The organism is Streptomyces sp. NPDC054842 (genome assembly GCF_053611025.1).
Genome location: NZ_JBSGZN010000039.1, coordinates 1 through 55460, shown reverse-complemented (window position 1 = coordinate 55460; position 55460 = coordinate 1). Strand labels below are relative to the sequence as shown.

The following is a 55460-nucleotide window of genomic DNA, read 5'->3' as shown; positions in this document are numbered from 1 at the left end:
ATCCGAAGAACGTCATCGGCACGGTGTAGGCGCGGTCCCTTGCCCGCAGGGTACCCGCGGCGGCGTTGCGCGGGTTCGCGAACGGCTGGCCGCCGTGCGCGGTGCGCACCTCGTTGGCGTGCTCGAACTGGGCGGTGGTCATGAGGACTTCGCCCCGCAGTTCCACCGTCACGGGCTCGGCCAGCCGGACGGGCAGTCCCTCCACGGTGCCGATCGCGTGCGACACGTCCTCCCCGGCCGTGCCGTCGCCGCGCGTGATCAGTCGGGTCAGGCGGCCGTGGCGGTACCGGGCCGCCATCGCCAGTCCGTCGAGCTTGGGCTCCACGCTGAACCGGGTGACCTCGTGGCCGATCCGGCGGGTCACCGAGGCGGTCCACGCGGTGAACTCCTCGGCGGAGAACACGTTGTCCAGGCTCAGCATCGGCACGGTGTGCGGGACATCGCCCTCGACCGCGCCGCCGGCGACCTTCCCGGTGGGGGAGTCGGGCAGCACCAGGTCCGGATTCTCCGCCTCCCACGCCGCGATGCCGCGCACCAGACGGTCGTACGCGTCGTCGTCCAGTGCGGACGTGCCGCCCGTGTAATAGGCGGCCGAGGCCTTGACTGCCTGCTCGACGGCCTGGGCGTAGGCGGCGGCGTCGACGATCACTGCTGCGGGTGTGGTCATGTCCGCCATCCTGCCTCCCACCACTGACAATGCCGCCCTGTGGACCTCTCGCCACCCGTTGCGAAGTCCGAGGCCGCTTCAAGCGTCAACAGGCACTATCCGCCCATTAGGTCGCATTCGATCCTTTCATCGTGTTTCGCGCTATTCGTCACGGTGACTCGGGCAAGGAGCCGAAGGCAGAACTCCAGAGGAAGGTGCTGAGGAATGATCACTCAGGAGCAGATCCCGGCGGTACTGGAACATCCCGTCCACGACGCCGACGGCAACAAGATCGGCGAGGCGAAGCACATCTTCTACGACGACGCCACCGGCCGTCCGGAATGGGTCAGTGTCAAGACGGGCCTGTTCGGCACCAGTGAGTCCTTCGTGCCGATCCGCGAGGCCGTGGTGGTCGAGGAGCACCTCGAGGTGCCGTACGACAAGAGCATGGTGAAGGACGCGCCCCACGTCGACGTCGACAGTGGGGGCCACCTGTCCGAAGCGGAGGAGCACCGCCTGTACGAGTACTACGGCATCGCCTGGGACGACGCCTGGCAGCAGGCCAACCAGCCCGGCGGCGAGGGCTGGGCCCACGCCGGAACGGCCGACGCGACGGACGCCGGCATGGCCGACACCGCGGACACCGCGGGCATGGCCGGCACCGCGGGCATGGCGGGCACCGGGGGCATGGCGGGCACCGGGCGCATGGAGGGGGAGGGCTTCGTCGCCACGGACACCGGCATGGACGAGACGCCGGGCATGCCCGGCGACGACGCGATGACACGGTCCGAGGAGCGCATGCACGTCGGTGCCGAGCGGTACGAGACCGGCCGCGCCCGGCTGCGCAAGTACGTGGTGACGGAAGAGGTCCAGCGCACCGTTCCGCTGCGTCACGAGGAGGTCCGCGTCGTGCGTGAGCCGATCACGGACGCCAACCTCGACGACGCCCTCTCCGGCCCGGAGATCACGGAGGCCGAGCACGAGGTCACCCTGCACGCCGAACGGCCCGTGGTGGAGACGGAAGCGGTCCCGGTGGAGCGGGTACGCCTGACCACCGAGGAGCAGACCGAGAACGAGACCGTCACCGGTCAGGTCCGCCACGAGGAGATCGCCACCGAAGGCGTCATGGACGAGGACGAGGAGGGCGGCCCGCGCAGGTAGGACACCCGGCCGTCGCGCACCGCCCGGTGCCCCGAGGCGCCGGGCGGGCGCATCCACCCACGAGCAGGAGCCGATCGAACTCAAGCCTGCCCCCGGACGCGTCCGGGGGCAGGCTTGAGCCCGTCCCCCTTCCTGCCGCCGCGCCGCCGCCTTCGCCGGAGTTGATCACACGTCAGATCCCTGCCCCGCCCGCGGCAATCGCCGTCTCCATGAAATGGTCACGCGTCCTTCACTGTTCGCGACTTTCCGTCGGCGCGAGGCGGGCTACCCGGACCGAAGGGCGTCCGAAGGGGACTTGTCGTGGTTTTCATCGCTGTCGGTGTACCGCCGTTGCTGTTGGGCCTGTTGCTTCTCCTGGACAGGTACGAGGAGAAGATGTTCACCCCCGCTCAGGTCGCGCGGCACGCGCGACGCCGGGGCCATCTGTCGCTCGTGACGAACACCGGGTCCGGGCGCCCGGCCACCGGGACGGAGCGGCCGGACACGGAGGCCGCCTGACCGCCAGGCCGGGACCGCCCGGCCGACAGGGCCGGAATCACCGCGGACTGCCGCTGCCGTACGGCGCGTACAGGTCCAGCAGGCGGGTCCTGGCCGACAGCAGACGGTGGGCGAGGACGTCACCGAGCCACTGGGCCATCGTCCGCCCCAGCTCGGGATCGTCCTGGCACATCGCCCGCACGGCCGTCGCGTCGAACTCGAAGGCGCGTACCGGGGTGGTCGTCTCCGCGCCCAGATGCCAGGCGTGCGGCGTGAACAGCCAGGACCAGCCGACCAGTTCGTCGTGCCCCAGCGTCTCGATGACGGCGGCCCGGCGGCCAGGCACCCGCATGTCCAGAGCGACGGTGCCGGTCCGCACGATCCAGAACCGGTCGGCCCGGCCACCCTCCTCGAACAGGCGCGTCCCCTGCGGGAACGACACCTCCCGGGCGACGCGCATCAACCGCTCCCGGTGCGGCGCGGGCAGCGCGCGCAGCATGCTCGGCGTGGGACAGGTGTTCATGACACCACCTCGGTTCTCGGCGCGCGGACCGCGGCCCGCGAGGGCTGACGTCGTTCCGGAGGGCGGGCGGCGGCCCGCCGTGCTCAGCGTCCCGCGCCGCCCGGCGTCCTCACCAGGGCCGACCGGCCCCGACCCGTGGCCCTCGCGTCCCTCGGTGGCGGCGCGGGCAGGGGACTGGGCGGGCGCCGTACTTCCAATGGCGGTCAGGGCCCGTTCGTTTCCGAGCCACCGGCACCCTTCCTGCCTCGACGCCACCCTGCGCCGGGAGACGGCGCGTCGGCACTTGGTGGCGCCCCCGGTCCCAGTCGCACCGTGTGCCGGGAGACGGCGCCGCCGTACCGACGCCGGGCGTCGGTGCGGGCCCCGCCCACCCGCACCGACTCCGCCCCCCCCCAGGCGCAGGGCCGACCGGCCCAGGAGAGGGACCTCCGGCCCCTGCACCCGGTTCCGTTACCGCCGCCAAGCTGGACCCGCACCCACCGACGTCGGCTCGCCCTCAGGAGGCACACCGTGTCCCGCACCCCCACCGCCGGCCCGGACGGCTCCTCGGAGAGCCGGGCCGGCGACGCGTGGCCGGCCGGCCCCAGGGGAATGCGGTCCGCCGTTACCGCGTACCGGCCCGTCGAACTCCTGCACGGCTGATCCGGGTGAGGGGAGGCACCATGGAAGCGGCGGCCCTACCGGCCGGGCACGGCACCCGGCTCCGCCATGCGGACGGCCGGCGGCCCGCCCCTGCCGGTGCGGGCGGCGCGGGCACCCGGGTGGTCTCCGTTTCACGCACCCCGGCCCCGGTCAACCCATTCCCTCAGGACGCGCGGCGGTCCCGGACCGTCCCCGGACGCCCGGAAGGAGGGTGAGGTCATGGAGCTGCCCCTCGTCGTGGGCGCGGACGGGTCCGAGCCCAGCCCGCGCGCCGTGGACCGGGCGACGGAGAAGGCAACGCTGCACGGGGTACCGCTGCGGCTCACGTACGCCTCCTTGTGCTCGCTGCGGAAGCACGACGAAGGGCCCGCCCTGGCCCCCGGCCTCGGCAGGTCCGTGGCACAGGTGCGGGCCGACGACATCGTCCACGCCGCCGCCCGGCGCGCCCACCGGCCCGGCACGGCGACGGACCACCCCGCCGTGCGGCCGCACCGGCGCACCGCCGAGGGGTCCGCGCCCCAAGTACTGCTCGACGCCTCCGCCCCGGCCGACCTGCCGGTCGTCGGCGCGCGGCGCCGCCACGGGCACGTCGGGATGCGGCTCGGCCCCGTCAGGCACGGGGTGCTCCGGTGTCCCGTCGCCGTCGTACCCCACCGGGCGTGACGACGTGCCGGGGACGCGCGACCGCAGCCGCACCGGGGACGGGAACCGTCCCGCACAGCCGGCAACACCGGCCGGCCCGGATCCTCGATGCCGCGCGACGCCGTGGCACGGTCCGTTCCGGTCACGAAGCACGGTCTCGCCGTCAGCGGGCAGGCGCCCGACTGATGCTGGACGCACCACGGGGCGGCACCGTCGCCGTCCCGCCGGCCACGCCGCCTCGTCCGCCCCTGACCCACGGAGTCACGATGACCAAGGCCGAACGCCAGGAGAGCACCGTACTGACCGACGAGGAGGTACGCAGGCTGGACGCCCACTGGCGGGCGGCCAACTACCTCGCCGTGGGCCAGATCTACCTCCTGGCCAACCCCCTGCTGACCGAACCCCTCACCCCCGAGCACATCAAGCCGCGGCTGCTCGGCCACTGGGGCACCTCGCCCGGCCTCAACCTCGTGTACACCCACCTCAACCGGGTGATCAGGACGCGTGAGCTCGACGCGCTGTGCGTGTGGGGTCCGGGCCACGGCGGCCCCGCGGTGCTCGCGAACTCCTGGCTGGAGGGCAGCTACAGCGAGACCTATCCGGACGTCTCGCGGGACGCGGCCGGGATGGACCGGCTCTTCCGCCAGTTCTCCTTCCCCGGCGGGGTGCCGAGCCACGTCGCACCGGAGACCCCGGGATCGATCCACGAGGGCGGTGAGCTGGGCTACTCGCTCGCGCACGCCTACGGTGCCGCCCTGGACAACCCCGACCTGCTGGTCGCCTGCGTCATCGGCGACGGCGAGGCGGAGACCGGCCCGCTCGCCGCCTCCTGGCACTCCAACAAGTTCCTCGACCCGGTCCACGACGGCGCGGTCCTGCCGATCCTGCACCTCAACGGCTACAAGATCGCCAACCCGACCGTGCTGTCCCGCATCCCGGAGTCCGAACTCGACGAACTCCTGCGGGGCTACGGCCACGAACCGATCCACGTGACCAGCGACGACCCGCGCCAGGTCCACCGGGCCATGGCCGACGCCTTCGACCAGGCACTCGACCGCATCGCGCTGCTCCAGCGCACGGCCCGCGAGGACGGAGTGGCCGAACGGGCCCGCTGGCCCATGATCGTGCTGCGCACGCCGAAGGGCTGGACCGGTCCCGGCGAGGTGGACGGCCTGCCCGTCGAGGGCACCTGGCGCGCCCACCAGGTCCCGCTGCCCGGCGTGCGCGAGAACCCGGACCACCTGCGGCAGTTGGAGACCTGGCTGCGCTCCTACCGCCCCGAGGAGCTGTTCGACGCCGAGGGGCGGCCCGTCGCCGACGTCGTCGCCTGCGTCCCCGAGGGGACCCGCCGGCTCGGTGCCACACCGCACGCCAACGGCGGTCTCCTCCTGCGCGACCTGCCCATCGCCCCGCTCGACCGCTTCGCGGTGCCGGTCGACAAGCCCGGCGCCTCCCTGCACGAGCCCACCCGGGTCCTCGGCGACCTGCTCGAACAGGTCATGCGGGACACCGGCGCCCGCCGCGACTTCCGTCTCGTGGGCCCCGACGAGACCGCCTCCAACCGGCTCCAGGCCGTCTTCGACGCCAGCGGCAAGGCATGGCAGGCGCAGACCCTCCAGGTGGACGAACACCTGGACCACCACGGGCGGGTGATGGAGATCCTCTCCGAACACCTCTGCCAGGGCTGGCTGGAGGGATACCTGCTGACCGGCCGGCACGGGCTGTTCTCCTGCTACGAGGCGTTCGTGCACATCGTGGACTCCATGGTCAACCAGCACATCAAGTGGCTGAAGACCTCGCGCGAGCTGCCGTGGCGCGCGCCGATCGCCTCGCTCAACTACCTGCTGACCTCCCACGTGTGGCGCCAGGACCACAACGGGTTCTCGCACCAGGACCCGGGGTTCGTGGACCACGTGCTGAACAAGAGCCCCGACGTGGTCCGCGTCTACCTGCCGCCGGACGCCAACACCCTGCTGTCCGTGGCGGACCACGCCCTGCGCAGCCGCGACTACGTCAACGTCATCGTGGCGGGCAAGCAGCCCTGCTTCGACTGGCTGTCCATGGACCAGGCCCGCGCCCACTGCGCGCGCGGCGCCGGGACCTGGGAGTGGGCGGGTTCCGCGGGCGCCGACCGCGAACCGGACGTCGTCCTCGCCTGCGCGGGCGACGTACCGACCCAGGAGGTCCTGGCCGCGTCGGACCTGCTGCGCCGGCATCTGCCCGACCTCGCCGTCCGCGTGGTCAACGTCGTCGACATGACCCGGCTGATGCCGCGGGAGGAACACCCGCACGGCATGAGCGACTTCGAGTACGACGGGCTGTTCACCAAGGACAAGCCGGTCGTCTTCGCCTACCACGGCTATCCGTGGCTCATCCACCGCCTCGCCTACCGCCGCACCGGGCACGCCAACCTGCATGTGCGCGGCTACAAGGAGATGGGCACCACGACGACACCGTTCGACATGGTCGTCCGCAACGACCTCGACCGCTACCGGCTCGTCATGGACGTCATCGACCGCGTCCCCGGACTCGCGGTGCGCGCCGCCGGCGTACGCCAGCGGATGGCCGACGCCCGCACCCGGCACCACGCCTGGATCCGCGAGTACGGCACCGACCTGCCCGAGGTCGCCGACTGGACCTGGAACGCCTGACACACGACCGGCTCTCTTGGGACCGCCGCCCGCTGTACTGCCGTACCGGCACCTCCGGGCACCGATCGCCGTCTCCGGGGCAGGCAGGACGCCGACCAGGAGCACTCGGGGCCCCAGGACTCCGACCAGGAGCCCTCCGGGGCCCCTGGCGGACGAACGGTCCGTGGCCCGTGGCACCGGGGGAGTTCCGTACGTCGCCCCTGCCGGAGGGCTGACGCCTCACCCCGGGACCACGGCCACCGGGCACGCGGCGTGCTCCAGCACGGCGTGCCGCACCGCCCCCAGGGAGCCGCGCCCGCGGCCCACCACCAGGAGCCGCGCGGCGGCCGAGGCGTGCGTCAGAGCCGCCGCCGGACTCTTCAGGACGACGTCCGGCTGCACGCGTACGCGTGGATGCCTCTCCCGCCACGGCCGCAGCGCGTCCGACAGCACCTGGACCTCCTGGTCCTCCCAGGCGCCGCGGTCCTCCTCCGGCACGGCGTACGGCATCCAGCGCGCGGCGGGCGAGGGCAGGCGCCACGCGTGCACCACCCGCAGGCGGATCCTGTGGCGCTCCGCCGCCCGGAAGGCGAACTCCGCCGCGGCACCCGCCGGGTCCCGGGCGTCGAACCCGCACACCACCTGGTCGCGGCGGTGGGCGCCATGGGCGCGGCCGGTGCCGTCCGGCACGAGGGCGACCGGTCCGTCGGCCGACGCGGCGACGTCGTGCGCCACCGAGCCGACGGCCGGTCCGCCGGGACCGCCCGCGCCCCGCGTCCCGAGCACCAGGAGACCGGCCCCGGCGGCGAGCGAGAGCAGCGCCGGGACGACCGGGCCGGTGCGGCTCACGTCCTCCACGCGCAGCCCCGGGTGGAGCTCCGCGAGCAGCCTCGCCCACGGGGCCGCGCCGGGTTCGAGCCGGTAGGGCCAGGTCGTCAGCTGCTCCCCGTCGGGTACCGGCGAGACGTGCGCGACCTGGAGGGGCCACCCGCCGCGCAGGGCCTCGCCGGCCGCCCAGTCGGCCGCGATCCGGCTGCCCGCGGAACCGTCGACACCGACAACGATCGCTTGTCCCATGGCACTTCATCCTCCGGCCGTACGGACGTCCCGGCCGCCCAGGGTCCTCCCGGGGGCCGCCGGTATCCATGGGCCGGACGGACCCGGTACCGGCCGGACGGTCCACGGACAGGACGCTGCGGCCGACCCACGGACATGACGCAGCGTCGCTCCGGAGGTGGCACCGGTCGCCGGGCCGATGACTTTCCGGCCGCCGCGGAGTCGTACGAGGGAAGGCAGTCGCACGAGAAGTCACTACGGAAGGGGTCGCTCATGGCCTTCACACACGTTCTCGCGGTCGCCCCGGTGCGGGACATCGAGGCCGCGGTGGCCTGGTACGAGCGGCTCCTGGGCCGCCCCGCCGACACCCGGCCGATGGAAGGACTCGCCGACTGGCACATCAACGCGACGGCCTGGGTCCAGGTCTTCCGGTCACCCGAGCACGCCGGCGGAGCACTGCTCAACCTCGTGGTCGACGACCTGGACGCGGCGCTGGTGGAACTCGCCGGACGAGGGATCACGGCCGGGGACGTCCAGCCGGGCGGACAGCGGGTACGGTTCGCCGCCGTCCACGACCCCGACGGCAACCGCGTCACGCTGATCGAGAACCCCGTGGCGTAGCCCGTGAGCCCGGATGGGGACGCGGCGCGGCGCCTAATGTGGCGCGCATGGGTGACAGCCGACCGACCTCGCACTTCCACGCCGGGAACTTCGACAACGCCGCGGTGGCCCGACTGGTCGCCGCACTGGACAGCCAGGACGCCGCCGACGGGGTGCGCCGGCTGCGCGCCTGGGCGCACGAGGCCGTGTCGCCACGACCCGGCGAGCGGGCCCTGGACGTCGGCTGCGGCACCGGATCGCAGACCCGGGCGCTGGCCGCGGCGGTCACCGCGGACGGCGACGCGCTCGGCATCGAGCCGAACCCCGGGCTGCGTACCGTCGCCGAACAGCGGGCGGCCGCCGCCGCCAGCACGGCCCGCTTCGCCGACGGCGACGCGTGCGCCCTCCCCCTGGCCGACGCGTCGGTGGACGTCGTGTGGTGCGAGCGCGTGCTCCAGCATCTGGCGGAGCCCCAGCGAGCGGTCGACGAGTTCGCCCGCGTCCTGCGGCCCGGGGGCCGGGTCGTGCTGCTGGACACCGACTGGGCGACGACGATCCTGCACCCCGGGGACCCCGCGACCGTCGCCGCGCTGACCTCCGGAGCGATCGCGGCGGCGGCCGGTCCGTACGCCGGACGGCTGCTCCTCGGCCAGCTCGCGGCCGCCGGTCTGGTGATCGACGACCGCGGTTCGCAGGCGCTGCTCCAGGACCACAGGACGGTGACGTGGCCGCTGATCCGGATGCTGGCGGAGTCGGCCGTGCGCCGCGAGCTGATCACGGGCGACCAGCGGGACCGGCTGTACGCCGACCTCACCGAGGCCGCCGAGCGGGGCGCCCTGCACATGTCCGTGACGATGTTCGGGGTCGCCGCCCACCGCCCCGGGTGATCCGGGGGGCACGGGACGTCACCCGGGCGGGGGCGGGAGGCGGGAAGCGGGAAACGGGAAACGGACCGGCCCGGCATTCGCCGGTCCGGCTGTTCCCGGGCGTCACCGGTCCGGGGTCTCGGGAGAGCCGGTTCACCGTCCGGGGCCCTTCAGGCCGATCCGGTCGTCACTGGTCCAGGCCCTGGGGTGAGCCGGTTTTCACTGATCCGGGGCTCAGGCCGAGCCGGTTTTCGCTGGCCCGGAGCCTGGGCCGAGCCCCTCGTCACTGATCCGGGGTCTCGGGTGAGCCGGCGCGCCACCGGACCTCCGCCTCGACCTCCGTACGCTCCCGGCCCGTGCTCTTCGCGAAGTCGGCCAACGCGGCGTGCACGTCCCGGGTGAGGTCGCGCCAGGCGCGCCAGGCCGTCTCGTACGTCTCCGTCTGCAGAGGCGTCCAGCCTCCCTGCTGCGTCGGCGGCCCGAACCTGTCCCGCAGCTCCAGGACTTTCGCGTGCGCCTCGTCGGCTACCTGCTGCTTGACGACCAGTTCGTCGAAGGTGTCTGCCACAGCGACGGATCTTAGGCGGGCGATCGCGAAGCCCTGCCGCGACACGTGGTGTGTCCGCCGGGGTGTCACCACGGTGCGGGCGCGGCACCTCACGACAGGCCACCCGGCAGGCGGGCCCGCGCGGCCCGGCGCTAAGGAGCCCCGGGCCGGTGCGGTGGTCGGCGGCCCGAGGCGGTTCACCCGGCGTCCGGCGGATCGCGGCGCGGGTCAGGAGTCCTTGCCGCGCCCGGAGAGGGCGTCACGCATCCGGTCGACGAGCCCGGCGCCCGGCGCGAGGAGCTTGTTGGCCGGCGGCTTGTCGGGGGCGGAGGGGTGGGGGCGGGTCGGCGCGGTCTTCTTGGCCTGCCGGACCTTGTCGCCCAGCTCGTCCAGTGCTTCCTGCGAACAGGACTCGCGCAGACGGGGGAACAGGTTGTTCTCCTCGTCCGCGACATGCGTCCTGATCTCCGTCATCAGCCGGCTCATCAGCCGGTCGAACTCGGGGTCGTCCGCCTGGCAGCCCTCCAGGTCCTTCATGGTGCGCTCCGCGACCGCGTGGTCCTCCAGCTCCCGGTCGGCGAGGGTGTCGCCGCCCGGGACATGCCGGCGGACCGCCGGGTAGAGGTAGGCCTCCTCGGCCACCGAGTGCCGGACCAGTTCCATCGTCACCTGGTCCGCGTACTGCTTGCGCTGCGGGTCGCCGGACGGCAGTTCCTCGATGTTCGTGAACAGTTCCTCGACCTCCTCGTGGTCCGTGGTCAGTTCCCTGATGACGTCTCCGCCGTGGCCCATCGTGTCGCTCCTTCGTGCGGTCTCGCGGCTTGCCGGTGTCCCGGGGCCCGTCCGGACGCAAGTGAAGCCCCATCCCCGGCCGGGTCCGGCGTATTGCCGCACCCGAGGGCGTGGCGGGCGCGCGGGTGTGGCCGAGGCCACCACCCGCACGTGGCCTGGGTCATGTGCCGCCGCGAGGTCGAGGGCTAGCGTGTCCGGTCACGCTCCCCAGGACGTCGGACGGATCCGCAGTGCACGCAGACCTCTCCCCGCTCATAGCGGCGACCACCCAGTGGCTCACGCGTGCCTATCCGGCGGGCGGCGGCGCGCTCGACACCGCGCTCGGCGAGGTTCAGGCCCGGCAGGCGGTGACGGTCGCGGCGTGGCTGCGCTACCCGACCCTGATGGACGCCGCCCTGGTGGGCGTGGCGGGCCCCGGCGGCTCCGGGCGGCTCGACGGCGTCGCCGGCAACGAGACGGCCGCGTACGACACCGGGGACGACGGCGACGGGGCGGACGCCCACGCGTGGCGCACCTGGGTGGACGAGGTGGTGGCGAGCTGGGCGGCGAGCCTGCTCCGCGACCCCGGCCTCGCCGAGCTCGCGGTGGAGGCGCTGACCGGGGTCGAGCACCTGGGCGGGACGCCGGTCGAGTTCCGGCGCCTGGTCGCCCCGGACGAGCGGGACGTCAGGGCGGCGCCGCTGCTCCGGCACCCGGACCTGCTCGCCCCCGTGGCGGACCTGCACCGCGCCGGCCTCTTCGACCGACTCCGGCCCGGCCGGGCCGTGACCTCCTCCTAGCGGCGGGCCGGTGCCCGCACGCCCTCCGGTGACAGCTCCGCCCCGCCGGGAGGCCCACTTCGTGCGGGCTCACGCATGGGGCGCGGACAAAAGGGAAACCCGGGGCGCATGGCGACGACAAAGCGTTACGCGGTGGCGGCTTCCGGGCGGTGGGTGGACGAGGAGGGCCGGCGGCTGCCGGCGGGCGAGGTGCACGCCTGGGAGCAAGGTCTGAACCAGACGGTGTGCGGTCTGTCCCTCAGCCGCTCGCAGCTCGGCCGCTTCGCCCACATCGCCTGGACCGACACCTTCCCCGAGTCGGGCGGGGCGGCGGACCGCGTCAAGCGGCTGTGCCCGCGCTGCGCGGCCGTGGCCGGACGCCGGGGCGGCCTCGCCCGGACCCCGTGGCAGCGCGTCAACCCCCGGCCCTGACGGCACCGCGGCAGCAGGGCGGCACGGAGGCCGTGCCGACCGAGTCCCGCCCCGGGCCGCCCGGCACAGGGCGGACCCGGGGAAGCGTGCCCTCGGTGTGCCTCAGACGCCGGCCGCCGTCCCGTCCGCGGCGAGGAGGGCGCGCTCGGTGATCAGGGCGGTGGAGCCGGGACCCGTGCAGGCGTACGCGCCCGCCACCGCGCCCAGCCGCGCGCAGGCGAGCACGTCCCGGCCGCCGAGCAGGCCGTAGAGGAAGCCGCTCGCGTACGCGTCTCCCGCGCCGTTGGTGTCCACCACCGGCGCCGGCGGGGCGACCGCCGCCACGTGGTGCGGGGTGGGCCCTCCGTCCCGTGTCAGGACGTAGGAGCCGTCCGCCCCGGCGGTCGCGACGACGGTGTGGGCGCGGCCCGAGCGGAGGATCTCCCGCATGAGGGCCGGGGTGCCCTCACCCGCGCCCGCCGCGCTGAGGAACACGAGGTCGGAGCGGAGGGCGAACTCCCGGTGGTGCTCGGCCAGTCCGTCCCAGTCGTGCAGGTCGGTGGAGACGGGGACGCCGAGGTCCTCGATGTCGTCGTACAGGAAGCGCGTGAAGTTCGTGATCGACAGGTGGACGTGCCGGGCCTTCCGCAGCCGGGGGAGGTACAGGTCCCGGGGCATCCGCAGGTCGTCGGGGTCGCGGGAGTCGTAGAACGACATGCGCCGGCCGGTGGCGTCGACCAGGTTCACCGCGCGGCGTGTGCCCGCGGGTGAGATGAGCGGGACGAAGTCGACGTCGCCCTCGGCCAGCCGCTCACGCACCCGTGCGCCGATCCAGTCGTCGCCGACGCAGTCCAGGAGCGTCACCCTCAGGCCGAGCGCCCGGGTGCCCAGGGCGACGTTGCCTCCCGTGTGGCCGGGCCACTCCTCGATCGGGCCGACGTGGACCGAGTCGGCGAGCGGCACCGGCAGGGAGTCGACGCGGACGATGGTGTCCACCCCGCTGCCGCCGACCACCAACACGTCGTTTTCCGCCTGCTGTTGTGTCACCGTTCCGCCTCTCCGCTCCCGCCGGTCCCAGTATGGCGGGGGCCGGGGTGCCGAGCCGGGTGGGCCTGGCGGGAGGTCCGGTCACGCAGGGGCGGAGGGGCCGCGTGGATGCCGGTGCGACCGCCCGCCGCCCGTGAACGGGCATTCACGCCGTGTACATGCCCGATTCGCGCGAGTGACGCCCGGGGGTCGCCGCCCGCTTCCAAGATCGCGGGGTCGAGTGTCCTCGACTGTCATGCTCTTGACGATAGGGAGTTGTCGCGTGACCAGGTCCCGGCCCATCCGTCCGGTCTTCCTCGTCCTGTCCACCGTGTGCGTCGCCTTCGGCGCGACGCTGCCCGCGCAGGCGGACGACGAGGCGCTGCGCGCGATCACGCCCCGGGCGGAGACGGCCGCGCTGTACGACGACGAGGCGGGCGGCGACGCCAACGCCGACGACCCCGCCATCTGGCGCAACAACGCCCAGCCGGGCCGCAGCCTGGTGATCGCGACCGCCAAGCAGGGCGGCCTGCGCGTGTACGACCTCGACGCCCGCACCGTGCAGTCCGTCCCCGCGCCGTCGTCCCCGTCGCCCGACGACGCCCCGGGACGCTTCAACAACGTCGACGTCGTCAACGGTCTGAAGCTGTCCTCCGGGCGCGCCGACCTCGCCGTCACCAGCGACCGCGGAAACGACCGGCTGCGCTTCTACCGCATCGACCGCGACGCCCCCGGCGGCCCGCTCAAGGACGTCACCGACCCCGCCGCCCCGCCGGTCTTCTCCGCGGACCAGGCGGAGATCAACGACCAGCGCACCGCGTACGGCCTCGCCACCTGGACCGACCGCGCGACGGGGAAGTCCTACGCCCTCGTCAGCCGCCGCGAGCGCACCACCGTCGCCCTGCTCGAACTGCTCCCGAAGAGCGGCGGCACGGTCGGCTACCGCAAGGTGCGCAGCCTCGACCTGCCCTCGTCCTTCCGGCTGCCGGACGGCAGGTCCTGGTCGCCGTGCGCGGAGCCGGGCGAACTGCCCCAGGTCGAGGGCATGGTCGTCGACCCGGCCGACGGCGTGCTGTACGCGGGGCAGGAGGACGTCGGCATCTGGCGCCTGCCCGCCGACCTCACCGGCACCCCGGTCCTCGTGGAGAAGGTCCGCGAGTACGGCATCCCCGGCACCTACGACGAGGCCACCGAGGAGTGCGCCGCGGGCACCGACCCCGGCTACGGCGGCACGCGGCTGACCGCCGACGTCGAGGGACTGACGCTGCTGACCGAGTCCGACGGCGACGGCTACCTCCTCGCCTCCAGCCAGGGCGACAACACCTTCGCCGCCTACGACCGCGAGGTGGAGGACGCCAACGAGTACGAGGGCGGCTTCCGGGTCGCCGCCTCGGCGCGGCTCGACGGCTCCGAGCAGTGCGACGGCGCCGCCGTGCTCAACGCCCCTCTCGGCTCGGCGTACCCGAACGGCCTGCTGGTCGTCCAGGACGGCGAGGAGACCCCCGCCGACGGCGAACGCGAGTCGACCAACTTCAAGTTCGTCGACCTCGCGAAGGTCAAGGACGCCCTCGACGACTGACCCGGCGGCCAGAACCCGCCGTTGAGGCGGGGGGTGTCGCGGGGTCCGGTGGGACGCCAGTACGCGCGCACAGCCGTGGGCCTGCCGCCGGGCCCGCGCCCGGCGCCGGCTCACTCCCGCCCCGTGCGCCCGCGCTCCGCGCCCGAACGCACCGAAACCGGCTCGGGCCGGCCGGACACACCCTGCCGACGGCCGGTCCGGTCAGCGCGGCGGGCTCCCGGCCCGTCCTCCGTCAGAGCGCCCGGCCGGAGCGCGCCGCCCAGCGCCCGCCGTGACGGCCGACGTCGATCGGCCGGCCGAAGCAGGCCGTCAGCCGCTCGCCGGTCAGCACCTCCTCGACCGGTCCCACGGCCTGGACCCGTCCCTCGCGGAGCAGCAGGGCGTGCCCGATCGCTGGGGACAGCTCCTCCAGGTGGTGGGTGACGGTGATCGTGGCCAACTCCGGCCGCCCGTCGGCCAGTCGGTGCAGCGAGTCGATCAGGTCCTCGCGCGAGGGCAGGTCGAGCGCGTTGAACGGCTCGTCGAGCAGCAGCAGCGCCGGATCGGCCATGAGCGCACGGGCGATGAGGATCCGGGCCCGCTGACCTCCCGAGCACACGCCGTACGGCCGGTCGGCGAGCTCCTTGATCTCCAGTTCGGCGAGCAGCGCGTGCGCCCGGTCCCGCACCTCGGCGTCGTAGGTCCGCCACAGCGGCTGCACCGTGCCGCTGTGCCCCGTGAGCACGACGGTGAGCCCGGTGGCGTCCTGCGGTACGCGCTGCGCCGAGGACACCAGACCGATACGGGCGCGCAGTTCGCGCACGTCGACCCGGCCGAGCCGGTGTCCCAGCACTTCGACCGTGCCGGTGGTGGGGTGCGCCAGGGCGCCGATCAGCCGCAGCAGGGTGGTCTTGCCGGCCCCGTTGCCCCCGAGCAGCGCCCAGTGCTCCCCGGAACGCACCCGCCAGTCGACGCCGTCGAGGATCACCTGGCCCGTGGTGTGCCGCCGTACGCTCACTCCGTCGAGGGCGGCCACGATCCGTCCGCTGTCCGTCGCCCGCGCACTCACCCGTCCGGCCTCCCGCGTCGTGACCCCTGCGACGGCCGGCGCTCACCGCGAGCGGAAGCCGTACGGGTGGGAACCCGCGCGCCAGAGGGTAGCTGTGTTCTGCACGCACTTGTCGGAGCGTCCGCACCTCGGGACGTGGGCCGGGGCCCGTGACGACGGGCGGTACGGCGGGCGCGCCCCGCCGCCCGTCGCTACGATGGAAGTGATCTTCGCGCGCCTTCCCGGCCTGCGGACGAGGGGGGCCACCGGAGTCAGGAGGCCGCCGTGGGCACGGTCGCGGTGAAGTCCGCGCAACTGGCGGGAGGGCCGCTGCTGCCGTACGCCGAGGCGGGAGGCCCGGAGGGGGTTCCCGTCGTCCTGGTGCACGGCGTCGGGGACTCGTGGTGGACGTTCGAGCCCCTGCTCAGACAGCTCCCGGCCGCTGTGCACGCCTTCGCGCCCACGCAGCGCGGGCACGGCGACGCCGAGCGCCCCGAGGAGGGGTACCGCCCGGAGGACTTCGCCCGGGACCTGGTCGGCTTCCTCGACGCCGTGGGCGTCCGGCGCGCCGTCCTCGCCGGGGCGTCGAGCGGCGGCGTATCCGCGCGGATCGTCGCGGGCAGCCACCCGGACCGGGTCGCGGGCCTCGTCCTGATGGGCGTACCCGCCACCCTCGACGACAAGCCGGGCGCCGCCGCGCTCTGGGAGACCGTCCGGGACCTGCGCGACCCCGTCCCGCGCGACTTCGCCGAGAAGCTCCTCGACGGCCTCGTGGACGGCCCGGTCGGACGCGGGCTGAGGGCGACGATGATCGAGGAGAGCCTCAAGCCGCCCGCGCGCGTCTGGCGCGAGACGCTGCGGGGCCTGCTGGAGACGGACCTGGCGGCGACGCTGCGCGGCATCCTCGTACCGACCCTGCTGCTCTGGGGCGAGCGGGACGCCGTGCTGCCGCGCGCCGACCAGCAGCTGATCCTCGACACGATTCCCGGCTCGGCCCTCACCGTCCACGAAGACGCCGGCCACCTCCTGTACTGGGAGCGGCCCGAGCTGGTCGCCCGGGACCTCGCCGCCTTCGCCACGCGGGTCCTGCCACCGCATCAGGAGAACTCCCCGAGGGGCGGGACGGCACCCGGCGGCGCCGGGACCTGCGGATGACGTCCTGATCACGGCGACGTCTAATGAACGAGTCCGACATGTCGCCCAGGGGAGCAGCCCATGCCGTCCAGCCGCACCACTCCCGGCCAAGGACAGGCACGGGCCGGGAAACTGCGCAGGCTGGGGGAGTGGTGCGCCCGGCACTTCGCCGTCGTCATCGTCGCCTGGCTGGTCGCGATCGTCGCCCTCCAGGTCCTGGACCGCTCGTTCGGCGGCGAGTACTCGGACAACTTCTCGCTGTCCGGCGTCCAGTCGCAGAAGGGCCTCGACGTCCTCCAGAAGCACGATCCGGCGGCCGGGGGCTACAGCAGCCAGATCGTCCTGAACGACGCCAAGACGCCCCTGACCTCGTTCGGTTCGCAGATGAGCCAGACCGTCACCGACCTGGGGAAGCTGCCGCACGTGCTGTCGGCGCAGAACCCGCTCCCGCCGCCCGGCTCCACCCCGCCCGCGTCCCAGCAGAACGTCGGCCCGCTGTCCGGCGACGCGAAGACGGCCTACATCACCGTCCGGTTCGACGTGCAGCCGTCGACGCTCGGGGACTCCTACCTCGACGGTGTCGACAAAGCCGTGCAGCCCCTGCGCGCGGCCGGCGTCGGCGTGGACTACGGCGGTCCGCTCGGTGAACTGGCCAGGCCGGCCGCGGACGACCGCGTCAGCGAGCTGATCGGCTTCGCGGTGGCCATCGTCGTCCTGCTGGTCGGTTTCGGCAGTGTGCTGGCCGCGGGCATCCCGCTGCTGACCGCCCTCATCAGCGTCGTCGGCGGCCTGGCCTGCCTGGGACTGCTGGCCGCCGCCTTCACCTTCGCCACCGTGTCACCGACGCTCGCCACCATGATCGGACTGGGCGTCGGCATCGACTACGCCCTCTTCCTGATCACCCGTCACCGGCAGCACCTCATCGACGGCGCCGACCCGGTGCGGGCGGCCGGACGGGCCACCGCCACCAGCGGGCGGGCCGTGCTCGTCTCCGGCTGCACCGTGATCATCGCCCTCGCCGGACTGTCCGTCTCCGGGGTCGGCTTCATCGCCAAACTGGGCGTGGCCGCGGCGGTCACCGTCGTCTCGGCGGTCCTCGGCGCCCTCACCCTGGTACCGGCCCTGCTCGGACTCATCGGCCGACGCATCGACCGCTACCGGGTGCGCCGTCCCGTCGCGGAGACCGACGCGCCCGCCGGCGAACCGGCCCACGGCACCTGGCACCGCTACGCGCAGCGGGTGCAGCGGCGCCCCTGGTGGTTCCTCGCGGGCGGCACCGCCGTGGTCCTGCTGCTCGCCGTCCCGGTGCTGTCCATCCAGCTCGGGCACATCGGCGACGGCGCGGATCCGAAGTCGTTCACCGACCGGCGCGCCTTCGACACGATGTCGCGGGCCTTCGGACCCGGGTCGAACGGCCCGCTCACCGTCGTCATCGACCAGACCGGTGTGCCCTCCGACCAGCGGTCCACCCTGGCCTCACAGGCGCAGAAGTCGCTCACCGGCGTACCGGGCGCGGCCACCACCACACCGCTGACCGCCACCAAGGACGGGGACGTGCTCGTGGGCACCGTCTACTCCAAGGAGGCCCCGCAGAGCTCGGTGACCACCGACCTGACGAACCGCCTGGTCGACGAGACCCTGCCGCAGGCCGTGTCCGGCACCGCCGCCAAGGGCTACGTCACCGGAACCACGGCCGCCCAGGTCGACTTCCGCGACATCGTCTCCAGCCGTCTGCCGCTGATCATCGCGGTGGTCGTCGCGCTCGCCTTCCTCGTCATCCTCATCGTCTTCCGGGGGCTCCTCGTCGCGCTCAAGGCGGCGGTCCTGAACGTGCTCTCCATCGCCGCCTCCTACGGCGTGGTCGTCGCCGTCTTCCAGTGGGGCTGGGGCGGGCCCGCACTGGGCGTGTCGGGCAAGGTGCCCATCGAGAGCTACGTGCCGATGATGATGTTCGCGATCATCTTCGGACTGAGCATGGACTACGAGATCTTCCTGCTGTCGCGCGTCCACGAGATCTGGCTGCGCACCGGCGACGCGGGGGCGAGCGTGGCCCACGCCCTGGAGATCACCGCCCGCGTCATCACGTGCGCGGCCCTGATCATGGTGAGCGTGTTCGCCGCGTTCATCGTGAGCGACAACATCGTGGTCAAGATGCTCGGTCTCGGCCTCGCCGTGAGCGTGCTGATCGACGCGACCGTCGTACGGCTGCTCCTGGTGCCCGCCGTGATGACGCTCCTGGGCCCGCGCGCCTGGTGGACACCGCGATGGCTCGACCGGGCCCTGCCCCACCTCGACCCCGAGGGCGAGCACGGCTGACCGGACGGCCGGCGGGACGCCTTCCCGCCGGCCGCCACGCGGCCCGGCTACGGGCACCACACGCAAAGAGGCCCCACCGTCGGACGGTGGGGCCTCTTCTCTGCGCGGGGAACGTCACCAGCGGTACCAGCGGCCGCGTCGGCCGCCGCTCGCCCCCGGCCGGATCACGAAGCCCAGCAGCCAGACCACGAGCACGATGACCGCGATCCACCACAGCGCCTTCAGGGCGAACCCCGCGCCGAAGAGCAGCAGGGCCAGAAGCAGTACGAGAAGCAGGGGAACCATATCTATCGACCTCCGCCACTCCTGGTGCCCCACGATCACCGGAACACGCCTCTGACGTGCGTGTTTGTCTCTGGCGATGGCGGGCACACGCCCCCGCTCCCGCGGTGCGGGGCCTCGGTCCCGGCCCCGGACGCGGTCCCTGCGATGATCGACCGCGGTGCATGTCCGCAGCCGTTCGCGACCGTCGGACGAGGCCCGCCCGTGCCGTCCCGCGACGGGAAAGCGGCCCCGTCCCGTGAGGAGACCCTGGTGACGTACGACGTCGGCGCCCTGCGCGCCCGATTCCCCGCCCTGCGCGCCGGAACCGCGCACTTCGACGGGCCGGGCGGCACGCAGACGCCGCAACCGGTGATGGCCGCCATCGTGGACGCGCTCGCCGGTCCCCTGTCGATCCGCGGGGCGACCGTCCCCGGCGAGATGAACGCGGAGACCGCCGTCCGGGAGTTCCGGCAGGCCATGGCCGACCTGTTGGGCGCCGAGGCGTCGGGCGTCGTCTTCGGGCGCAGCGCCACGCAGCTGACGTACGACTTCGCCCGGACGCTGGCCGCGACGTGGGAGCCGGGCGACGAGGTCGTGGTCAGCCGGCTGGACCACGACGCCAACATCCGCCCGTGGGTGCAGGCCGCCGAACGCGCCGGCGCCGTGGTGCGCTGGGCGGACTTCGACCCCGACACCGGCGAACTGCCGGCCTCCGCCGTGGGCGAGCTGCTCGGCGAGCGGACCCGGCTGGTGGCGGTCACCGCCGCGTCCAACCTCATCGGCACGCGTCCGCCCGTCGCGGAGATCGCCCGCCTGGTCCACCAGGCCGGCGCGCTCCTCTGGGTCGACGGGGTCCACTACGCGGCCCACGACTTCGTGGACGTCGAGAGACTCGGCGCTGACTATTTCGTCTGCTCGCCCTACAAGTTCTTCGGCCCGCACCACGGAGTCCTGGCGGCGCGGCCCGACCTGCTGGAGACCCTGCGCCCGGACAAGCTGCTGCCGTCCACGGACGCGGTCCCCGAGCGCTTCGAACTCGGCACCCTGCCCTACGAGATGCTGGCCGGTACCCGGGCCGCCGTCGACTTCCTCGCGGACCTCGCCCCCGGGGCCGCGGAGGAGGGCGGCCGGCGGGAGCGCCTGCGCGCCGCCTTCGCCGCCGTCGACCACCACGAGACGGGGCTGCGCGAGCGGCTGGAGAGCGGCCTCTCCCGGCTGGACGGCATCACCCTGTACTCCAGGGCCGCCGACCGTACGCCAACGCTGCTCGTCACCTTCGAGGACCGCCCCGCCGTCGACGCGTACCACTTCCTCGGCGGCCTCGGCGTGCACGCGCCCGCCGGGTCCTTCTACGCGCTGGAGGCCTCCCGTCACCTGGGCCTGGGCGAGACCGGCGGCCTGCGCCTGGGCCTCTCGCCGTACAACGACACGAGCGACGTCGACCGGCTCCTGGAAGGGCTGGCGGACTTCCTGAAGTCGTGACGGCCGCGGACGCCCCCAGCCGGTAAAAGGGGGTACTAGCCCTTGCAGGCGCACCCCCAGGAGGACGCGTGACCCTGCGCACGAGCGCGACACACATTCCGGCCTGGACGCGGGCCAGAGCGGTCTGGCCGACGGCCATGCGCCGGGTCCCGGCGGCGATGTGGAACGACAACGTCTCGGACTGGGCCGCGGCCCTGACGTACTACGCCGTCCTCGCGCTCGTGCCCGCCCTGCTGGTGACCGTCTCGCTCATCGGACTGGTCAGTCCCGATCTCACCGACCGGCTCATCGACCACGTCACGACCTGGGCGCCGGGCGAGTCCGGCGCCCAACTGCACAGCGCTCTGCGGGACATGGCGGACGAGCGCTCCGCGGCCCTGACGGTGGCCGTGGCCGGAGGCATCGCCTCGCTCTGGTCGGCCTCCAGCTACCTCGCCGTGTTCCGGCGCGCGCTGCACACGATGCACGGGATCCCCGACCGGCGTCCGCTCTGGCGCAAGGTGCCCCGGATCGTGCTCACCGCCCTGTCCCTGCTCGCCCTGCTGGTCGCGAGCGCGTTCGCCCTGGTGCTCACCGGACCGCTGGCCGAGGGTCTGAGTGAACGCAGCGGTACGGGCCGGACGGGGGAGGCCACCTGGTATCTGCTGCGGTGGCCCGCACTGGTGTGCCTGGTGGCGCTGCTGGTCGTCGTGCTGTTCCGCAGCGGGCCGCCGGTGGCGCGGCAGCGCCGGCACGCACTGCCCGGAGGCGTCGTGGCGGCGGTGCTGTGGCTGGTCGCCTCGGCCGGTTTCTCCCTCTACGCCTCCGGCATCGGCGACTACGGACGCCTCTACGGCTCCCTGGCGGGCGTCGTCGTCTTCCTCATCTGGCTGTGGGTGTCCCATCTGGCCCTGCTGGCCGGGGCGCAGTTCGCGGTCGAGGTCAGCCGCTTGTCCTAGTGCGGCGGCCGGTCCGCGGGGCGGCGCGCGTGGCGTGCCGCGGTCCGGCGCTGCGTCGGTCCGGCCGGTGCGACGGGCCCGCCCCGCGTCGGCGGGCCCCCGCGGGCACCGCACACCGGCGTCCGGTGACGGATGCCGCCCGCTCCCGCACGCGCGTCGGTCGCCGCCTCCGCGCACATCGGTCGCCCTGCTCCCTCCCGTGTCTCGCGTACGCCTCGCGACCCCGTGCGCCGGGGGCATATCCGCGTGATGTCCGGGTCCGGCATCACGGGGTCCGAACGGGCAGTGTCGGGCGCCGACTTGGGGGCATCCGGAGTTCACCACTTCGAAAAGGAGATCCAAATGCTCGGCATCGTGGCAGCGGTCCTGTTCTTCATCGCGTTCCTGATCAACGCGGCGGACATCTCGACGAACGACGTGTTCACCTCGACCAACTTCATGCTGATCGGGCTCACTCTGCTGGCCCTGCACGTCGCGGGGATCGGCAGCGGCTGGGCCGGCCGCAGACGGTGACTTGGCGCGGCGGCGGGGTGCGGCAGTAGGTCCGCGCCCCGCCGCTTCGCTGTGTGCGCCCCGGCTCCCGGGGCGGGCCCGGCTCCGGAAGGCGGGTCGTCCCGGGACGCCCTGGCCGTGACCGTGCTCACGTGGCCATCGGCCTCCCGTGGGGACCAGTCCGCGGATGCGACTTGCAGTTGCGCCGTCCGGCAGGAGATGGTTGTCGGACGGAAACAGTCGTCGTCGCCGGAAGGGCGGTGGGCTCGCGGACGCGCGCCTTCAATGTGGACACTCCCCAGCAGACCCCTGTCAGCTCGCGTGGCGCACTTCTGGGCGCGATGTGGGACGCCGCCCCCTGTCCCGTCGTCGTGGCGGACCCGGCGGGTGGTGTCCTCGACGTGAACGCCGCCGCGGCGGCACTGTTCCCGGACGCCGTGAGCGGGGCGTGGCTCCAGGACGTGGTCCCGGTCTGGATGGCGGACGCCCACGTCCGCGTCGGGAACCGGGCCGGGGGCGCGGACGCCCCCGGGGGACGGCCGCCCGCGCACGGCAGGGTCGGTGACCGCTCGTTCGAGGCGCATCCCACCCGCACCGGGAACGGCGACGTGGTGTGGTGGCTGGTCGACGACACGGACAGGCGGCTCGCCGAGGAGGCGCTCGCGACCGAACGCCGGCGCACCGCGGTGCTGGCCGGCGCCTCCAGCACGCTGCTGTCCTCGCTGAACGTCGAGCGCTGCATGGAGGCGACGGCGCGGATGGCCGCCGAGCACCTGGCGGACGCCGCCGTCATCGTCGCCCCCGCGCGCGGCCACCGGCTGCCGCTGACGTTCTGCGGTACCGGTGGTGAGGTCGAGCACAGGGTGGTGCAGGCGGACCCCGAGGAGGTTCCCGGGCTGAGCGACGCCCTGCGGGGGTTCCCACCCGTGCCGTCCCGGTGGATCGACCCCGCCGCCGTGCCCGAGTGGGCCGTCCCCGCGGACTTCACCGGCCCCGTAGGCTCCGCCGTGGTCACCCCGCTGCCCGGCCACGGAGTACCGGCCGGCGCGCTCGTCCTGCTCCGCTCCAGCGCGCAGACGGCCTTCACCGACAGCGAGGAGATCTTCGCCCGCCTCTTCGCGGCCCGGGCGGGTGCGGCGATGTCGGCCGCCCGCATGTACGCGGAGCAGGCGGCCATCACCGGCACCCTGATGCGCGAACTGCTGCCGCCGCGACTGCGGAACGTGCACGGCGTGGAGTTCGCCGGCGCCTACCGCCCCTCGGGGCAGTCCGAGCGCGTGGGCGGCGACTTCTACGACGTCCACCCCGGGGCCGACGAGGACCAGGAGTCCCTCGTGGTCCTCGGGGACGTGTGCGGCAAGGGCCTGGAGGCTGCGGTGCTCACCGGGAAGATCCGCAACACCGTGCAGGCGCTGCTCCCGCTCGCCGGTGACCACCAGCGACTCCTCGGGCTGCTCAACGGCGCGCTCATCAACTCGCACCACACCCGCTTCGCCACGCTGGCCCTGGCCTCGGTGGTCCGCCGCGGCGGCTCGGTCCACCTGAGGGTCACCAGCGCCGGACATCCGCCACCGCTGATCGTCCGGGCCGACGGCCGGGTCGAGACGGCCAACACCCGCGGGACGCTCGTCGGCGCCTTCCCGGACATCAGTTCCACCACCGCCGACGTGGAGCTGGCCCCCGGCGAGACCTGTCTGTTCTTCACCGACGGCATCACCGAGGCCAGGGGCGGACCGCTCGGCGACGAACTGTTCGGCGTCCAGCGGCTGACGACCGCGCTCACGCAGTGCGCGGCGATGCCCGCCGAGGCGCTGGTGGAGCACGTCCAGATGCTGGCCTCGCAGTGGGTCGGCCGCGGCGCCCACGACGACATGGCCGTGGTCGCGGTCACCGCGCCGCACCACGCGCACCTCAGCGCGGTGAACGGCCACACACGGGGCAGGTACACCGCATGACTGTCTCCTCCGTCCGCGCCACCGGCGACGCGGTCTTCGAGTCCGCCCGCGAACGCCTGTGGGCGGCGGTCCGCGACGGCGACGAGTTCGGTGCCTCCGCCGTGGTCTTCGACGCCCTCGACGCGTCGGCGGCGGATGCCGAATCGGTCCTGCTGGACCTGATCGCCCCGGTGCAGGCCAAGGTGGGTGCCGAGTGGGCCGCCAACCGGATCACCGTCGCCCAGGAACACGCGGCGACCGCGATCCACGACCGGGTCATCGCCGCGCTCGCCCATCACACCGGCCCCCGCCCGCAGCCGTCCGGCGCCCCGAACCGGCCCCGTGTCACCGTGGCCTGTGTGGACGGCGAGTGGCACGCGCTGCCCGCGAGGCTCCTCTCGGAGGTGCTGCGGCTCCGGGGATGGCAGGTGGACTTCCTCGGCGCCCAGGTGCCCACCCCGCACCTCATCGCGCACCTGCACCGGACCGGGCCCCACGCGGTCGCCCTCTCCTCGTCCATTCCCACGCACCTGCCGACGGCGCACACCGCCGTCACCGCCTGCCAGGCCGCAGGCGTCCCCGTCATGGTGGGCGGCGCCGCCTTCGGCCCCGACGGCCGCTACGCCCGCGCGGTGGGAGCCGATGCCTGGGCCCTCGACGCGCGGGAGGCCGCGGCGGCACTCGAACGCGGTCTCTCCCGGCCCGATCCGCTCGCCCTCCACCAGCCGGTGGACGCCCTGCCGCACCTGGCCGACCAGGAATACACCATGGTCGTACGGACCCGCCGGCACCTCGTGCGGGAGACGCTGACGCAGCTGGAGGAGCGGTTCAGCCCGATGCGCCGCTACACCGACCAGCAGCGCGAGCACACGGCCGAGGACCTCGCCCACATCGTCGACTACCTGGCCACCGCCCTGTACGTCGGCGACCCGGAACTGTTCACGACGTTCATCGTCTGGACCGCCGACATCCTCGCCGCCCGCCACGTCCCCGTTCGCAGTCTCGACCCGGCCCTCGACCTGCTCGCCGGGCAGCTCAAGGACTTCCCGCGCGCCTGCCGCACCCTGGCCGTGGCACGGGAGGCACTCGGGACGCGCACCCCGGCATCGAAGAGCCCCGGCACCGGAAAGCCCGCATGACCACCCTTCAGCCACCGCCCTTCTCGGTCACCGTCGACACCGTCGACACCGACGCCACCGAGGCCGTCGTCCGCATCGCCGGAGACCTCGACCACGAGACCTGCGACGAGTTGCTGGCCGCCGTTGACTCCGTCCTCGGCACGCCCCCGTCCGGTCCGCTCCAACTTGCCTCGTTGCGCCTGGACTTCACGGAGCTGCACGGCATCGACTCCATGGGCCTGTCTGCCCTGCTGATGATCCGCAGGCGTACGGACGCGGCCCGTACCCGGCTCCACCTGGACGGACGGCCCGACGTCCTGGAGCGGATCCTCGACGTGACGGGGACGCGCGGCCACCTCACCGCGCCGCCCGGTGAGCGCGGCCGGGGCTTCGACGAGGTCGCGGGCCGCCCCGGCACCTGACGGGTCGTCACGCGAGCCCCGACGCCCCGCCGAATGCGGCTCCGTTCGGGGGGTATTGGCTGCTGTGGAGCGCGGCGGAGCAGTCTCTCCGCCTCTCGCGTTCCACCTGGCAATTCCCCGCCGCGGGGCGGTCGTCGGCGGACCGCAACCGTGGCGGAGGAGGAGAGGAGCAGCGTGATCACCGAAAGAATCTGGTCGTATCCACCGCAGTGCGCCTACTCGGAGGGGCAGGACCTCACCGGGTACGTCGTCGAGGCGACCGACGGGACGATAGGGCACGTCGACCGGCAGGCCGACGACTCCGGGATGCGCCACCTGATCGTGGACACCGGTGTCTGGGTCTTCGGCAAGAGCGTCCTGGTGCCCGTCGGCGTGGTCACCGGCGTCGACACGCAGGCACAGAAGATCACCGTGGTGTGCACGAGGGACGAGGTGAAGTCGGCGCCCCTGTTCAAGACGGACCGGGAGACGCTGGATCCCGCCTTCCTGGAGCGGGTGGGCAGCTACTACCAGAGCCTGCCGCCGAGGCAGCCCGCCTGACCCGCACCGCGCGGTGTCCGCGGGGGCGGCGCCGAAGGCCCCGCACACCCGGAAGCAACACCGGGCACCCGATGTCTCCGGGACCCGTCCACGAGAGTGCCCGAGCGTCGTGCGAACGGAAAAGAGCCACCGTGTCCGACGAGTTGGAGGCCACCGTCACGCACGGGTCGGCCCAGGACTCCTTCGTGGTGCGGGCCGGGGGCGGCATCGACCACGCGAGCGCGTCCGTGCTGGAGGAGGCGCTCGACCTCGCACACCGGGTGGACGCCTCCCGGGCGATCGTCGATCTCTCCGGCACGGATTTCGCCGACTCCTCGATCCTGCACGTACTGCTCGCGGCGCAGCGCGCCCACCGGGCCCGCGGACGGCTCATGATCGTTACCGGGCCCTTCAGCGACACCGTCAGAAGGCTCTTCGACGTGACGGGGACCGCGGGATTCTTCGTGCCGGCCGACGACGTGCAGGCGGCCATGGCCCTTCCGCTCGACGGAGACGCGCGGTGACGTGCGTCCGTCCCGTCACCGCGGACACCCCGGCGCCCGGTGGACCGGGCGCCGGGGTGTGCGGTGGGCCGGGCGCCGGGGGCGCCTTCCCGGGCCGCCGCGACGACCCGCGTGGACCGGCTGCTCGGGGATCAGGGCCCTGGCGGTCCGGACAGCACTCTCACGTCGGTGCTTCTGGTCACGGCGGCCCGCCAGCAGGTCCGTGGTGACGCGATCAGCGCCGTGGTGCCGCCGACCGGGGACGGAGGGGCCATCCGATGACGGTGCCGACGCCCACGCGCCCCCTCACCGCGAAGCACCGCCGTTCGCCTTGTCGGAGCGCCGCCTGAGCATCCACGGCAGCAGATACCAGCAGAACCCGAACCAGAGCATGACCGCGCCGGCCAGTATCTCCGCCAGCAGGCTGGGCAGCACCACGTGCAGGATGATGAGCACCGTGCACCCGATGGTGAGCGCCAGCAGGACGATGCCGCACATCATCAACCGACCGGCGGCGGCGACCAGTTCGTCCTTCATGCGCTGGCCCGAGAGGAACCGGTGGATCGAGACCGGGGCGATGAGGGCGCCGGTCGCGGCCGCTCCCAGGACCACGGTGAGGACGTAGACCGTCCGGTCGAAGGTCCCCAACTGCCGGAACAGCGGAGTGAAGGCGACGCTCAGCAGGAAGCCGAACAGGATCTGCACACCCGTCTGCGCGACGCGTGTCTCCTGAAGTATCTCGTTCCAGCGCCGGTTGACGCGCTCGAGTTCCGACTCCTCGCCCTGACCGGCGGCGGAGGCTTGTCCGGCCTGCAGCGCTTCCCTCGCGTGCTCGGTGGACGCGCCCGCCTCGTCCGCCCCCTGCGATCTCTGGTCCGTCAGACTCAAGGCACCGCTCCTCTCCCTGGAACCTGCTCGGTGGTCTGGTCCTTGTACCCGGCAAACGCGTGATCACGACCTGACCAGGCGACTTGTCCGGGGCCAGGGGGAGCAGGGGGGGGCGCATGCCCTCCCGGTCGCAGGTGCCTCGTCCGTGGAAGCCGGGCTGAGCAACACGGCGCCGGGCAGACGACGTTCCCTTACGGACAGCCGGGGCGCCGTGCCGCCGCCCCGGCACCCGGCAGGCCAACGGGCGCGGCACAGACGGGTGTTCGGTGGCGCATCGGGGGTAGACGCGCGGAGTCGGACCGAGCGTGCCGGTCCGGGCAAGGGGACCGGGATGGTGGAAGCTGTTGCTGGCGAGGGCGGCGCGGACATGGTGCTGCCAGGGCTGTCGCCGTGGGCCGGAGCCGTCTACGACGGCGCCTCGGAATCGATAAGGGCGGCGCGGAAGTTCGCCGCCGACTTCATGGAACGGCTGCAACGGGCGTACCGCATCGCGCTGTCCACCAAGGTGGTCGGTGCGGTGCAGCTGGTCGTCAGCGAACTCGTCACGAACGTGTGCAAACACGCGCCGGGGCCCTGCGCCCTCGACCTGGTGGTGGTCGGCCGGTCGCTGGAGATAAGGGTGTGGGACAGCAGCTTCAGGGTGCCGGTCCCGGACGTGCCCGATCCAGGCCGGATCGGACGGCACGGCCTGGAGATCGTCACCGCGCTCTGCGGTGACATAGACGTCCGGCGCGAGCCCGTCGGCAAGCGCGTCAGGGTGCGCATCGCCTTGGAGTCAGCGCCTGCCTGACCCGCGTCGACGACATGCCGGGTAGCAGGTCGATGGTCTGAGGGTGCGTCCGCTGGGGCGCACCCTCATGTCGTGCTCGTCCGCGCGCCGGGTTCGCGCGTTCGGCGGCCTACACCTAAGAGGAGTGCGGACCCGGCCAACCGAGCGTCCCCGCGATGTGCAGGTGGGTCGACGGGTCCGGTCGTCTCATGGGTGACCATGGCTGGGCTGAACTGCCCATCGCACTACGGCAGTTGTGCGGCACGACCCGGACGCCCGGAACGGCGTGCGCGGGCTGGCCGACTCGGAGGCGCACGGGGCATGAAGCCGACTCCGAGGCACCCGGGGCATGAAGCACCCCGCCCGGACCTGTGTCACCGGACGGAGTCGGGCGTCCTCGCCGCAGACGCCACGACGCGCGCCCGACCCGTGCGCTCAAGCTCCCGCACCGCACCTGACCGGCATGACCGAGGCGGTGCCGCACCGCGTGCTCCGCCGCTGACCCGCCGTTCCTTCGCCGGGGCGGTGAGCGGTCGGCGGTGCTCAGCCGGCTGCGGCCTCCGTCTGCGGGGTGTCCGAAGCCTGCTCCGGAGAGGTCGCGGCCGTGTAGAAGACGGACGAACCCTGCTTGCTGCGGTGGGCGTGGCTCTTGGCGACGAGACCTTCGAGCGTGGTGCGCACGACCGTGATCTTGATGCTGCGGTCGGGGTGGGCCTCGGTGAGCGCGGTGGCGATCTCGGCGGCGGAGCGGGGCTCGCTCTGCTGCTCCAGGTGGCCGCGGATCAGCTCGACGAGGGTCGGCTTCGCGGCTGCCTTGTCCGTCTTCTCCGCCGCCGGCGCAGCGGTCTCGGCGGCCGGCTTCGCGGTCGAGGAGCTCTTCGAGGTTGAGGAGGTCTTCGAGGCCGTGGAGGTCTTCGCGGACGTGGAGGACTTCCTGGCCGCGGGCGCCTTGGAGGGGGCCTTGGTGGCGGGCTTCTTGGCCGCGGACTTCCTGGCGCTCGCGGAGACCGCCTTCTTCGCCTTGCTCTGCTTCGGCTCGGCCTTGGCCTGCTTCGGTTCGGCCGTCGCCTGGTGAGGAACGGTCGGCGTCGCCTTGGTGTCCAGTCGCGCGGCCGACTCGGCGGCGGCGATGTTCCCGGCGCTGAGCGCCTGCTGCATGGTGACCAGCACGGTGTGGTCGTGCTGCAGGGCCTGGAGCTGCTCCTGAAGGGCCTCGATCTCGGTGCCGATGCGCTCCTGCTCCTTGACGTTCCGCTCGAGGTCACCCGTCACCTGGGCGATGTACTGCGAAGTCAGTTCGGTGGAACGGGCTTGGGTGTCGGTCATGCCGGCGGCCTTTCTCGAATTCGCGGCCACGGCGTGGAGAATGAGGGCACCGGGCTCGCGAAGGGATGGGGGTTGTCTCCCGTTTGCGATGACTGGACTCGGCTGCAGTCGCAACTACTGCTGCGGGCACCAGCCTAGAGATAGTACGCATGAGTGGAAGGGAATGTTCCCTGCTCAGTGCTGTCCAGCTCAATTCACTTGCCGCACAAGCCAGGTGGGGGAGGCGGCCCACAGGGCTGTCGGCAGGTGGGACATGTCGACTTCCGTACGTGTCCATGAACCCCCCTGACCTGCGAAGTCAGTTGATGTGACGGGGAGTCGGTCATATTCCGTTAGCAAAGCCGGGGGCCCACTGTGTGTGAAGTGACCGGCCCGCCGGGGTGAACAGAAGTACCCATGTCGAAGTGACCCTTCTCCGGTGAGTCACCCGCCTTCGACTCAGGAAGAGGCTGTGAAGAGGCTGAGTGCCGGCCCCGACGACATGCGAGAGGCGCGCCTTCCCGAACCGGTGACCGAGTCATCGGGTGAGCCGGCTCCATTGGTGCCGGAGGGAAGGGGCGCCTCTTGTGTGCGACTCCTGTATTACTTCTCAACTCGCGCGCTGCACAAGCAAGTTGATGTGCCGGGCGGTGCGGTCAGCTGTCGCGGACGACCGGTGATGTGATGGGCGCCCATGATGTGTGCCCTGACTCAGGGACGCCGCCAGTCGTCGCTCTGGAGGTGGGAGCCGGCCTGCGGACCCATGCGCACCATGCCGCCGTCCGCCACCCAGGACGCCCCGGTGACGTACGAGGCGTCCGGACCGGCGAGGAAGGCGATCACGGCAGCCATCTCGCGCGCGTCCCCGGGACGGCCCAGGGGAATGCCGGGACGGCGCTCGGTGTGCACGTCGGTGTCCTCCTGCCCCGTCATGGGTGTGGCGATCTCACCGGGCGCCACCGCGTTGACGGTGATGCCGTGCTCACCCAGTTCCAGTGCCATCACCTGAGTGAGCAGCCCCAGGCCGCCCTTGGCCGCGCAGTAGGGGGCGGCGCCGACCCGGGGCTGATGCTCGTGCACGGAGGTGACATTGACGATACGCCCGCCCTCGCCCTGGGCGATCATGCGCCGGGCCGCGCGCTGGCTGCACAGGAAGGGACCCACGAGGTCGATGTCGAGGACCCTTCGTACGTCGTCGAGCCGCAGGTCGAGGAAGGGCGTGGCGGTGCCGGTGCCCGCGTTGTTGACCAGCACGTCGAGGCGGCCCAGCCGGTCGGCCAGCTCGTCGATCGTGTCGGCGGCCTCCGGGAGCCGGGTGAGGTCGAGCTGCGCCACGGCGGCGCGCCGGCCGAGCGCGCGCACCTCGTCGGCCGTCTTCTCGGCGCCCTTGTGGTCGCTGTGCCAGGTGATGCCGACGTCCATGCCCGCCTCGGCGAGCCGGACGGCGGTGGCCCGGCCGATGCCGGAGTCGGCGCCGGTGACGATGGCCGCCTTGGCGGGTGACACGGGGGACGCGCTCATCGATGCCTCCTCGCGGCCGTGCCCGCGGCACGCTTGGCCGGCTGCCACCGGCCACCGCTGTCACGGCCGTACATGTGTGGGGAACGGGCTGTCGCAGTACCCGGGGGAGAGCAGGCGAAACGGCGGCCGGACGGGCCGGGAGAGCCTCGGAGGGGCGGTGGTGCGACACGGCTGCCGGCACGGGCGAGACTCATGTGCCTGACAGCGAGGGGATGCGGGTGGGTGCCCGGAAGCTGGGGGAGGGAGAGGTGTCAGTCACCCCCGTCGGAGACGGCACGCGCTGTCCCCGGTACTCGGCGGCGTGTGATGTGTCATGTGCCGTCGCATGCGGAAGAGGTGTGGTCCGAGCCCTTCCGGGCTTTCGGACCACACCTCTTCACGGGACTTCCGCCACCGGCGCCGTGTGCCCCACGGGGGTGGTTGGAGGGCTAGAGAGCGGCCAGGCTCTCCTTGTCGGCGGTGCGGGTGGTTTCCGTGGGCGCGGTGAGGACGGAGTCGTCGAACGGGCGGGCCCCGGGCAGCCGGTGCCGGGCGGCGATGAGGGCCGCGTCGACGTCACGAGTGCCGGTCGCGACGCACAGGGTGTAGGTGACGTCCTCGAGGCGCCGGCGGGCGTCCTCGTTTCCGTCCTCGGCGTGCAGCGCGCTGAGGGCTTCGTACTGGGAGATGAGGTTCGCCAGGACGGCGGGGTGGGCCATCAGCATGGTCGTTCTCCTTCACAACGACGCCTTGGACAGGCGGTGTCCGCGGTGGGGGCACAGCCCGGATACCCCGGCCGGTGCCTCTCACGCATCAACTCTCACTCTCTTCGGCAGACGTCCGTCGGTCACGGCGGCGGCCTGGTCCCGTCAGGTCGCGTCCCGGTCGCCGCGCGTGGCCAGCTCGTGCTCCAGCCGGCCGCGTACGTCGGCGGGCAGTTGGCCGGTGCGCGCCCAGTCGACGATCAGTTCGGCCACGTGCCGCAGCTTGATGTTGGTGTTCTGGGAGATGCTCCGCAGCACCTCCCAGCCCGCGTCGGGGGAGAGCCGGCCCACCGCCAGGACGACGCCGATGGCCTGGTCGACGACGGCGTGCGAGCGCACCGCCTCCTGCAGTTGATGGTTCTCGTCCTCCAGGCGCGACATGCGCACCGCGTCCCGCACCGCCCGCGGGGACGGCTGTCCGGCGGCCGGCTCCGGCGCCGCCGGGGTCGGGGTGCCGGGAGTCAGCAGGTCCCTCAACTCCTGTCCGAGTGCGTCGCGTGCGGCGTCGCCGTCCTGCGGCCCGGCGGGTCGCCCGTCCCTCCGGGCGCTCTCGTGGGGTGGTGTCGTGGTCATCGCTCGGCTTCCCGGGCCTGCCCCCGCGTCACCGCCGTCTGCAGCTCCCGGGGCCGCCCGTCCTGCTGTGCGATGAGGGTCAGCAGATCCGAGACGGTGAGCCCGGCGTCGGCGGGGTGACGAAGGACGGTGCCCCGTTCGATGCGGTACGAGTTGGAGCGCCCCTGCCGGGTGTGCGTGAGATAGCCGTCCCGTTCCAGGTCGGACACGATCTTCTGGACGGCTCGCTCGGTCAGCCGGCAGCGAGCGGCGATGTCGCGGATGCGCGTCGTGTTGTCGTCGGCGATCGCGGCCAGTACGCGGGCGTGATTCGTGAGGAACGTCCAGCCGACGCGCGTCTCAGATACTCCTCCCATACCGCCAGGATAGGACGTTCGATTCGCGTAAACAAAAGGGTGAAAGAGATTTCCTGTATCTCTTGACGTATACGCTGTGCCGGGCCGAGTCTGAAGGGCGGAGACGGTGGATGCCTTGGGAGCGACTGCCATGCAACGACGTGCGCATCCCGCGCAGCTCATGACCGGGGACGGCCACGTCTCCGCGGGTCCCGCCGTGCCGCCGCGCGCGGGCGGCCCCCCGCAGCCGACGGTCCGGGCGGTCCCCGCCGGCGACCGGACGGTCGTCACCGTGAGCGGTGACATCGACATGGACACCGAGGAGACGCTCGAACAGCACCTGGTTGCGGCCCTCGCCGGTTCGGTCGGCGGCGTCGACGTCGACATGGGCGGGGTCGGCTTCTGCGACTGCTCCGCACTCAACGTCCTGCTGCGCCTGCGCCGACGGGCCCTGGAGGACGGCAGGACGGTGGTCGTCCGGACGCCCGGTGCCGCCCTGCACAGGCTTCTCTCGATCACCGGCACCGCGCCCTTGTTCACCCGTGCGGGTGAGGGCGAGAGGTCCGGCGGGAGTGGCGCGGCGGACGCGGATCCCGGTGCCGCACGTCCTGCGGGCGGGGAGCCAGAGCCGATGCCTGGCCCTGCCGCGCCGGACGCGGTGCCGCACGCCTGCGCCCCCGACGGGGCCGCCGACGCTCGTACGGGCATCGACATCGACGCCGCTACCGATGCGGGCACGGACGCCCACGCCCCGGCACCAAATGATGACGGCCGTCCCGAAGTCCACGTACCCGCGGCGGCCTGCGGAGCAGCGGCCTGGGCCCGGTGCCGCCGGGACGACAGTCGGTCACCCGCTCCGCCGCCTCCGGCGTTGTCGCCCCCGCCCCGGCAGGCGCGTCGGAACTTCGGAACTGAGGCTGCCGGGGTGGCACCGGGTCGCGGGCGGAGGACCGGCGTCGTAGACAGAGGGCATGAGCGAGCGTGAGACGTACCACCCCGGCCAGATCGTGCCGGACAGCGGCATCTACGAATGCGACTGCGGTGGTGAGCACCACTGGAGCACGGACGTCCGCGGCCACCGCTTCCCTCCGCTGCCCGCGGGCTGCGCCGGGGAGTACTGGGCGCTGAAGACGGAGGCGCACCCTGGCCAGGCGTGACAGTGGGGCGCGTTGCCGTGGATGCCGCTTCCCGCCCGGTGTTGCGGGGATGCGGATGCCGTGGATGCGGGTGCGGCGCCCGGTGTTGAGTGGCGCGATACCGCGAAGGTCGAATCGGCACCCGGTGTTGCGCGACGCGATACCGCGAAGGCCCGGTCGGCGCCGCGGGCGGTGCGCCCTACTCCAGGATGCCGAGTTCCAGTTGGGGTTCGCAGTGGGTGCACGCCCGTAGCCCCGAGGCGAGCAGGCTGCGCGCCTCCTCGCGGCTGACGGGACGGCGCCGTTTGCCCGCCGCGTAGCAGTCACCCGCATGGAGTTCCACGGGCAGGCGGCCCTCCCCGATGCCCAGCTCGACGATCCAGTCCGGCGCGGCGGGACGGCTGCGGCGCCCCTGTTCCCGCTCGGCCTCCATGCTCCGGACGGCCGCGATCTTCCGGTCGATGCGCTCCAGCCACATGGCGTGCCAGACCCGCAGGGTCAGCAGGCGCGCCAGGTCAGGCGGTAGGTCATCGAACATGTATCCGATTCTAGATCGAGACCGGCCGGGTCTCGCCACCTCGCGTGTTCGAATTCATGTTCGATACTCTGGGGGTAGGAGGTGGCTGTCATGACCGCAGGTACGGAACCGCGCCGGACGTCGGAGGTGGCGAGTGTGATGCATGTGCGCTGCCCGGACGCCTTGCCCGAGGAGGTCTACCGGCAGGTGCTGGAGCAGTTGTCGGAACTGTCTCCCGTGGTGCAGGCCCTGCCGCCGACCGCCGCCCTGGTGGAGCTGAAGGGCGCCCTGCGCTACCACCGCAGGGATGCCCGGGCGCTGGGGGAGATGCTGCGCATCCGGACCATCTCGCGGCTCGGCGTCGACGTCCGTGTGGGCATCGGCCCGACGATCACCGTCGCCGCCACCGCCTCGGGCCAGGTCGCCGCACCCGGCGGCGTCCTCGCGGTGGCGCCCGAACAGGTGACGGACTGGTTGGGGCCCCTGCCCGTCGAAGCCCTCCACGGCATCGGGCCGCGCCAGGCGGCGGCGCTGCGGGACTACGGCGTGCACTGCGTCGGCCTGCTCGCCTCGGTACCGCCGGCGACCGTGCAACGCGTCCTGGGCGGTCGTGCGGGGCGGCTCGCCGCCGACCGGGCCCGCGGCATCGACCCCCGTCCCGTCGCGCCCCGCGCCCTCCCCGCCTCGGCTCGCGTGCAGCGGTCCTTCACGCAGCACACCCTGGACGGCGCCGCGGTCCGTGCGGCCCTGCTGGACCTCGTCGTCGAGCTCGGTCACCGGCTGCGCCGACGGGGCCAGGCGGCCCGCGGCCTCACGCTGACGCTCCGGTTCGCCGGGGGCACGTCGTGGGAGCGGACCCGTCGTCTGCCGGCCGCCTCGGCCCACGACGAGGACCTGCGCATGGCCGCCTACCGCCTCATCGACGCCGCCGGACTCCAGCGCGGCCGGCTCACGGGGGTCGCGCTGAGGGCCGAGGATCTCGTCGACGCCGAACAGGTCGCCGAACAGATCAGTCTGGACGGCGCCCGGGAGGCCCGTCTGGTCGCGGAGGCGGTCAGCGACCGGATCCGCGACAAGTTCGGCCCCGACGCGATCGGGCCGGCCGCCCTGCTCGGCAAGGCGTCCTAGTGTCCGGGTCCGGAGATCCTGTCGCAGTAGCGGCAGATGCGGTCGATGATCTGGTCTGCTGTCTTGGTCCACTTGAAGGGCCGGGCCTGCTTGTTCCAGGTCTTGATCCAGTCCGCGAGGGTGGTCCTGAGCTCGTCGAGTGAGCAGAACACGCCGCGTTCGAGGCAGCGCCGCTGCAGTTCGGCGAACCATCGCTCGACCTGGTTGATCCAGGACGAGTAGGTCGGGGTGAAGTGCAGCTCGAACCGGGGATGGGCCAGTAGCCACTTGTGGACCACCGGCGCCTTGTGGGCGGAGAGGTTGTCGCAGATCACGTGGACCGCCAGGCCGGGATCGGTCTGGCGGTCGATCTCGTCGAGGAAGTCGCGGAAGTCCACGGCCCGGTGCTGCGCGGACAGCTTGCCGATCACCTTGCCGGTGGCGGTGTTCAGGGCGGCGAACAGGTCCACGGTGCCGTGCCGGACATAGTCGAAGCTGCGGCGCTCGGGGATGCCCGGGACCATCGGCAGTACCGGAGCTGTGCGTTCCAGGGCCTGGATCTGCGGCTTCTCGTCGACCGCGAAGACGGCTGCGTTCGCCGGCGGGGCGAGATACAGCCCGACCACGTCACGGATCTTGTCGATCAGCAGCGGATCCGGAGAGATCTTGAAGGTCTCCGTGCGCCAGGGCTGCAGCCCGAAGGCCCGCCAGATCCGCAGCACACTCGTCGGTGAGATCCCCACCCGCCGGGCCAACTCCCGCTTCGACCAGTGGGTGGCGCCTTCGGGCACCTCTTCCAGCGTGCGCACCACCACCTCTTCCACCTGGGCGTCGGTGATGGTGCTGGGCACGCCGGGACGCAGCTCGTCGGACAGGCCATCGAGACGGCGTTGCAGAAATCTGGTCCGCCACCGGCTCACGGTCCTACGATCAGTGTCCAGCCGCGCGGCCACCGCAGTGTTGTTCAGCCCGTCCGCGCAGGCCAGCACGATCCGTGCCCGCTTGGCCAGACCCTGCGCGGTTGTCCGCCGTTTGGCCCACCCCTGCAACACCAGCCGCTCGTCCTCGGATAACACCAGCGGTTGCAGCCTGCTGTCCCCCATTCCTTCAGCAGACCGCAGCCGCCAGCCGCTGTCACCGCCCGAGCCGAATCTGAAACGAACCACGACTCACGTGGCGAGACGTGAACTCAAGACCAGATCACTAGGCGCCTCTGCCCGCCGCAGGGTCGGGTCCTACGCGGGCCGGGTTTCTGTGCGGGCCGCGTTCCTGCGCTGGTCGGTTTCCTGTGCGGGGCGGTCGGACCCCTCCGCCGTTCCCCGGCGGAAGGGGTGTCCGCCGGTCTCCGGTGTCCGCCGCGGCAAGGGTGCGGGGGCCCGGAAAGCCCCGCCCGAGGCACCGCCGCCACCTGGGCGGTCACCTTCAGCTCGCCGGGCTCCGGCATCCGAGTACGGCGGGCGGTCGCGCCGTCGCCGTGCAGGGGCCATGGACCGCCGCCTTCCGCGGAATGCCCGGCGCCGAGGCCGCGGCCGAGACCCACGGGGCCGACTGCGCCCCTCCGAAAGTGATCGAGCCGGCGATCAGGCGCCCTCGCGCACAAGCGGTCAGCCGCCCGCGAGCACAACCGCGAGTGAGCGCGCCCCGCCACCCGCGACCGGGCCAGAAAGGTTTCTTCAGGAGGCGGGCGAATCCGGCCGGTCGTAGCCGCGCCCGTACCCGTACCCGTGCGTGGTGTGCCCGTGTCCGGGCGGCCTGAGCGTCTCGCGTCCCTGTCCGTGGGACTCGTGTTCCTGCGCGTGGGTCACTTGCCCCTGTCCGTGGGACTGGCGCCCCGGTTCGTGGGGGTCGCGTGCGTGCCCGGCCGGCCGGTCGCGGGCCGTGTCGCGCAGGGGCAGGCGGGTGAGCGGACCGGTCGAGTCCAGGACGGCTTCGACGCAGGGGCTGGTGCCCGTGATCACTATCCTGACGCCGATCATGTGCAGGGCGTCGCTGACCCCGAGGAGCGTGTAGAGGCCGCCCGCGTCGCAGACGGCGACCGCCGAGAGGTCGACTTCGAGGTCTCCGCCGGTGAGCTCGGGAACGGCCCGCCCGATGGCCTCCCGGAGCTGGGGGCCGGTGTGCACGTCGAGTTCACCGGAGACGCGCAGCAGAATGCCGCCCGGCCCCTGTTCGGCCTGGCGGACCTGCAGTCGCCGTACCGTCTCCCGGCGCACACCCGTCACTTTCCGACCGGCTGAGCCGGTCATGACTGCAGTCGGCCGCTGCTTTCCCAACGGCCATGGCTCCTTCCGGCCTGCCGGCGGAACCGCGGCTCTCCTTCCCCGTAATACGCGCCGCATGCCTCGGGGAAGGCGATTCTCCCGATCGGCGTGCCTGACACGCGGGCGCGGCCCTGCCCGCCGCGGCGGGAGGGGCGCGTCCAGCATGCAACGGACAGGGCCCTCGACGCACTCGAACGTCCGCGCGAGGTGAACGGCGGACGGTGACTGATAGGGAAGCGGCCCCGGCGGGAAGGCTGGGCGGGTGGACGACTTCGATGTGGATGAGGCGCTTCAGCAGGCGCTGGACCGTCTCACCCTCCTGAACGACATCGCCGACGCGCTGTCGAGCACCCTGGACGCGGTGGAGGGCCTGCGCCGGGTGTGCCGCATCGTGGTGCCGCAGCTGGCCGACTGGGTGATGGCGGACCTGCTCGACGAGGAGGGCCGGCTGGAGCGGATCTGCCTGACCCACCACGACCCGGACGTCGTCCTGGCGGACCTGACCGGAGCGCTGCCGGAGGTGCCGGCCGTGGCGTCCGGTCCGCTGTCGAGGGTCCTGATGGGCGCCGGACCGCTCCTTCTGTCGGCCGAGGACGTGCCGGCCGCCGATCAGGCCGGCGATCCGCTGCACGCGGCCAACCTCACGCTGTTCGCCCGGCTGGGCGGGGACAACCTCATCGTCGCGCCGCTGCGTGCCCGGCGGCGGGTGCTCGGGGCGTTCACCATCGTCCGCCACGCCGGCCGTCCGCCACTCCAGCAGGCGGACCTGGCCCTGGTGGAGGACCTGACGCACCGGATCGCGCTGGCGCTGGACAACGCCCGCCTCCACAAGGAGACGCAGAGGATCGCCGAGCGTCTCCAGCGCTCCCTCCTGCCCGAGCTGCCCGACATCCCCGGCCTGGAGATCACCGCTCGTTACGCGCCCGCCGCCACCGGCGCGGACGTCGGCGGCGACTGGTACGACAGCTTCCTCCTGCCGCGGGGCGACACCACACTGATCATCGGCGACGTCACGGGTCACGACCTGCGGGCCGCAGTCACCATGAGCCAGCTGCGCAACATGCTGCGCGGCATCGCCTGCGACCGGCAGGAGCCGCCCGGCAAGATCCTGCGCCGGTTCGACATGGCGGTGAACACGCTGTCCGAGCACACGACGGCGACCTGCATCTACGCCCTGCTCAAAGGTCCCACCGGCGGGCCGTGGCAGCTGCACTGGGCCACCGCCGGGCATCCGCCGCCGCTGCTGATCACCCATCAGGGCGACACCCGCTATCTCGACGACGCCCACGGCCTGCTGCTGGGCGTCCACCCCGCCGCGGAGCGCGCGGACGCCCAGCACCCGCTCCAGCCCGGCAGCACGATCCTGCTCTACACCGACGGCCTTCTGGAACGCCGCGGTGAGAACCTCGACAACGGCCTGACCCGGCTGCGCCAGCACGCCGCGGCCCTGCACAGCCGGCCTCTCGGCGTCCTGTGCGACGAACTCCTCACCGGACTCGCCGCCGACTCGACCGACGACGTGGCACTCCTCGCCCTCCGCCTGCCCATGACGTGACGAGCGGTCACCCCGCCGCGCACCGTCGCCTGGAGTCGGGCGACGGCCAACACCTGCCCTGCACAAGGACGTTGTCGCCGGACGCCGGAAGGGAACCACCCCGCTTCGGTGCCGACGGCGACACTGTCCAGAGCGGCCGGGGGGACGTACCGTCGCCGTCATGTCCGCCCTCCTGGTGACCCTGACGGTCCTGGTGTCGTTCGTCTGCTCCGCGGTCGCCGTGCTCCTCCGCAGGGACCGTCGCCGGTCGCGGACGGACGCGGACGCCCGCGCCGTCGGGCCGGCCGCGACCGGGCAGCTGCGGGAGGTTCGGAGGCGGGTGCAGGCGTACCACCACTTCGACGGCGCGTCGGGGATCGCCGCCGCGCGTGACCGGGACGGGCGCTCGTCGTCCTGGTACGGGTGAGCGTCCGTGCGTCGGTGCGTCGGGTGGGGCAGAGGGGCGGGAGCGCGCCGGCCTGGGGTGATGCGCCGGTGGGCCGCTGTGACGTTCTTCGGACGTGGTACGCAGTACACAGAGGCAGGAGACCGGCAAAGGGACGGGTGGGGCGTGAGCCTGGTGGGCACGATCGCGGGACGGGGCTCTCTCTGACATGAACCGGATCTCGGGACCCTCCGGCCGGGCGTGGGCCGTGCTGGCGGTACCGCTCGTCCTCCTCCTGCTCATGCTGGCTGCGCCAGGCACCCTGTCGGACGGGCGGAGCGGACGCCTGCACGCGCTGGGCGGGGCACTGAAGGACGTGTCCTTGCCCGGCGGCGTGACCGCCGCCCTCTCCGAGTGCGGCAGCTCCCGCTCTCCCCGGCCCGTGCCGAAGGGGAAGGGCGAGGAGCCCGCTGCCAGGCCCTCGCTGTCCATCTCGTCCTACACCTACTGGGGCAAGGGCCCGCATGTCGACAAGTCGTCGACCTTCACCGTCACGGTGAGCGTCGACCCCGGTCCCCGTCCGCTGCTCCTGCCCGAGACGGGCAAGGGCACGGTCGCGAGAGGACAGGCCACCGTCGACATCCAGGGGCCGGGAGGCGAGGGCCGTATCGCTTCCGCGCGCGGGCTGACGGCGCGGGTGGTGCGGGGCCCCGACGGCAAACCCTCGCCCCCGGCCGCGTCGGGTGTCCACCGCTTCGCGCACGCCGGTGAACTGGCCCTGGAAATAGAGCTGCCCGCACGGGCGGTCTGCCCGGGGCGGTCCCTCGCCGACGTGGGCCAGTGCGACCCCGGCAGCAACCAGATCGAGGACTGCCCGGTCGTCGCGGTGACGCTCGCCGACGAGGCGGTGCGGCTGCACCGGGCCGCCGAAGCCGGGTTCGCGGACCCCGGCCGCTTCAGCGACCGCCTCGTGGCGGTGTTCTACGAGGAGAGCGTCGCGGGGGCCTGACCCGGCGGGGGCCGGCCGTCGACGCGACCGCACCGGCGCGGCCCGCATCGCCGCTCTCGGCCTGGCCTCACCTCCTGACGGAATTGTCGGTGCAGGCCAGGAAGAGACCGACATCCGCGACGCGTTGACGGGCGCATCGGCCCACGGGGGCGGAGCGCCCGCTGCGCGAGACCGCGCGGTACGACGGCCTCGCGGCCGGTGCTTCCCGGCCCACACCCCGGTCGTCCGCGTGAGGGTGACCGGGGGACGGACGCCCGGCGGGCGAATGCCGTGATTCGGGAGGGGCGTTCCCTTTGGGCGGGATGGCGGGTTAGGGTCGCGCTCAGTGAGATCTTGAGTCGAGGTGGTCCTGATGGAGAAGACGGCAACAGCGCGCCGGGGCAGGCCGGCGGGCGTCCGCTCCGTCGAAGGCGAGCTGACGGCCCGTCAGGCCGCCATCGTCGAGTTCATCGCGGACGAGGTCCGCCGCCAGGGCTACCCGCCCTCGATGCGCGAGATCGGCAAGGCCGTGGACCTGGCCAGCACCTCGTCCGTCGCCCACCAGCTGATGGTCCTGGAACGCAAGGGCGTCCTGTACCGCGATCCGCACCGGCCGCGGGCCTACCGCGTACGGCCCACCTGGGCGCCGGACCTCGGCGGTGCCGCCGCGGGCAGGCCGCCGGCCGAGGTGCCGCTCATCGGCCGCATCGCCGCCGGTGTGCCGGTCCTCGCCGAGGAGGCGATCGAGGACGTCTACCTCCTGCCGCGCCAACTCGTCGGCGAGGGCGACCTGTTCGCCCTGACCGTGGCCGGCGACAGCATGGTCGAGGCGGCCATCTGCGACGGGGACATCGTCACGGTCCGCCGTCAGGACAGCGCCGACCACGGCGACATCGTCGCGGCGCTGATCGAGGACGAGGCCACCGTGAAGCAGCTGCACCGACGCGACGGCCAGGTCCTGCTCATGCCCCGCAACGCCGCGTACCAGCCGATCCCCGGCGACCAGGCGGTCATCCTGGGCAAGGTCGTCGGCGTCCTGCGCCGCCTCTGACGGCACCCGGGCAGGTACGCCGCACACCACGCCCCTGCTTCCCGCCGCCTCGGTCCGGTCACCCTGACCGAACCCCACTGCGCCCGTTGCGGCCCCCGTGCGGACGTCCGGGGTGTTTGCTCCCCGGTGATCGGGTGACCCGAGGCAACCCAGGCGCACGTACCGGCCGGGAGTGCGCCACGGACCCGACCCGTGAGGAGTTCACTGTGTCCACGCCGAAGCAGGGCAGCGGGGCGGCCGAGGGGCTGGATCCCACGCTGCTCGACGACCAGGAGCTGGTGCGCGAACTGGAGAGCGTGCACCGCACCCGCCACGACACGTTTCTGCACGGCTCGCCCGACGCCCTCGACGCGCACAACCGGAGGACGGCGGCCCTGGAGGACGAGTACCTGCGACGCAACCCCGACCGGGCCGTGACGGCGGGCCGCACCCGCGAGGGGGCCCGGGCCCGCGAGGCATGAGCACGGGGGCGTACGCGCCGGGCCCTCGCCGAGCGCGTACGTCCCCGCGGTGCTCCGGTGACCGGGCGGGCGCGCGGAGCCTCAGGACTGGGTGCGGCGCACGCACTCCGTGACCACGGCGCCCAGGCTTCCGGTCTGTTCCAGAAGCTCGCGCTGCACGCGCGCGCCGTTGCCGTTCCGCAGCAGCTCCACGACCGCCTGCCGCGCGCGCTCCGCGTCACCGCTGTCGTCGAGCGCGGCGCCGACGTGGTCCAGCAGCGCCCGTACGACCTCCGCCGCGGGCGCGGGCTTCATGGTCAGCGGATGCAGCAGGTCCTCGTCGAGCCCGGAACGGGCGGCCCGCCACGCCGCCAGCCGCAGCAGCTCGACGCTGTGGTCCAGCGGCTCGACGCCCGCGCGCCACTCGCGCGCCGCCGTCTCCACCAGCCCGCGCGCGAGGGTGGCGATGAGCGCGGCGGTGCCCGCCTCCAGGCAGACGTCCGAGACCCGCAGCTCGACCGTGGGGTACTGGTCGGAGAGCCTGGCGTCGAAGTAGACCATGGCCTTGTCCAGAGCGACACCGGTGGCGACCATGTCGGCCACCCGCTGGTGGTACCGCTCGGCCGACCCGAACAGCTCGGTGGGACCGGCCATCGGCCAGCGCCCCCAGACCCGGCTCCGGTAGCTGCTGTACTGGCTGTTCCTGCCCTGCCAGAAGGGCGAGTTCGCGCTGATCGCGGTCAGGACCGACAGCCACGGGCGGATCCGGTCCACGACGGCGACACCCTCGTCGTCCGACTCGACGGACACGTGGACGTGACACCCGCACACGAGCGTCTCCTGCGAAGCCAGCCCGAACTCGCGCGCCATCCACTGGTACCTGCTGTTCATGCTCACCGACGGACTCACCGGGAGCGGGGACGTCGCGAGCGCCACCACGGCCGCCCCGGTCTCCTCGGCGAGCCGCTGCGCCTCCTTGCGGCACCGCACGATCTCCGCCGCGAGCTCCCCCATGTCCGACTGCGGATGCGTGGCGAACTCGAGCTGCTGCTGGTGCAGTTCCTTCTCGAACGTCTCCTCGTCCGGGTCCTCCCTGGCGGCACGGGCCAGTACGGCCGCGGACAGAGCCTGCGGTTCTCCCGTCTCCGGATCGACCAGGAGAAGCTCTTCCTCGACTCCGACGGTGCGCACGTGATGCGGCCTTTCTCTCTGCGGGGGGTTGCTGAAGGCGGCGGGGGAGTGCCGGGTGCTACCCGGCCCTCCGCGGGCCTGACGCGTGACGCGTCCGGGCGGCCTTCTCGCCCTGTACGAACGGATCGATCTCCGGGTCGTAGGTGCCGGCGTGGTCGGCCAGGGCGTCGGTCACCCGCTCCCACTCCTCCACCTCGGCCTCCGCGCGTACGGCCTCGCCGTCGGTGAGAGTGTGGGACCTGGCCGCGTGCCGGGCGGCGTCGCGCGCGGCCTTCGACTCGTGGTGCGACATGCCGGTGGCGCGCCGGCGCACGTCCTCCCACGCGGCTCGCTCGTCCCCGCTCGGCCCGTCCGCGGTCGTCGCGGGGTCCCCGGTGCTCTCACGCTGCTGCTCGAAGCTCACTACTCGTCCTTGAGGTCGGCGCGGCTGCCTGCCCTTCGACGTTCCGCCTGCCCTGGAAAGGCGGACGGACACCATCCGGCCAGGTCGCCGGTCCGGTACCGGTGGAAGCGCTGCCTCCGGCGCCCCGGAGGCAGCGGCACGATCCGCGCGACAGGGGCGGGGCTGAGACTATCGGTAGTAATCCGCCCATTACGGAGGAAAGGACGCCGGTGGACGCGGACACTGTCGCCGACGAGCTCTACGGGCTGCGGCCGGACCAGTTCACCGCCGTACGTGCCCAGCGGGCCGCGGCGGCCCGCACGGCGGGCGACCGGGAGCTGGCCCGGCGGATCAGCGCGCTGCGCCGCCCCAGCCTGTCCGCCTGGTGCTGCAACCTCCTGGTGCGGGAGCGGCCGGACGAGATCCAGCCCCTCGTCCAGCTGGGCGAGGCGCTGCGGCAGGCGCACCAGGAGCTGGACGGCGAACAGCTGCGCCGGCTCGCCGGTCAGCAGCAGGCCCTGATCGGAGCACTCGCCCAGCAGGCGGAACGGCTCGCCGCGGAGGCCGGGCACCCCATCGGCGAGGGCGCCCGGCAGGAGGTCCGGGACACCCTCCAGGCGGTCCTCGGCGATCCCGACGCGGCCCGGGAATGGGCCGCGGGCCGGCTCACCAAGGCGTTGAGCCCGGCCGTGGGCTTCCCCGCCGTACCCCAGGCGTCAGCGGTACCGCCGAAGGCGCCGCCCCGGGAAAGCGCACCGCGGGCGAAGGCCACGAAGCCGCGGAAGGCCGACCGGGCGGACGACGCGGCCCGGCAGCGGCGGGAGAAGCAGCTCGCCGAGGCCCGCCGGGCCGCCGAGGACGCCCAACGCGACCTGTTGGCCCGGGAGACGGAGACGCCGGAGGCGGAGCGAGCGGCCCGGGAGGCCGCCGAGCTGGCCGACGCACTGCGAGAGCGGGTCGGCGAGCTGCGGCGGCGCATCGGCGAGCTGACCGAGGACCTCGACCGCACGGAGGACGAGCAGCGCCGGGCACGCGCCGACGGACGCGTGGCACGGGAGCGGGAACGCGCGGCCCGGAACCGGCTGCGTACGGCCCGCGCCCGGGCCCAGAAGGCGACGGACGAACAGGAACGCCTGGCGGGCGCGGACGGAGTCGACGGGTGACGGCCACCGGGCGGGGCCATGGTGCCCGTCTGCCCGGGCGGCGTTCACCGCGGCAGTGGCAGCAGCGGCACTGTGACGCCGGACGGGACCCCGTCAGCCGATGAGCCCCGCCGGTCCACATCGGCGGGGTAGGGGCCTCAGTCCTTGCGGCCGGTCGCCGCGACGGTGACGCCGAGGCCGATCATCGTCAGCCCGCCGACGCCGCCGATCATGGAGAGCCGCCGCGGCGAGTCCGCGAACCAGTTCCGCGTGGTGGCCGCGACCAGTCCCCAGACGCTGTCGGACGCCAGCGCGATGGCGTTGAAGACGAGGCCGAGCACCAGCATCTGCACCGTGACGTGTCCTTGCCCCCGGTCGACGAACTGGGGCAGTACGGCGGCGAAGAACACGATGGTCTTCGGGTTGGCCACCCCGACCGCGAAGCCGTCCCACAGTGTGCGCAGGCTGCCGTGCGAGGGGCCGTCACCGGTGAGCGAGGCCCGGAGCGACCCGCGCTGCCGCACCGCCTTGACGCCCAGGTACACCAGATACGCGGCGCCCACCAGCTTCAGGAGGGTGAAGACGAGGACGGAGCGCTCCACCACGGTGCCGACTCCGAGCGCCACGGCCACCACGAGCACGTACGCGCCGACAGTGTTGCCCACCACGGTGGTCAGCGCCGCGCGGCGCCCCTGGGCCAGCGCCCGGCCGATCACGAACAGCACGCTGGGACCGGGAACCACGATCAGCAGGAACGACATGGCGGCGAAGGCCAGCAGTCGGTCGGTAGACACCATGCGGTCATGAAACAGGGGAACGGCCAGCGGGCGCAGCCCATTTTCCGTGCCCCCTCGTCCGCTGTGCGGGGATGCGGCGAGGATGCAGGGCGGTTGAAGGAAACCGGTTGGTCCACATGTTTTTGTCCCTTACTCGTGCCTGCACCCACCGGTCGGCCGGATCGGTTCCGGATCCGGGAGCGAGGGGGCGTTGTAAAAACCAGCTATCCGGTTTTATTCTTACGGAGTTCCACGGCTCGACCCGCCGGGGCATCGACCGACCCGCGGGCACATCTCTCCGTATCGCTCTCCACGTGCTGCCCGCCGGCCCGCACGGGCCCCTGAGAACGAGGTTCTTCCTGTCCGGCCGGCGTGTACGCCGTGGCTTCCGGGACTGCCGTGGCCCTGCCGCTCTCGCGGGGCTCGCGTCCCGTGCTCGTGATCGTCCTTGGCTCGACCGCACCAGGGTGCGCCGTGTGCGCGCCGTTCGATCCGTCCGTGGTTCTTCGCGTTCTTCGGCTGTTCTGTTCCTGCGTGTCCTTCGCGTTCTTCCGTGTTCTCCGGTGGTTCTTCGCTGTTCTTGGGGGTTGTGATGTCTGGTGTCGTGGGGTGCCCGTTCGCGGTGGACGCACGGGGACAGGACGTGCAGGGGGAGGCCGCACGCTGGGCCGCGGCGGGCCCCGTCGTACGGGTGACGCTGCCCGGCGGGGTCGAGGCCTGGGCGGTGACCGGCCTGGAGACCATCAAGGAACTGCTCAGGGACCCCCGCGTGTCCAAGGACGCCTACCGGCACTGGCCCGCCTGGCAGCAGGGCGAGGTCGGCGCCGAGTGGCCGCTGGCGATCTGGGTGTCCGTGCAGAACATGGTCACGGCCTACGGGGAGGACCACCGCAGGCTGCGCAGGCTGGTCGCCTCGGCGTTCACGGCACGGCGGGTCGAGGGCCTGCGGGGCCGGATCGAGGAGATGACCGAGGGACTCCTCGACGAGCTGGCGGAGCGCGCGGCGCACGGGCCCGTGGACGTGCGGCGGACGTTCGCACAGGAACTCCCGGTCCGCGTCCTGGCGGAACTGTTCGGCATCCCGGGCCGCTTCCAGGAGGCCCTCGCGCGGATCATCGCGGGCTTCTTCGACACCGGCGTCACCCTCGAAGAGGCACAGCGCAACGGCGTGGACCTCTACCGGACGCTGAGCGCGCTGGTCGAGCTGAAGCGGCAGAACCCCGGGGACGATCTGACCAGCGCGCTGATCGCGGTGCGGGACGGGGACGGCGACCAGCTGTCGGAGAAGGAACTCGTCGACAACCTGATCCTGCTCTACACCGCCGGATACGAGACCACGGTGAACCTGCTCGACCACGCCGTGGCACTGCTGCTCCGGAACCCCGACCAGCTGGCTCTGGTGCGCGCCGGCCGGGCCTCCTGGGCGGACGTCGTGGAGGAGGCGCTCCGGGTGGAGACCCCCGGGGCCAATGGCATCCTGCGCTACGCCGTCGAGGACGTGGAGATCGGCGGCGTCGTGATCCGCAAGGGGGACGCGCTCGTCATCTCGTTCCTGTCGGCGGGACGCGACGCGGACGTTCACGGCGCCGACGCCGGGGACTTCGACGTGACCCGCCCGACGCGCCGGGACCACCTGGCGTTCGGCTTCGGCACGCACTTCTGCGTCGGGGCGCCGCTCGCGCGGCTGGAGGCGCAGGTGGCGCTGGAGGGACTGTTCGCCCGGTTCCCGGAGATGACGCTCGCCGTGCCGGCCGAGGAACTGCGGCCCCTGGAGTCCTTCATCTCCAACGGGCACCGCGAACTCCCCGTGTCGCTGGGCGACCCGGCGGGCTGGGCAGCCGGTTCCCGGGCGGACGCGGAGGACGGTCGCCCGGCGGACGCGGGTACCGCCGCCGTGCGGGTGGCCGGGTGCCCGGTCGGCGCGGGTGCGGTCTCCGCGGGCGCCTGAACTGCGGCCCCTTGTCGGCGGGTCGCGGTGGCGGAGGCGTGGACGGGACGTCTCCTGGCGCGGGTGGCGGAGGCGTGGACGGCGCGTCTTCGCCACCCGCCGCCGGGGAGTCGGTGACCGGATCGTTCCGGTGGCGGCCCTGATCGAGCCTGGGGACGGCAGCTTGGACCAGGTCAGAATGGGTGACATGAACCGAGCGCTGCTAGTCGTCGATGTCCAGGAGTCGTTCCGAGCGCGCCCGCTGTGGGCGCAGAGCTCCAACCCCGCGATCGCCGAGCGGGTCAACCGGCTGGTCGCGCTGGCACGCGCCGCCGGGGACCTCGTGGTGTGGGTGCTGCACACCGAACCGGGCAGCGGCGACGTGTTCGACCCGGACTCGGGACACGTACGCCTCTTCGAGGAGCTCGGAACGCCGGCCGAGGGCGAACCGGTGCTCCACAAGACGTCGCACAACGCGTTCACCACCACGAACCTTCAGCAGGTGCTGACCGAGGCGGGGGTCACGGAGCTGTGGGTGTGCGGCATCCGCACCGAGCAGTGCGTGGAGACCACGACCAGGCTCGGCAGCGACCTCGGGTACCGCATGGTGTTCGTCACCGACGCCACGGCGACCAATCCCATCGGGGACCTGACCGCCGCCGCGATCGTGGAGCGGACCGAGGCGGTCCTGCGCGACCGCTTCGCCCGCATCGCCACGGTGGCGGAACTCGAGGCCGAGCGGAAGGCACCGGCTGCGTGACCCGCGTCGTCTTCGTCCTCCTGCCCGGCGTCCACCTGCTCGACCTCGCCGGGCCGGCCCAGGTGTTCAGCACGGCCGCGGACTTCGGGCGCTCCTACGCGCTGGACTACGTGGCCGAGGAGGAGCAGGTCGTCAGCGCCCAGGGCCTGCCGCTGACCGCCCGCACCCGGTGGCCGGAACTGACCCGGGACGACCTCGTCGTCGTACCGGGCTGGCGGGCACCGACACTGCGCGGGGGCCCCACTCCGGGGGACGCCACCCTGCGGCAGTTGCGCGCGCACCACGCCCGCGGAGGCACCGTCGCCAGTGTCTGCGCGGGCGCCGAGGCGCTCGGCCGGGCCGGTCTGCTGGACGGGCGCCGCTGCACCACCCACCACGACGTGCAGGAGGAACTGGCGGCCCGCCACCCCCGTGCCCTCGTCGTGCGGGACGTCCTGTTCACCACGGACGACCGGGTCGTCACCTCGGCGGGCATCGCCAGCGGTATCGACCTGGCCCTGCATCTGCTGGCCGTGCGGCACGGCCCCGGCGTCGCGGCGCAGGTGGCCCGCGAGATGGTGGTGTACGCCCGCCGCAACGGCCATGAGCCCCAAGCGAGCGCCATGCTGCGGCACCGCTCGCACCTGGACGACACCGTCCACCGCGTCCAGGACCTCATCGACGACCGGTTCGCCCAACCCCTGCCCCTGAGCACCCTCGCCGCGTCGGCGGGCGTCAGCGAACGCACCCTGACCCGCCTGTTCGGCCGCGCCACGAACGGCCTCACCCCGCTGCGCTACCAGCAGACCCTGCGTCTGGAGCGGGCCGAGTACCTGATCAGTCACGGGTCGACGCTGGAGACGGCGGCGCGCGAGGTCGGCTTCGAGGACGCCCGCATGCTCCGGCGCCTGCGGTCCCGCCCGGCACTCGCCGAGCCCGCCCGGCGCTAGCGGAACCCCGCCGCGCTCACGGCGGTTTCGGCACGCCAAGTCACCTGGCTCCCACCCGGGCACAAGGCAACCGGCCGCGTATTGACGGCGGTTCGGCCGCTCCATGACAACTGCTATGCATATCAGCTGAGTTGACAGGTCGGCCCGGTGAGTGAGTCGCCGTACCCATGGAGTTGCCCGCCTGAATGTCCGCGGAGTAGTCCGCCGCAGTGTGCGGAGTTGCCCGTCGGCGTGCCCACACAGTTGTCCCTCCGCCGGGTCACGCGTCGGGCCCGGACGCGGTGAGGTGATGTCGCCGGCCGGACCCGTCCCGCCGTACGCGGGGCGGGTCTGCCGACCGCCCATCCGCCGGTGCTCGGCCCGCCGTCCGCACTGTGGACCGCCCGTTGACACGTGTTGTCGGACTTCGGCAGGCTACGCGATCATGCAGCTCGCCAGTGGCCTCAGCGTCACGCTCGTGCGGCGCCGTCACGTCGACCTCGGTCGCCTGGCGAGCGCCATCTGTTGCTGCGCCCTCTAGGTCCCGCCCGCCCGGGCCTTCGCTAGACAGCACCGGGCCCGCGTAGGGCGGCACCCTCCCGCACAGGGCGGCCGTGCCGTCCGGCCAGGACCGCCGTACGTCTTTCCTCACCCGCTCCGGGCCGCCCCGTGCCGCCCGCCCGGGTTCCTCCCTCTGTTCCGCCGACCCGCGCGGGACGGCCGCCGTCACGCCCGCGTGCCGGCCTGCGCCGCTGCCCGCACCGAGGAGTTGCCGTCACCATGCCCTCCCCTTCGTCCGACCGGTCAGCCCTGTCACGACGCGCCTTCGGCGGCGCGATAGGCGCCGGAGCAGCCACCGCCGCGGTGGGTCTGCAGGCCACCGCGGCGCACGCGCAGCCCGCCGAGGCGGGACAGCACCAGGAGCAGCCGTTCCGCGCCGTGACCGGCCGGCACGCGCGGCGGCCCAACATCCTGTTCATCCTCGGCGACGACCTGGGCTGGGCCGACCTGTCCTGCTACGGCGCCCCCCACATCAAGACCCCGCACCTGGACCGGCTGGCGCGGCAGGGAGTGCGCTTCACGGACGCCTACGCCGGCTCCGCGACCTGCTCCCCGACGCGCTTCAGCCTGTACACCGGCCGCTATCCGGGACGGACCAAGGGCGGCCTCGCCGAGCCGATCGCCGACCGGTCCGTCGGGCTCGACCCGACCCATCCGACGCTGGCCTCGCTCCTCAAGGGCGCCGGCTACGCGACCGCCCTGATCGGCAAGTGGCACTGCGGCTACCTGCCGGACCACTCACCCACCAAGTCCGGCTGGGACGAGTTCTTCGGCAACTTCGGCGGTGCGCTGGAGTACTACTCGAAACTCGGACTCGGCGGTGAGTACGACCTGTACGAGGGCGACGCCGAGTACAAGGACCTGCGTTACTACACGCGGATCCTGACCGAGCGGGCCGGCGAGTACGTGCGCCGGGACCACGACGAACCGTGGCTGCTCAACCTCAACTTCACCACCCCGCACTGGCCGTGGATCGCCGACGGCGACGAGGAGGAGAGCGCCGAGATCGTCCGCCGCATCAAGTCCGGCCAGGGACTGAAGGCCCTGCTGCACACCGACGGCGGGTCGGTGGAGAAGTACACGGAGATGGTCCAGGACCTCGACCGCTCGGTGGGCCGGGTCCTCGCGGCCCTGAAGGAGTCGGGACAGGAGGAGGACACGCTGGTGTTCTTCGGTTCGGACAACGGCGGTGAACGCTTCTCGTACCAGTGGCCGCTGTCCGGCGAGAAGTCGTCCCTCCAGGAGGGCGGCATCCGGGTCCCCTCCATCGTGCGCTGGCCCGCACGTCTGAAGGGCGGACAGGTCAGTCACGTGCCGGTCTTCTCGCCCGACTGGACCGCGACGCTGCTGGAACTGGCCGGCGCCCGCCCGGACCCCGGCCACCCGCTGGACGGCGTCAGCCTCGCCGGGTACCTGCTGCGCGGTGAGACCGTGCCGGAGCGGGACCTGTTCTGGCGGGTGCGGGGTGAGCGGGCGGTGCGCCGCGGCCCGTGGAAGTACTACCGGGGCAAGGGCGGCACCGACCAGCTCTTTCACCTGTCCCGCGACGCACGGGAGCAGGCCGACCTCTCGGCCGAAGAGCCCGCGCTGCTGGCCGAGTTGAAGACCGCGTGGGAGAAGGTGAACGCGCGGCTGCTGCCGTATCCCGCCGCCTGACGCGTCCGGCGCGCGGCCGGCCCGGCGGGAGCCGGTCCGGTCAGGCCGGCCGCGCGGGGGACTGCGGCACCGCGGCGGGTGCCGCGGTCGCGGTGGTGTGGGGGTAGGCGGCTGCCCGGTGCTGGAAGGAGAGGATCTTCGGGTTCTGCACGACGCCGTCGCGGATCTCGATGGCCTTGCTCACCGTCACGTCGGCGTCCCAGGCCGCGGGGCCGCTCATCACCTTGCGCAGATAGGGGAGGAGCGCCTCGCTGATCTCCCAGGTGGCGGAGTTCCACAGGTGCGAGGGGCTGTGGTCCACGCCGTAGTAGTGGCAGCCGGGGCCCACCGTCGGCATGGGGTCGTCGAAGGTGGTCGGCCTGGCCCACTCGAAGCCCATGCCCTCGTCGCAGGAGACGTCGATGAAGAAGGTGCCCTGCCGGAAGGCGTCGAGCTCTGACTCGGTGACGAACATCAGCGGCGCGTCGGTGTCCTGCCTTATGCAGTTGACGACGATGTCGAATTCGGCGAGGTACCGCGCGAGCGGGACGGGCCCGGCCGGGGTGAGTGCCTGGAGGTGCGACGGATCGCCGTCCCGCTCCTCGAAGTGGCCCATCACGACCGACGGCATCGGCGAGGCCACCGCCGCCGCGGCCCGCTGGGTCAGCACCGTGACGTCGGAGACGCCCATGGCGCCGAGGCCGGTGACCGCTCCGCGCGCCGTGGCGCCGAAGCTGATGACCACCGCGCGCAGCCTGCGGCCGTAGCTGCCGGTCAGGCCGCCGAGCTGGAGGGCGTGCAGCACGGAGGAGTAGCCGGCGAGTTCGTTGTTCTTGTGGAACACATGGACGCTGAAGGCACCCGTGGAGGTCCAGTGGTTCATGGCCTCCCAGGCGATGACGGTCAGCCGCCGGTCGATGCCGATCTGCGTCATCTTCTCGTCCTGCACGCAGTGCGGCCAGCCCCACAGCACCTGGCCCTCCCGCAGCGCGTCGGTGTCCTCGTGCAGGGGCTTGGGCAGCAGCAGGACGTCGCAGTCGGCGAGGAGTCGCTCACGCGTCCGCAGACCGCCCACGAGCGGCCGCAGGGCCTCGTCGTCGACGCCGAACCGCCGGCCGTAGCCCTCTTCGAGGAACATCCTCTCGCGTACGTCGGGGTCGACCCTGTCGAGGTGACGGGGGTGCAGGGGCAGCCGGAACTCGTTCTCCTTGCGGGAGGTGGCGAGTACTCCCAGACTCATCAGGCTCATGTCGTTCTCGTCTTTTCACTTGTCGTCGGTGCGGGGGCGGCGCGTCCCCGCTGCGGGTGAGCGGTCGGCCGTGGTGGCTTCGGGCGGTCGCGGATGCCGGTGCCGTACGCGCGGGCCCGAGGGCGTGGCGCGGCGGGGGGCGACCGGTCCGCGGACGGTCGCCGCGGGCGGTCGGGCGGTCCGCCTCGGGCAGGGGGGTCCGCTACAGACGGGCGCGGGCCGGGCTGCGGAGGGCGGGGCGGGAGTACGAGCCGGTGAGCATGGGGCGGCTCATTTCCGGCCGGACCACAGGTGTCCGGCGATTGCCGTTCCCCGAGGGCGACGCCGGTACGGATGACGGCGTGCGAGGTGCGCTCGGTACCGCAACCGTACCCCCGCCGGGACGCCGCGAGCGCCGGCCCCCGCCGGCCCGGCGCAGATGAGCGCCGTGTTCCCGCCTCGCCCGCCCGCCGTTTGCGATTGTTTGGGCCGTTGTGTACGGGTGACGCATACATGGGTGTGGCGCCCGGTTCCCGGTGGGTGCGGGCTCGGTCCTGTGGAGAGGGGCATGCGTGAAGCGCGGTGCGCGGGCGGGTGAGCGGGCACAGGACGGGCGGCGGACGGACGAGCGGCCGGACCCGAACCGGTGGCGGGCCTTGTGGGCCACCCTGGTGGCCGGGTTCATGAGCCTGCTCGACGTCACGATCGTGGCCGTCGCCCTGCCGTCACTGCAGCGCGACCTCGGCGCGTCGGCGGCGTCCGTGCAGTGGGTCGTGTCCGGCTACGCCCTGACGTTCGCGCTCGCGCTGGTGACGGCGGGCCGCGTCGGTGACGCCGTCGGCCGGCGCCGCGTCTTCCTGTGGGCGCTGGCGGCCTTCGTGGTGTGCAGCGCCGTCGCGGGCGCCGCCCCCTCGATCATGTGGCTCGTGGTGGCCCGCCTCGCGCAGGGCGTCGCCGCGGGCTGCCTGGCACCGCAGAACTCCGCCCTCATCCAGCAGATGTTCCAGGGAGAGGAGCGCGGCCGCGCCTTCGGCCTGTTCGGTGCGACCGTCGGCATCTCCAGCGCCGTGGGCCCCGTGACCGGCGGCCTCATCCTCGCCCTGGCCGACGGCGCCGGCGGCTGGCGGTGGATCTTCTACGTCAATGTCCCGGTGGGCGCGCTCGCGCTCCTGCTGGGCAGCCGCCTGCTGCCACGGGTGGCCCCGGGCCGTCGGGGCCACCTGGACCTGCCGGGCGTCGCCCTGCTGGGCGCCGGGGTGCTGGCGATCATGCTGCCGCTGGTCCTCGCCGAGGCCGACGGGATCCGCCGGCTCTGGTGGCTGTTCCCGGCCGGGGCGGCGCTGCTGGCCGGGTTCGCGAGGTGGGAGCGGCGGGTCGCGGCCCGGGGCGGGGAGCCGCTGCTCGATCCCCGGCTGCTCACCGGGACACCGGGTTACGCGGCCGGCGCGGGCATCGCCACGCTGTACTTCGTGGGGTTCAGCGGCGTGTGGCTGGTGTTCGCGCTCTTCTTCCAGAACGGGCTCGACTACTCACCGCTCCGGTCGGGTCTGTCCGTGACCCCGTTCGCCGTCGGCTCGGCGGCCGCGGCGGTGGTGGCGGGGCGGCTGGTGGAGCGGCTGGGCAGGCTGCTGACGGTGCTCGGCCTGACCGGTGTCGTGCTCGGCCTGGGCACGACCGCTCTGGTGCTGAGGTTCGCTCCGCCGGGGTCGGCCGTCTGGTGGGCGGCGCCCGCCCTGTTCGTCGGGGGGATCGGCAGTGGCTGCGTCATCTCCCCGAACGTCACCATGACCCTGCGCGACGTACCCGTGCGGATGGCGGGGGCGGCGGGCGGCGCCCTGCAGACGGGTCAGCGCCTGGGCGGCGCGGTGGGCACGGCGGCTCTCCCGGGACTGTTCTACCTCGTCCTCGGAGCGACCGGTCACGACTACCGCACCGCGGTGGCGGTGTCCGTGGGCACCGGGATCCTCGCCATGCTCGCCGCCCTCGTGGCCGCCGTGCTCGACTGGCGCCGCGACCGCGGGGCGGGCGGGCGCACCGGCCCGGCGGACCGGGCGGAGGGCGGTCGCAGCCACCCCCGCGCGAGCCGGTGCCGACCCGTCCCGCGGCTGTCTAGAACTCGCGGTCGATGCCGGTGACGGAGGCGGGTCCCAGCGGCGCGTCCCCCTCGGTGAACCCGCTGTCCCGCAGCGCCCCGGAGACGAGCCGCACCGCCTCGGCCTCCGCGCTCGACGCGTCCGCGGCGTCCACCTCGACCCGCACGGAGAACATGCCGCCGTCCTCCACGCTCAGCAGGTTCAGCTCCTCGCTCTCGCCCAGATCCGTGTTCTTCGGGTCCTGCGGGCGCAGCCGGCGCACCACGTCGGCGCGCGCGGAGTCGCTGACACCGTGCACGAAGGTACCGGGGACGGTGATGATGTAGGTGGTCACAAGAACTCCTCACATGTACGCCCCTGCCGTGGCAGGGGCGTCGAACTTGCCGTGGGCCGCCGTCACTGTCCCTGGAGATTCTGGACGAGCATCCAGGTGGCGGCCGCGAGAAACACCGCGCCGGAGACCCGCATCATCAGATAGCCCTTGCGGGTCGGCTCGGTGGCGTCGTAGTCCCGGACGAACGGCCGCTGCAGCGGGCGGTTCGCCTTCCACAGCAGTCTCGGGCGGACGACCTGTACCAGGCCCACGACCAGGAACACGCACAGAATGACGGTGACCAACGGATCCTCCCGAGGTGCGTCGGGCGTGGGACGCCCGAGACGCTGTCGGCTGCGTGGCGGTTCGTCTACCCCGCATCGCGGCGGGCACCCGGAACCGCTTCCTGGGCGCCCGCTCGCACGGCCCCGCCCTGCGCGCCGACGTGCGGAGGCGGTCATGCCGGTGGCCGGCGGCGCTCCGCGG

Annotated in this window: 58 protein-coding genes (1 of these 58 running past the window's edge); 35 read left to right on the top strand and 23 right to left on the bottom strand. The window is 73.0% G+C overall.

Annotation, left to right across the window (positions count from 1 at the left end):
* Positions 1-667 carry the beginning of an NAD-dependent DNA ligase LigA gene (ligA, locus tag ACWGIS_RS26850; protein WP_453365014.1) on the bottom strand. It extends 1418 nt beyond the left edge of the window, so the window shows 667 of its 2085 coding nt (coding positions 1-667); its start codon is at positions 665-667; the stop codon falls past the left edge of the window.
* A gap of 204 nt (positions 668-871) precedes the next feature.
* On the opposite strand from ligA, the gene ACWGIS_RS26845 reads away from it, so the two are divergent.
* Together ACWGIS_RS26845 and ACWGIS_RS26840 are read left to right on the top strand one after the other, a co-directional pair.
* Positions 872-1807 carry a DUF2382 domain-containing protein gene (locus ACWGIS_RS26845; RefSeq protein WP_453365013.1) on the top strand — a complete coding sequence of 312 codons (936 nt, stop codon included), beginning with the start codon at positions 872-874 and terminating at the stop codon, positions 1805-1807.
* A gap of 300 nt (positions 1808-2107) precedes the next feature.
* Positions 2108-2305: a hypothetical protein gene (locus tag ACWGIS_RS26840; protein ID WP_453365012.1), complete on the top strand. Its 198-nt coding sequence runs from the start codon at positions 2108-2110 to the stop codon at positions 2303-2305.
* Positions 2306-2342: 37 nt separating this feature from the next.
* Here the strand turns inward: ACWGIS_RS26840 and ACWGIS_RS26835 are convergent, their stop codons facing one another.
* The gene (locus tag ACWGIS_RS26835) at positions 2343-2807 is read right to left on the bottom strand and encodes a cyclic nucleotide-binding domain-containing protein (RefSeq protein ID WP_453365011.1); all 465 of its coding nucleotides are present in this window, start codon (positions 2805-2807) and stop codon (positions 2343-2345) included.
* An 861-nt stretch (positions 2808-3668) separates the two neighbouring features.
* Here ACWGIS_RS26835 and ACWGIS_RS26830 point away from each other — a divergent pair.
* Together ACWGIS_RS26830 and ACWGIS_RS26825 are read left to right on the top strand one after the other, a co-directional pair.
* A complete protein-coding gene (locus ACWGIS_RS26830) occupies positions 3669-4112 on the top strand; it encodes a universal stress protein (RefSeq protein WP_453365010.1) in 444 nt (147 codons plus the stop codon).
* Between the two features lie 245 nt (positions 4113-4357).
* Positions 4358-6742 carry a phosphoketolase family protein gene (locus tag ACWGIS_RS26825; RefSeq protein ID WP_453365009.1) on the top strand — a complete coding sequence of 795 codons (2385 nt, stop codon included), beginning with the start codon at positions 4358-4360 and terminating at the stop codon, positions 6740-6742.
* A gap of 219 nt (positions 6743-6961) precedes the next feature.
* Here the strand turns inward: ACWGIS_RS26825 and ACWGIS_RS26820 are convergent, their stop codons facing one another.
* Positions 6962-7798, bottom strand: a complete 837-nt coding sequence (locus tag ACWGIS_RS26820; protein WP_453365008.1) for a universal stress protein — start codon at positions 7796-7798, stop codon at positions 6962-6964.
* Positions 7799-8050: 252 nt separating this feature from the next.
* Between ACWGIS_RS26820 and ACWGIS_RS26815 the strand changes: the two genes are divergently transcribed.
* Both ACWGIS_RS26815 and ACWGIS_RS26810 read left to right on the top strand, forming a co-directional pair.
* Entirely contained in the window at positions 8051-8398 is a 348-nt protein-coding gene (locus ACWGIS_RS26815) for a VOC family protein (RefSeq protein WP_453365007.1), read from the top strand.
* A 47-nt stretch (positions 8399-8445) separates the two neighbouring features.
* Positions 8446-9264: a methyltransferase domain-containing protein gene (locus ACWGIS_RS26810; protein ID WP_453365006.1), complete on the top strand. Its 819-nt coding sequence runs from the start codon at positions 8446-8448 to the stop codon at positions 9262-9264.
* Positions 9265-9526: 262 nt separating this feature from the next.
* Here the strand turns inward: ACWGIS_RS26810 and ACWGIS_RS26805 are convergent, their stop codons facing one another.
* Together ACWGIS_RS26805 and ACWGIS_RS26800 are read right to left on the bottom strand one after the other, a co-directional pair.
* Positions 9527-9811: a hypothetical protein gene (locus tag ACWGIS_RS26805; RefSeq protein WP_453365005.1), complete on the bottom strand. Its 285-nt coding sequence runs from the start codon at positions 9809-9811 to the stop codon at positions 9527-9529.
* A gap of 207 nt (positions 9812-10018) precedes the next feature.
* Positions 10019-10582 carry a hemerythrin domain-containing protein gene (locus ACWGIS_RS26800; RefSeq protein ID WP_453365004.1) on the bottom strand — a complete coding sequence of 188 codons (564 nt, stop codon included), beginning with the start codon at positions 10580-10582 and terminating at the stop codon, positions 10019-10021.
* A 230-nt stretch (positions 10583-10812) separates the two neighbouring features.
* Between ACWGIS_RS26800 and ACWGIS_RS26795 the strand changes: the two genes are divergently transcribed.
* Positions 10813-11361, top strand: coding sequence for a hypothetical protein (locus tag ACWGIS_RS26795; protein WP_453365003.1), 549 nt, complete (start codon positions 10813-10815; stop codon positions 11359-11361).
* 108 nt (positions 11362-11469) lie between these two features.
* A complete protein-coding gene (locus ACWGIS_RS26790; protein ID WP_453365002.1) occupies positions 11470-11772 on the top strand; it encodes a hypothetical protein in 303 nt (100 codons plus the stop codon).
* A gap of 102 nt (positions 11773-11874) precedes the next feature.
* On the opposite strand, the gene ACWGIS_RS26785 is transcribed toward ACWGIS_RS26790, so the two are convergent.
* Positions 11875-12798 carry a carbohydrate kinase family protein gene (locus ACWGIS_RS26785; protein WP_453365001.1) on the bottom strand — a complete coding sequence of 308 codons (924 nt, stop codon included), beginning with the start codon at positions 12796-12798 and terminating at the stop codon, positions 11875-11877.
* Positions 12799-13060: 262 nt separating this feature from the next.
* Between ACWGIS_RS26785 and ACWGIS_RS26780 the strand changes: the two genes are divergently transcribed.
* On the top strand, positions 13061-14356 hold the full coding sequence (locus tag ACWGIS_RS26780) for a phytase (protein WP_453365000.1): 1296 nt from the start codon (positions 13061-13063) through the stop codon (positions 14354-14356).
* A gap of 232 nt (positions 14357-14588) precedes the next feature.
* Here ACWGIS_RS26780 and ACWGIS_RS26775 read toward each other — a convergent pair whose 3' ends face one another.
* Entirely contained in the window at positions 14589-15374 is a 786-nt protein-coding gene (locus ACWGIS_RS26775) for an ABC transporter ATP-binding protein (RefSeq protein ID WP_453365042.1), read from the bottom strand.
* Positions 15375-15668: 294 nt separating this feature from the next.
* On the opposite strand from ACWGIS_RS26775, the gene ACWGIS_RS26770 reads away from it, so the two are divergent.
* Both ACWGIS_RS26770 and ACWGIS_RS26765 read left to right on the top strand, forming a co-directional pair.
* A complete protein-coding gene (locus ACWGIS_RS26770; RefSeq protein ID WP_453364999.1) occupies positions 15669-16538 on the top strand; it encodes an alpha/beta fold hydrolase in 870 nt (289 codons plus the stop codon).
* 60 nt (positions 16539-16598) lie between these two features.
* Positions 16599-18833 (top strand): MMPL family transporter, encoded by a 2235-nt coding sequence (locus ACWGIS_RS26765; protein ID WP_453364998.1) that lies wholly within the window; start codon positions 16599-16601, stop codon positions 18831-18833.
* 114 nt (positions 18834-18947) lie between these two features.
* On the opposite strand, the gene ACWGIS_RS26760 is transcribed toward ACWGIS_RS26765, so the two are convergent.
* Positions 18948-19118 (bottom strand): hydrophobic protein, encoded by a 171-nt coding sequence (locus ACWGIS_RS26760; protein ID WP_121408063.1) that lies wholly within the window; start codon positions 19116-19118, stop codon positions 18948-18950.
* 249 nt (positions 19119-19367) lie between these two features.
* On the opposite strand from ACWGIS_RS26760, the gene ACWGIS_RS26755 reads away from it, so the two are divergent.
* The 8 genes from ACWGIS_RS26755 to ACWGIS_RS26720 all read left to right on the top strand — a co-directional run bounded on the left by ACWGIS_RS26755 (position 19368) and on the right by ACWGIS_RS26720 (position 26526).
* Positions 19368-20579: a cysteine desulfurase-like protein gene (locus ACWGIS_RS26755; RefSeq protein WP_453364997.1), complete on the top strand. Its 1212-nt coding sequence runs from the start codon at positions 19368-19370 to the stop codon at positions 20577-20579.
* 68 nt (positions 20580-20647) lie between these two features.
* Complete coding sequence (locus ACWGIS_RS26750) at positions 20648-21517, top strand: YihY/virulence factor BrkB family protein (RefSeq protein WP_453364996.1); 870 nt, start codon at positions 20648-20650, stop codon at positions 21515-21517.
* Between the two features lie 342 nt (positions 21518-21859).
* Entirely contained in the window at positions 21860-22030 is a 171-nt protein-coding gene (locus ACWGIS_RS26745) for a hypothetical protein (protein WP_453364995.1), read from the top strand.
* A gap of 320 nt (positions 22031-22350) precedes the next feature.
* A complete protein-coding gene (locus ACWGIS_RS26740) occupies positions 22351-23964 on the top strand; it encodes a SpoIIE family protein phosphatase (protein ID WP_453364994.1) in 1614 nt (537 codons plus the stop codon).
* Positions 23961-25082 (top strand): cobalamin B12-binding domain-containing protein, encoded by a 1122-nt coding sequence (locus ACWGIS_RS26735; RefSeq protein WP_453364993.1) that lies wholly within the window; start codon positions 23961-23963, stop codon positions 25080-25082. The genes ACWGIS_RS26740 and ACWGIS_RS26735 overlap by 4 nt, the downstream gene beginning before the upstream one ends.
* Positions 25079-25483: an STAS domain-containing protein gene (locus tag ACWGIS_RS26730; RefSeq protein ID WP_453364992.1), complete on the top strand. Its 405-nt coding sequence runs from the start codon at positions 25079-25081 to the stop codon at positions 25481-25483. The genes ACWGIS_RS26735 and ACWGIS_RS26730 overlap by 4 nt, the downstream gene beginning before the upstream one ends.
* A gap of 174 nt (positions 25484-25657) precedes the next feature.
* On the top strand, positions 25658-26023 hold the full coding sequence (locus ACWGIS_RS26725; RefSeq protein WP_453364991.1) for a PRC-barrel domain containing protein: 366 nt from the start codon (positions 25658-25660) through the stop codon (positions 26021-26023).
* Between the two features lie 131 nt (positions 26024-26154).
* Positions 26155-26526, top strand: coding sequence for an STAS domain-containing protein (locus tag ACWGIS_RS26720; protein WP_453364990.1), 372 nt, complete (start codon positions 26155-26157; stop codon positions 26524-26526).
* Between the two features lie 285 nt (positions 26527-26811).
* Here the strand turns inward: ACWGIS_RS26720 and ACWGIS_RS26715 are convergent, their stop codons facing one another.
* Positions 26812-27321, bottom strand: a complete 510-nt coding sequence (locus tag ACWGIS_RS26715) for a DUF6328 family protein (protein ID WP_453365041.1) — start codon at positions 27319-27321, stop codon at positions 26812-26814.
* Positions 27322-27724: 403 nt separating this feature from the next.
* Between ACWGIS_RS26715 and ACWGIS_RS26710 the strand changes: the two genes are divergently transcribed.
* Entirely contained in the window at positions 27725-28183 is a 459-nt protein-coding gene (locus ACWGIS_RS26710; RefSeq protein WP_453364989.1) for an ATP-binding protein, read from the top strand.
* A gap of 522 nt (positions 28184-28705) precedes the next feature.
* Here the strand turns inward: ACWGIS_RS26710 and ACWGIS_RS26705 are convergent.
* The 5 genes from ACWGIS_RS26705 to ACWGIS_RS26685 all read right to left on the bottom strand — a co-directional run bounded on the left by ACWGIS_RS26705 (position 28706) and on the right by ACWGIS_RS26685 (position 32660).
* On the bottom strand, positions 28706-29488 hold the full coding sequence (locus ACWGIS_RS26705; RefSeq protein WP_453364988.1) for a hypothetical protein: 783 nt from the start codon (positions 29486-29488) through the stop codon (positions 28706-28708).
* Positions 29489-30178: 690 nt separating this feature from the next.
* Entirely contained in the window at positions 30179-30988 is an 810-nt protein-coding gene (locus tag ACWGIS_RS26700; protein ID WP_453364987.1) for an SDR family oxidoreductase, read from the bottom strand.
* A gap of 428 nt (positions 30989-31416) precedes the next feature.
* Positions 31417-31692, bottom strand: a complete 276-nt coding sequence (locus tag ACWGIS_RS26695) for a DUF5133 domain-containing protein (RefSeq protein ID WP_453364986.1) — start codon at positions 31690-31692, stop codon at positions 31417-31419.
* Between the two features lie 144 nt (positions 31693-31836).
* Positions 31837-32304 (bottom strand): ANTAR domain-containing protein, encoded by a 468-nt coding sequence (locus ACWGIS_RS26690; protein ID WP_453364985.1) that lies wholly within the window; start codon positions 32302-32304, stop codon positions 31837-31839.
* Positions 32301-32660 carry a helix-turn-helix transcriptional regulator gene (locus ACWGIS_RS26685; RefSeq protein WP_453364984.1) on the bottom strand — a complete coding sequence of 120 codons (360 nt, stop codon included), beginning with the start codon at positions 32658-32660 and terminating at the stop codon, positions 32301-32303. Before ACWGIS_RS26685 ends, ACWGIS_RS26690 begins: the two co-directional genes overlap by 4 nt.
* 130 nt (positions 32661-32790) lie before the next feature.
* Here ACWGIS_RS26685 and ACWGIS_RS26680 point away from each other — a divergent pair, with 130 nt between their 5' ends.
* Together ACWGIS_RS26680 and ACWGIS_RS26675 are read left to right on the top strand one after the other, a co-directional pair.
* Positions 32791-33624: an STAS domain-containing protein gene (locus ACWGIS_RS26680; protein WP_453364983.1), complete on the top strand. Its 834-nt coding sequence runs from the start codon at positions 32791-32793 to the stop codon at positions 33622-33624.
* On the top strand, positions 33611-33796 hold the full coding sequence (locus ACWGIS_RS26675) for a hypothetical protein (RefSeq protein WP_453364982.1): 186 nt from the start codon (positions 33611-33613) through the stop codon (positions 33794-33796). The genes ACWGIS_RS26680 and ACWGIS_RS26675 overlap by 14 nt, the downstream gene beginning before the upstream one ends.
* A 178-nt stretch (positions 33797-33974) precedes the next feature.
* Here the strand turns inward: ACWGIS_RS26675 and ACWGIS_RS26670 are convergent, their stop codons facing one another.
* Positions 33975-34313, bottom strand: a complete 339-nt coding sequence (locus tag ACWGIS_RS26670) for a DUF6233 domain-containing protein (protein ID WP_453364981.1) — start codon at positions 34311-34313, stop codon at positions 33975-33977.
* A gap of 90 nt (positions 34314-34403) precedes the next feature.
* On the opposite strand from ACWGIS_RS26670, the gene ACWGIS_RS26665 reads away from it, so the two are divergent.
* A complete protein-coding gene (locus ACWGIS_RS26665) occupies positions 34404-35420 on the top strand; it encodes a DNA polymerase Y family protein (protein ID WP_453364980.1) in 1017 nt (338 codons plus the stop codon).
* Here the strand turns inward: ACWGIS_RS26665 and ACWGIS_RS26660 are convergent.
* Complete coding sequence (locus tag ACWGIS_RS26660; protein ID WP_453364979.1) at positions 35417-36502, bottom strand: IS630 family transposase; 1086 nt, start codon at positions 36500-36502, stop codon at positions 35417-35419. The genes ACWGIS_RS26665 and ACWGIS_RS26660 overlap by 4 nt on opposite strands.
* A gap of 570 nt (positions 36503-37072) precedes the next feature.
* The gene (locus ACWGIS_RS26655; protein ID WP_453364978.1) at positions 37073-37612 is read right to left on the bottom strand and encodes an STAS domain-containing protein; all 540 of its coding nucleotides are present in this window, start codon (positions 37610-37612) and stop codon (positions 37073-37075) included.
* Positions 37613-37922: 310 nt separating this feature from the next.
* On the opposite strand from ACWGIS_RS26655, the gene ACWGIS_RS26650 reads away from it, so the two are divergent.
* From ACWGIS_RS26650 to ACWGIS_RS26630, 5 genes are all read left to right on the top strand, one after another.
* Complete coding sequence (locus ACWGIS_RS26650) at positions 37923-39215, top strand: PP2C family protein-serine/threonine phosphatase (RefSeq protein WP_453364977.1); 1293 nt, start codon at positions 37923-37925, stop codon at positions 39213-39215.
* Positions 39216-39375: 160 nt separating this feature from the next.
* On the top strand, positions 39376-39621 hold the full coding sequence (locus ACWGIS_RS26645) for a hypothetical protein (protein ID WP_453364976.1): 246 nt from the start codon (positions 39376-39378) through the stop codon (positions 39619-39621).
* Between the two features lie 187 nt (positions 39622-39808).
* Positions 39809-40588 (top strand): hypothetical protein, encoded by a 780-nt coding sequence (locus tag ACWGIS_RS26640; protein WP_453364975.1) that lies wholly within the window; start codon positions 39809-39811, stop codon positions 40586-40588.
* Positions 40589-40940: 352 nt separating this feature from the next.
* A complete protein-coding gene (gene lexA, locus ACWGIS_RS26635; RefSeq protein ID WP_453364974.1) occupies positions 40941-41618 on the top strand; it encodes a transcriptional repressor LexA in 678 nt (225 codons plus the stop codon).
* A gap of 206 nt (positions 41619-41824) precedes the next feature.
* The gene (locus ACWGIS_RS26630) at positions 41825-42079 is read left to right on the top strand and encodes a DUF6158 family protein (RefSeq protein ID WP_453364973.1); all 255 of its coding nucleotides are present in this window, start codon (positions 41825-41827) and stop codon (positions 42077-42079) included.
* An 81-nt stretch (positions 42080-42160) separates the two neighbouring features.
* On the opposite strand, the gene ACWGIS_RS26625 is transcribed toward ACWGIS_RS26630, so the two are convergent.
* Both ACWGIS_RS26625 and ACWGIS_RS26620 read right to left on the bottom strand, forming a co-directional pair.
* Positions 42161-43249, bottom strand: a complete 1089-nt coding sequence (locus ACWGIS_RS26625; RefSeq protein ID WP_453364972.1) for a glutamate--cysteine ligase 2 — start codon at positions 43247-43249, stop codon at positions 42161-42163.
* A 58-nt stretch (positions 43250-43307) separates the two neighbouring features.
* Positions 43308-43652 carry a hypothetical protein gene (locus ACWGIS_RS26620; RefSeq protein WP_453364971.1) on the bottom strand — a complete coding sequence of 115 codons (345 nt, stop codon included), beginning with the start codon at positions 43650-43652 and terminating at the stop codon, positions 43308-43310.
* Between the two features lie 209 nt (positions 43653-43861).
* Between ACWGIS_RS26620 and ACWGIS_RS26615 the strand changes: the two genes are divergently transcribed.
* Positions 43862-44794 carry a hypothetical protein gene (locus tag ACWGIS_RS26615; RefSeq protein ID WP_453364970.1) on the top strand — a complete coding sequence of 311 codons (933 nt, stop codon included), beginning with the start codon at positions 43862-43864 and terminating at the stop codon, positions 44792-44794.
* Between the two features lie 137 nt (positions 44795-44931).
* Here the strand turns inward: ACWGIS_RS26615 and ACWGIS_RS26610 are convergent, their stop codons facing one another.
* The gene (locus ACWGIS_RS26610; RefSeq protein ID WP_453364969.1) at positions 44932-45570 is read right to left on the bottom strand and encodes a LysE family translocator; all 639 of its coding nucleotides are present in this window, start codon (positions 45568-45570) and stop codon (positions 44932-44934) included.
* Positions 45571-46171: 601 nt separating this feature from the next.
* On the opposite strand from ACWGIS_RS26610, the gene ACWGIS_RS26605 reads away from it, so the two are divergent.
* The 5 genes from ACWGIS_RS26605 to ACWGIS_RS26585 all read left to right on the top strand — a co-directional run bounded on the left by ACWGIS_RS26605 (position 46172) and on the right by ACWGIS_RS26585 (position 51361).
* Positions 46172-47497, top strand: a complete 1326-nt coding sequence (locus tag ACWGIS_RS26605) for a cytochrome P450 family protein (protein WP_453364968.1) — start codon at positions 46172-46174, stop codon at positions 47495-47497.
* A 187-nt stretch (positions 47498-47684) separates the two neighbouring features.
* Complete coding sequence (locus tag ACWGIS_RS26600) at positions 47685-48236, top strand: cysteine hydrolase family protein (protein ID WP_453364967.1); 552 nt, start codon at positions 47685-47687, stop codon at positions 48234-48236.
* Positions 48233-49165, top strand: coding sequence for a GlxA family transcriptional regulator (locus ACWGIS_RS26595; protein WP_453364966.1), 933 nt, complete (start codon positions 48233-48235; stop codon positions 49163-49165). The genes ACWGIS_RS26600 and ACWGIS_RS26595 overlap by 4 nt, the downstream gene beginning before the upstream one ends.
* A gap of 289 nt (positions 49166-49454) precedes the next feature.
* Positions 49455-49685 (top strand): putative leader peptide, encoded by a 231-nt coding sequence (locus tag ACWGIS_RS26590; RefSeq protein ID WP_453364965.1) that lies wholly within the window; start codon positions 49455-49457, stop codon positions 49683-49685.
* 239 nt (positions 49686-49924) lie between these two features.
* Positions 49925-51361 carry a sulfatase family protein gene (locus ACWGIS_RS26585; protein WP_453364964.1) on the top strand — a complete coding sequence of 479 codons (1437 nt, stop codon included), beginning with the start codon at positions 49925-49927 and terminating at the stop codon, positions 51359-51361.
* A 40-nt stretch (positions 51362-51401) separates the two neighbouring features.
* Here ACWGIS_RS26585 and ACWGIS_RS26580 read toward each other — a convergent pair whose 3' ends face one another.
* The gene (locus ACWGIS_RS26580) at positions 51402-52589 is read right to left on the bottom strand and encodes a N(5)-(carboxyethyl)ornithine synthase (protein WP_453364963.1); all 1188 of its coding nucleotides are present in this window, start codon (positions 52587-52589) and stop codon (positions 51402-51404) included.
* A gap of 551 nt (positions 52590-53140) precedes the next feature.
* Between ACWGIS_RS26580 and ACWGIS_RS26575 the strand changes: the two genes are divergently transcribed.
* Positions 53141-54703: an MFS transporter gene (locus ACWGIS_RS26575; protein WP_453364962.1), complete on the top strand. Its 1563-nt coding sequence runs from the start codon at positions 53141-53143 to the stop codon at positions 54701-54703.
* On the opposite strand, the gene ACWGIS_RS26570 is transcribed toward ACWGIS_RS26575, so the two are convergent.
* Both ACWGIS_RS26570 and ACWGIS_RS26565 read right to left on the bottom strand, forming a co-directional pair.
* Positions 54678-54995: a hypothetical protein gene (locus ACWGIS_RS26570; protein WP_453364961.1), complete on the bottom strand. Its 318-nt coding sequence runs from the start codon at positions 54993-54995 to the stop codon at positions 54678-54680. The two genes, ACWGIS_RS26575 and ACWGIS_RS26570, sit on opposite strands and share 26 nt — an antisense overlap.
* Positions 54996-55057: 62 nt before the next feature.
* Positions 55058-55279: a DUF6199 family natural product biosynthesis protein gene (locus ACWGIS_RS26565; RefSeq protein WP_453364960.1), complete on the bottom strand. Its 222-nt coding sequence runs from the start codon at positions 55277-55279 to the stop codon at positions 55058-55060.
* Positions 55280-55460: the final 181 nt, after the last annotated feature.

Excerpts from the sequence above, each read along its gene's own strand:
- ACWGIS_RS26845 (WP_453365013.1), top strand. The coding sequence starts at position 872 with ATGATCACTCAGGAGCAGATCCCGGCGGTACTGGAACATCCCGTCCAC.
- ACWGIS_RS26835 (WP_453365011.1), bottom strand. The coding sequence starts at position 2,807 with ATGAACACCTGTCCCACGCCGAGCATGCTGCGCGCGCTGCCCGCGCCG.
- ACWGIS_RS26830 (WP_453365010.1), top strand. The coding sequence starts at position 3,669 with ATGGAGCTGCCCCTCGTCGTGGGCGCGGACGGGTCCGAGCCCAGCCCG.
- ACWGIS_RS26825 (WP_453365009.1), top strand. The coding sequence starts at position 4,358 with ATGACCAAGGCCGAACGCCAGGAGAGCACCGTACTGACCGACGAGGAG.
- ACWGIS_RS26820 (WP_453365008.1), bottom strand. The coding sequence starts at position 7,798 with ATGGGACAAGCGATCGTTGTCGGTGTCGACGGTTCCGCGGGCAGCCGG.
- ACWGIS_RS26815 (WP_453365007.1), top strand. The coding sequence starts at position 8,051 with ATGGCCTTCACACACGTTCTCGCGGTCGCCCCGGTGCGGGACATCGAG.
- ACWGIS_RS26810 (WP_453365006.1), top strand. The coding sequence starts at position 8,446 with ATGGGTGACAGCCGACCGACCTCGCACTTCCACGCCGGGAACTTCGAC.
- ACWGIS_RS26800 (WP_453365004.1), bottom strand. The coding sequence starts at position 10,582 with ATGGGCCACGGCGGAGACGTCATCAGGGAACTGACCACGGACCACGAG.
- ACWGIS_RS26790 (WP_453365002.1), top strand. The coding sequence starts at position 11,470 with ATGGCGACGACAAAGCGTTACGCGGTGGCGGCTTCCGGGCGGTGGGTG.
- ACWGIS_RS26765 (WP_453364998.1), top strand. The coding sequence starts at position 16,599 with ATGCCGTCCAGCCGCACCACTCCCGGCCAAGGACAGGCACGGGCCGGG.
- ACWGIS_RS26760 (WP_121408063.1), bottom strand. The coding sequence starts at position 19,118 with ATGGTTCCCCTGCTTCTCGTACTGCTTCTGGCCCTGCTGCTCTTCGGC.
- ACWGIS_RS26745 (WP_453364995.1), top strand. The coding sequence starts at position 21,860 with ATGCTCGGCATCGTGGCAGCGGTCCTGTTCTTCATCGCGTTCCTGATC.
- ACWGIS_RS26740 (WP_453364994.1), top strand. The coding sequence starts at position 22,351 with ATGTGGGACGCCGCCCCCTGTCCCGTCGTCGTGGCGGACCCGGCGGGT.
- ACWGIS_RS26735 (WP_453364993.1), top strand. The coding sequence starts at position 23,961 with ATGACTGTCTCCTCCGTCCGCGCCACCGGCGACGCGGTCTTCGAGTCC.
- ACWGIS_RS26730 (WP_453364992.1), top strand. The coding sequence starts at position 25,079 with ATGACCACCCTTCAGCCACCGCCCTTCTCGGTCACCGTCGACACCGTC.
- ACWGIS_RS26710 (WP_453364989.1), top strand. The coding sequence starts at position 27,725 with ATGGTGGAAGCTGTTGCTGGCGAGGGCGGCGCGGACATGGTGCTGCCA.
- ACWGIS_RS26705 (WP_453364988.1), bottom strand. The coding sequence starts at position 29,488 with ATGACCGACACCCAAGCCCGTTCCACCGAACTGACTTCGCAGTACATC.
- ACWGIS_RS26700 (WP_453364987.1), bottom strand. The coding sequence starts at position 30,988 with ATGAGCGCGTCCCCCGTGTCACCCGCCAAGGCGGCCATCGTCACCGGC.
- ACWGIS_RS26695 (WP_453364986.1), bottom strand. The coding sequence starts at position 31,692 with ATGCTGATGGCCCACCCCGCCGTCCTGGCGAACCTCATCTCCCAGTAC.
- ACWGIS_RS26690 (WP_453364985.1), bottom strand. The coding sequence starts at position 32,304 with ATGACCACGACACCACCCCACGAGAGCGCCCGGAGGGACGGGCGACCC.
- ACWGIS_RS26685 (WP_453364984.1), bottom strand. The coding sequence starts at position 32,660 with ATGGGAGGAGTATCTGAGACGCGCGTCGGCTGGACGTTCCTCACGAAT.
- ACWGIS_RS26680 (WP_453364983.1), top strand. The coding sequence starts at position 32,791 with ATGCAACGACGTGCGCATCCCGCGCAGCTCATGACCGGGGACGGCCAC.
- ACWGIS_RS26675 (WP_453364982.1), top strand. The coding sequence starts at position 33,611 with ATGAGCGAGCGTGAGACGTACCACCCCGGCCAGATCGTGCCGGACAGC.
- ACWGIS_RS26670 (WP_453364981.1), bottom strand. The coding sequence starts at position 34,313 with ATGTTCGATGACCTACCGCCTGACCTGGCGCGCCTGCTGACCCTGCGG.
- ACWGIS_RS26665 (WP_453364980.1), top strand. The coding sequence starts at position 34,404 with ATGACCGCAGGTACGGAACCGCGCCGGACGTCGGAGGTGGCGAGTGTG.
- ACWGIS_RS26660 (WP_453364979.1), bottom strand. The coding sequence starts at position 36,502 with ATGGGGGACAGCAGGCTGCAACCGCTGGTGTTATCCGAGGACGAGCGG.
- ACWGIS_RS26645 (WP_453364976.1), top strand. The coding sequence starts at position 39,376 with ATGTCCGCCCTCCTGGTGACCCTGACGGTCCTGGTGTCGTTCGTCTGC.
- ACWGIS_RS26640 (WP_453364975.1), top strand. The coding sequence starts at position 39,809 with ATGAACCGGATCTCGGGACCCTCCGGCCGGGCGTGGGCCGTGCTGGCG.
- lexA (WP_453364974.1), top strand. The coding sequence starts at position 40,941 with ATGGAGAAGACGGCAACAGCGCGCCGGGGCAGGCCGGCGGGCGTCCGC.
- ACWGIS_RS26610 (WP_453364969.1), bottom strand. The coding sequence starts at position 45,570 with ATGGTGTCTACCGACCGACTGCTGGCCTTCGCCGCCATGTCGTTCCTG.
- ACWGIS_RS26600 (WP_453364967.1), top strand. The coding sequence starts at position 47,685 with ATGAACCGAGCGCTGCTAGTCGTCGATGTCCAGGAGTCGTTCCGAGCG.
- ACWGIS_RS26590 (WP_453364965.1), top strand. The coding sequence starts at position 49,455 with ATGTCGCCGGCCGGACCCGTCCCGCCGTACGCGGGGCGGGTCTGCCGA.
- ACWGIS_RS26585 (WP_453364964.1), top strand. The coding sequence starts at position 49,925 with ATGCCCTCCCCTTCGTCCGACCGGTCAGCCCTGTCACGACGCGCCTTC.
- ACWGIS_RS26580 (WP_453364963.1), bottom strand. The coding sequence starts at position 52,589 with ATGAGCCTGATGAGTCTGGGAGTACTCGCCACCTCCCGCAAGGAGAAC.